Source organism: Sphaerisporangium aureirubrum, from assembly GCF_042658925.1.
Classification (GTDB): Bacteria; Actinomycetota; Actinomycetes; order Streptosporangiales; family Streptosporangiaceae; genus Sphaerisporangium; species Sphaerisporangium aureirubrum.
The window spans coordinates 1-49,160 of sequence record NZ_JBHSRF010000070.1; the positions used below are offsets into that span (position 1 = coordinate 1).

The 49,160-nt window shown below is 71.7% G+C and carries 44 protein-coding genes; 26 read left to right on the forward strand and 18 right to left on the reverse strand.

What is annotated here, in order from left to right:
- Positions 1–741 (reverse strand): acetyl-CoA carboxylase carboxyltransferase subunit beta (locus ACFP1K_RS31930; RefSeq protein ID WP_380760342.1); only part of this gene is annotated, 741 nt, incomplete at its 3' end.
- Between the two features lie 744 nt (positions 742–1,485).
- Between ACFP1K_RS31930 and ACFP1K_RS31935 the strand changes: the two genes are divergently transcribed.
- From ACFP1K_RS31935 to ACFP1K_RS31980, 10 genes are all read left to right on the forward strand, one after another.
- The gene (locus ACFP1K_RS31935; RefSeq protein ID WP_380760344.1) at positions 1,486–3,597 is read left to right on the forward strand and encodes an AfsR/SARP family transcriptional regulator; all 2,112 of its coding nucleotides are present in this window, start codon (positions 1,486–1,488) and stop codon (positions 3,595–3,597) included.
- Positions 3,598–3,723: 126 nt separating this feature from the next.
- Positions 3,724–4,053, forward strand: a complete 330-nt coding sequence (locus tag ACFP1K_RS31940) for a TcmI family type II polyketide cyclase (RefSeq protein WP_380760346.1) — start codon at positions 3,724–3,726, stop codon at positions 4,051–4,053.
- Positions 4,046–4,474, forward strand: a complete 429-nt coding sequence (locus ACFP1K_RS31945) for a cupin domain-containing protein (protein WP_380760348.1) — start codon at positions 4,046–4,048, stop codon at positions 4,472–4,474. Before ACFP1K_RS31940 ends, ACFP1K_RS31945 begins: the two co-directional genes overlap by 8 nt.
- Before the next feature lie 5 nt (positions 4,475–4,479).
- Complete coding sequence (locus tag ACFP1K_RS31950; protein ID WP_380760431.1) at positions 4,480–5,832, forward strand: beta-ketoacyl-[acyl-carrier-protein] synthase family protein; 1,353 nt, start codon at positions 4,480–4,482, stop codon at positions 5,830–5,832.
- Positions 5,829–7,061 carry a ketosynthase chain-length factor gene (locus ACFP1K_RS31955; protein ID WP_380760350.1) on the forward strand — a complete coding sequence of 411 codons (1,233 nt, stop codon included), beginning with the start codon at positions 5,829–5,831 and terminating at the stop codon, positions 7,059–7,061. Before ACFP1K_RS31950 ends, ACFP1K_RS31955 begins: the two co-directional genes overlap by 4 nt.
- 54 nt (positions 7,062–7,115) lie before the next feature.
- Positions 7,116–7,367, forward strand: coding sequence for an acyl carrier protein (locus ACFP1K_RS31960; RefSeq protein ID WP_380760352.1), 252 nt, complete (start codon positions 7,116–7,118; stop codon positions 7,365–7,367).
- Between the two features lie 17 nt (positions 7,368–7,384).
- Entirely contained in the window at positions 7,385–7,855 is a 471-nt protein-coding gene (locus ACFP1K_RS31965; RefSeq protein ID WP_380760355.1) for an SRPBCC family protein, read from the forward strand.
- 43 nt (positions 7,856–7,898) lie between these two features.
- Positions 7,899–8,537 carry an antibiotic biosynthesis monooxygenase family protein gene (locus tag ACFP1K_RS31970; protein WP_380760358.1) on the forward strand — a complete coding sequence of 213 codons (639 nt, stop codon included), beginning with the start codon at positions 7,899–7,901 and terminating at the stop codon, positions 8,535–8,537.
- Positions 8,538–8,579: 42 nt separating this feature from the next.
- A complete protein-coding gene (locus ACFP1K_RS31975) occupies positions 8,580–8,960 on the forward strand; it encodes a SchA/CurD-like domain-containing protein (protein WP_380760360.1) in 381 nt (126 codons plus the stop codon).
- Between the two features lie 131 nt (positions 8,961–9,091).
- On the forward strand, positions 9,092–9,550 hold the full coding sequence (locus ACFP1K_RS31980) for a MarR family transcriptional regulator (protein ID WP_380760362.1): 459 nt from the start codon (positions 9,092–9,094) through the stop codon (positions 9,548–9,550).
- 37 nt (positions 9,551–9,587) lie between these two features.
- On the opposite strand, the gene ACFP1K_RS31985 is transcribed toward ACFP1K_RS31980, so the two are convergent.
- Positions 9,588–10,913 carry a glycoside hydrolase family 43 protein gene (locus ACFP1K_RS31985; RefSeq protein ID WP_380760364.1) on the reverse strand — a complete coding sequence of 442 codons (1,326 nt, stop codon included), beginning with the start codon at positions 10,911–10,913 and terminating at the stop codon, positions 9,588–9,590.
- A 424-nt stretch (positions 10,914–11,337) separates the two neighbouring features.
- On the opposite strand from ACFP1K_RS31985, the gene ACFP1K_RS31990 reads away from it, so the two are divergent.
- Positions 11,338–12,747, forward strand: coding sequence for a BNR repeat-containing protein (locus ACFP1K_RS31990; protein WP_380760366.1), 1,410 nt, complete (start codon positions 11,338–11,340; stop codon positions 12,745–12,747).
- A gap of 34 nt (positions 12,748–12,781) precedes the next feature.
- Positions 12,782–13,798: a tyrosine-type recombinase/integrase gene (locus ACFP1K_RS31995; RefSeq protein WP_380760368.1), complete on the forward strand. Its 1,017-nt coding sequence runs from the start codon at positions 12,782–12,784 to the stop codon at positions 13,796–13,798.
- A 46-nt stretch (positions 13,799–13,844) separates the two neighbouring features.
- Here the strand turns inward: ACFP1K_RS31995 and ACFP1K_RS32000 are convergent, their stop codons facing one another.
- The 3 genes from ACFP1K_RS32000 to ACFP1K_RS32010 form a co-directional block, all read right to left on the reverse strand.
- A complete protein-coding gene (locus ACFP1K_RS32000) occupies positions 13,845–14,645 on the reverse strand; it encodes an alpha/beta hydrolase (protein ID WP_380760370.1) in 801 nt (266 codons plus the stop codon).
- A 40-nt stretch (positions 14,646–14,685) separates the two neighbouring features.
- Complete coding sequence (locus tag ACFP1K_RS32005) at positions 14,686–15,450, reverse strand: alpha/beta fold hydrolase (protein WP_380760372.1); 765 nt, start codon at positions 15,448–15,450, stop codon at positions 14,686–14,688.
- A gap of 91 nt (positions 15,451–15,541) precedes the next feature.
- A complete protein-coding gene (locus ACFP1K_RS32010) occupies positions 15,542–18,271 on the reverse strand; it encodes a helix-turn-helix transcriptional regulator (RefSeq protein WP_380760374.1) in 2,730 nt (909 codons plus the stop codon).
- A gap of 391 nt (positions 18,272–18,662) precedes the next feature.
- On the opposite strand from ACFP1K_RS32010, the gene ACFP1K_RS32015 reads away from it, so the two are divergent.
- Positions 18,663–19,457, forward strand: coding sequence for an alpha/beta fold hydrolase (locus tag ACFP1K_RS32015; protein ID WP_380760433.1), 795 nt, complete (start codon positions 18,663–18,665; stop codon positions 19,455–19,457).
- Between the two features lie 95 nt (positions 19,458–19,552).
- On the opposite strand, the gene ACFP1K_RS32020 is transcribed toward ACFP1K_RS32015, so the two are convergent.
- Together ACFP1K_RS32020 and ACFP1K_RS32025 are read right to left on the reverse strand one after the other, a co-directional pair.
- Positions 19,553–20,938, reverse strand: coding sequence for an ice-binding family protein (locus ACFP1K_RS32020; protein ID WP_380760376.1), 1,386 nt, complete (start codon positions 20,936–20,938; stop codon positions 19,553–19,555).
- Positions 20,939–21,202: 264 nt separating this feature from the next.
- Positions 21,203–22,228: a tyrosine-type recombinase/integrase gene (locus tag ACFP1K_RS32025; RefSeq protein ID WP_380760378.1), complete on the reverse strand. Its 1,026-nt coding sequence runs from the start codon at positions 22,226–22,228 to the stop codon at positions 21,203–21,205.
- Positions 22,229–22,347: 119 nt separating this feature from the next.
- Between ACFP1K_RS32025 and ACFP1K_RS32030 the strand changes: the two genes are divergently transcribed.
- The 6 genes from ACFP1K_RS32030 (at position 22,348) to ACFP1K_RS32055 (ending at position 27,863) form a co-directional block, all read left to right on the forward strand.
- Positions 22,348–22,713, forward strand: coding sequence for a lipopolysaccharide assembly protein LapA domain-containing protein (locus ACFP1K_RS32030; protein WP_380760379.1), 366 nt, complete (start codon positions 22,348–22,350; stop codon positions 22,711–22,713).
- Between the two features lie 61 nt (positions 22,714–22,774).
- Positions 22,775–23,275, forward strand: a complete 501-nt coding sequence (locus tag ACFP1K_RS32035) for a DUF5994 family protein (RefSeq protein ID WP_380760381.1) — start codon at positions 22,775–22,777, stop codon at positions 23,273–23,275.
- Between the two features lie 197 nt (positions 23,276–23,472).
- Complete coding sequence (locus ACFP1K_RS32040; RefSeq protein WP_380760383.1) at positions 23,473–23,817, forward strand: STAS domain-containing protein; 345 nt, start codon at positions 23,473–23,475, stop codon at positions 23,815–23,817.
- Between the two features lie 386 nt (positions 23,818–24,203).
- On the forward strand, positions 24,204–24,866 hold the full coding sequence (locus tag ACFP1K_RS32045) for a lysophospholipid acyltransferase family protein (RefSeq protein ID WP_380760385.1): 663 nt from the start codon (positions 24,204–24,206) through the stop codon (positions 24,864–24,866).
- Between the two features lie 206 nt (positions 24,867–25,072).
- The gene (locus ACFP1K_RS32050; RefSeq protein ID WP_380760387.1) at positions 25,073–26,704 is read left to right on the forward strand and encodes a penicillin-binding transpeptidase domain-containing protein; all 1,632 of its coding nucleotides are present in this window, start codon (positions 25,073–25,075) and stop codon (positions 26,702–26,704) included.
- A gap of 367 nt (positions 26,705–27,071) precedes the next feature.
- Positions 27,072–27,863, forward strand: a complete 792-nt coding sequence (locus tag ACFP1K_RS32055) for an alpha/beta fold hydrolase (RefSeq protein ID WP_380760389.1) — start codon at positions 27,072–27,074, stop codon at positions 27,861–27,863.
- A 301-nt stretch (positions 27,864–28,164) separates the two neighbouring features.
- On the opposite strand, the gene ACFP1K_RS32060 is transcribed toward ACFP1K_RS32055, so the two are convergent.
- Complete coding sequence (locus tag ACFP1K_RS32060) at positions 28,165–28,452, reverse strand: DUF3040 domain-containing protein (protein WP_380760391.1); 288 nt, start codon at positions 28,450–28,452, stop codon at positions 28,165–28,167.
- Between the two features lie 186 nt (positions 28,453–28,638).
- Complete coding sequence (locus ACFP1K_RS32065; RefSeq protein WP_380760393.1) at positions 28,639–29,784, reverse strand: MerR family transcriptional regulator; 1,146 nt, start codon at positions 29,782–29,784, stop codon at positions 28,639–28,641.
- 250 nt (positions 29,785–30,034) lie between these two features.
- Here ACFP1K_RS32065 and ACFP1K_RS32070 point away from each other — a divergent pair, with 250 nt between their 5' ends.
- From ACFP1K_RS32070 to ACFP1K_RS32080, 3 genes are all read left to right on the forward strand, one after another.
- A complete protein-coding gene (locus tag ACFP1K_RS32070) occupies positions 30,035–32,326 on the forward strand; it encodes an ATP-binding cassette domain-containing protein (RefSeq protein WP_380760395.1) in 2,292 nt (763 codons plus the stop codon).
- A gap of 120 nt (positions 32,327–32,446) precedes the next feature.
- Positions 32,447–32,584, forward strand: coding sequence for a hypothetical protein (locus tag ACFP1K_RS32075; RefSeq protein WP_380760397.1), 138 nt, complete (start codon positions 32,447–32,449; stop codon positions 32,582–32,584).
- A gap of 246 nt (positions 32,585–32,830) precedes the next feature.
- Entirely contained in the window at positions 32,831–36,115 is a 3,285-nt protein-coding gene (locus ACFP1K_RS32080; protein ID WP_380760400.1) for a S41 family peptidase, read from the forward strand.
- Between the two features lie 54 nt (positions 36,116–36,169).
- Here the strand turns inward: ACFP1K_RS32080 and ACFP1K_RS32085 are convergent, their stop codons facing one another.
- Positions 36,170–37,150, reverse strand: coding sequence for an SGNH/GDSL hydrolase family protein (locus ACFP1K_RS32085; RefSeq protein WP_380760402.1), 981 nt, complete (start codon positions 37,148–37,150; stop codon positions 36,170–36,172).
- Between the two features lie 253 nt (positions 37,151–37,403).
- On the opposite strand from ACFP1K_RS32085, the gene ACFP1K_RS32090 reads away from it, so the two are divergent.
- On the forward strand, positions 37,404–38,633 hold the full coding sequence (locus ACFP1K_RS32090) for an isochorismate synthase (protein ID WP_380760404.1): 1,230 nt from the start codon (positions 37,404–37,406) through the stop codon (positions 38,631–38,633).
- A gap of 67 nt (positions 38,634–38,700) precedes the next feature.
- Here the strand turns inward: ACFP1K_RS32090 and ACFP1K_RS32095 are convergent, their stop codons facing one another.
- On the reverse strand, positions 38,701–39,399 hold the full coding sequence (locus ACFP1K_RS32095) for a TetR/AcrR family transcriptional regulator (protein ID WP_380760407.1): 699 nt from the start codon (positions 39,397–39,399) through the stop codon (positions 38,701–38,703).
- Positions 39,400–39,478: 79 nt separating this feature from the next.
- On the opposite strand from ACFP1K_RS32095, the gene ACFP1K_RS32100 reads away from it, so the two are divergent.
- Positions 39,479–40,885 carry a DHA2 family efflux MFS transporter permease subunit gene (locus tag ACFP1K_RS32100; RefSeq protein ID WP_380760410.1) on the forward strand — a complete coding sequence of 469 codons (1,407 nt, stop codon included), beginning with the start codon at positions 39,479–39,481 and terminating at the stop codon, positions 40,883–40,885.
- A gap of 152 nt (positions 40,886–41,037) precedes the next feature.
- On the opposite strand, the gene ACFP1K_RS32105 is transcribed toward ACFP1K_RS32100, so the two are convergent.
- The 7 genes from ACFP1K_RS32105 to ACFP1K_RS32135 all read right to left on the reverse strand — a co-directional run bounded on the left by ACFP1K_RS32105 (position 41,038) and on the right by ACFP1K_RS32135 (position 48,186).
- Positions 41,038–41,733: an exonuclease domain-containing protein gene (locus ACFP1K_RS32105; protein WP_380760412.1), complete on the reverse strand. Its 696-nt coding sequence runs from the start codon at positions 41,731–41,733 to the stop codon at positions 41,038–41,040.
- A gap of 238 nt (positions 41,734–41,971) precedes the next feature.
- Complete coding sequence (locus tag ACFP1K_RS32110) at positions 41,972–43,177, reverse strand: FAD-dependent oxidoreductase (RefSeq protein WP_380760414.1); 1,206 nt, start codon at positions 43,175–43,177, stop codon at positions 41,972–41,974.
- 160 nt (positions 43,178–43,337) lie between these two features.
- Positions 43,338–43,985 carry a PadR family transcriptional regulator gene (locus ACFP1K_RS32115; protein WP_380760416.1) on the reverse strand — a complete coding sequence of 216 codons (648 nt, stop codon included), beginning with the start codon at positions 43,983–43,985 and terminating at the stop codon, positions 43,338–43,340.
- A 170-nt stretch (positions 43,986–44,155) separates the two neighbouring features.
- Positions 44,156–44,404 (reverse strand): P-type ATPase, encoded by a 249-nt coding sequence (locus tag ACFP1K_RS32120; protein WP_380760418.1) that lies wholly within the window; start codon positions 44,402–44,404, stop codon positions 44,156–44,158.
- 205 nt (positions 44,405–44,609) lie between these two features.
- Positions 44,610–46,925 (reverse strand): phosphoketolase family protein, encoded by a 2,316-nt coding sequence (locus tag ACFP1K_RS32125; RefSeq protein ID WP_380760420.1) that lies wholly within the window; start codon positions 46,923–46,925, stop codon positions 44,610–44,612.
- Between the two features lie 100 nt (positions 46,926–47,025).
- Positions 47,026–47,994 (reverse strand): Acg family FMN-binding oxidoreductase, encoded by a 969-nt coding sequence (locus ACFP1K_RS32130; RefSeq protein ID WP_380760422.1) that lies wholly within the window; start codon positions 47,992–47,994, stop codon positions 47,026–47,028.
- A gap of 33 nt (positions 47,995–48,027) precedes the next feature.
- Entirely contained in the window at positions 48,028–48,186 is a 159-nt protein-coding gene (locus tag ACFP1K_RS32135) for a hypothetical protein (RefSeq protein ID WP_380760424.1), read from the reverse strand.
- Between the two features lie 171 nt (positions 48,187–48,357).
- On the opposite strand from ACFP1K_RS32135, the gene ACFP1K_RS32140 reads away from it, so the two are divergent.
- Positions 48,358–48,795, forward strand: coding sequence for a pyridoxamine 5'-phosphate oxidase family protein (locus ACFP1K_RS32140; protein ID WP_380760426.1), 438 nt, complete (start codon positions 48,358–48,360; stop codon positions 48,793–48,795).
- 78 nt (positions 48,796–48,873) lie between these two features.
- Positions 48,874–49,160: response regulator (locus ACFP1K_RS32145; RefSeq protein WP_380760429.1), on the forward strand; the 287-nt coding region annotated here is incomplete at its 3' end.

The window sequence follows — 49,160 nt, forward strand, 5'->3', positions numbered from 1 at the left end:
GGCCGCCGCGCCGAGCAGCCGCCCCAGGGCGGCCCGCAGCCGCCCGCGCCGCACCACGTCGTCCACCAGGCCGCCGGCCAGCAGGGTCTCGGCGGTCTGGAAGCCGTCGGGCAGCGTCTGCCCGAGGGTGCCGGCGATCACCCGGGGCCCGGCGAACCCCATGTGCGCCCCCGCCTCGGCCACGATGACGTCGGCGAGCGTGGCGTACGACGCGGCGACCCCGCCGTAGGTGGGATCGGTGACCACCGAGACGGTGAGCAGCCCCGCCTCGTCCAGCTCGGCCATCGCCTGGCTGGTCTTGGCCATCTGCATCAGCGCCAGCGCGCCTTCCTGCATGCGGGCGCCGCCCGAGGCGCTGACGATCACCAGCGGCACCGCCGCGGCCACCGCGCGCTCGGCCGCCGCGGTGACACGCTCACCCACCGCGCACCCGAGGCTCCCCCCGAGGAACGCGAAGTCCATGACCGCGAGCACCGCCGCCCGCCCGCGCACGCTCACCTCGGCGCACAACACCGCCTCGTCCAGCCCGGTGTCCCGCCGCGCCGCCGCCAGCCGCTGCGGGTAGGGCCGCGTGTCGGTGAACCCCAGCGGATCATGCGGCCCCTCGGCCGCCTCCAGCGGCCGCACCGACCCGGGATCGGCCAGCGAGGCCAGCCGCTCCCGCGCCCCCATGCGCGCGTTGTGACCACACGCCGGGCAGATCCGCAGCCCCGCCCGGAAATGCTCCTCGAACAGCGGCATCCGGCACCCCGGACACGCCGCCCACAAACACACCGCCGAAGCGGCCCCGCCCGTCACCCGGCCCCCCTCACCGAACACGGCCCACCCTCCGGACCGCCCCGCGGTCCGCCTTCCCGGCCGGCGCGCGGTCCGCCCCCCGGGCCGGCGCAGGGTCCGGCGCCGGTCTGCGGCGCGACACCCGGTCGGTGTCGTGGACGGATGTGCCGGGTGGTGTGCGGATCGGTGTCCAGGTGGGGCAGCGGACACGGGTGCCAGGTGCTGTGCGGGCGGGTTCGTGGGGGTGTGGGGCGGGTGGCGGGCGGGGTGGTGTGGCGGGTGGTGTGCGGGCGCATGGGGCGTTCCTCCCGTCGGGTGGCGGAGGTACGCGGGCCGCCGGGCGCGGCGAACCCCGTACCGGGCCACACTGCGCCTGGGTGCTGGTCGGCCGGTCGAACGGCGCTGGAGGCTTCCTGGTCCGCCCACCAGGGCGGGGAAATATGCGGAGTTATCTGGAAATAGGCGTGTATTTCATAGGCGGAGGCGGCGGACGGCCGTGCCATCCGGCCCGTCACGCCGAACCCGGATTCCTCTATAAGTTTCCCATTAGGCGAAGAATCGAGGCCCAGACCAGGGCTTTGTCCGACATTTTAGGCCCATGAGCCATTTATGCGGACGTTCCACTAAGGGGATTCATCTAAATTCGAGAGATCCACCAGGGACCACGCGCCCATGGTGGCCCGCGGGGCGTCACCGATGGGAGTACACATGGAATTCCGGGTGCTGGGCTCGCTCCAGGTCATCGACGGGCCCGGCGAAGACGGCGAGCTCACCCCGAGCGCCGCCAAGGTCCGCGCCGTGCTGGCCATGCTGGTGCTGCGCCACAACCAGATCGTCTCCACCCGGGAGCTGATCGACGAGCTGTGGGGCGAGCGCCCCCCCGCCACCGCCCTGGCCACCCTGCACACCTATGTCTACAAACTGCGCAAGATGCTCGGCACCGGCGGCCCGGCCTGCGTCATCACCAAACCGTACGGCTACCTGCTGGCCACCTCCCCTGAGACCATCGACGTCTACCGCTTCGAACGCCTGGTCGCCGACGGATGGAGCGCCCTGGAGCGCGATGACCCCGACCGCGCCGCCGACGCCCTGTCCGCCGCCCTGGCCCTGTGGCGCGGCCCCGCGCTGGCCAACCTCGCCGCGGGCGAGCTGCTGTCGGCGCAGATCACCCGCCTGGAGGAGAGCAGGCTGCGCGCCCTGCAGCTGCGCCTGGACGCCGACCTGCGGCTCGGCAGGCACCGCGAGCTGATCAGCGAGCTGAAGGAGCTCATCGCCACCCACCCCCTCAACGAGGACTTCTACGCCAAGCTCATGACCGCCCTCTACCAGGCGGGCCGGCGCGGCGAGGCGCTGGAGGTGTTCCAGAACCTGCGGCAGATCCTGGTCGGCCAGCTCGGCCTGGAGCCCTCCCCCGCCCTGTGCCGCCTGCAGCAGCGCCTGCTGTCGGCCAACCCCGGCCTGGACCAGCCCGACCCCGCCCCCCGGCCCCGCGCCGCGCCGCCGGCGCCGCGGCCCGCCACCGCGCCCGCGCAGCTGCCCGCCGACATCGCCGACTTCGCCGGCCGCCAGGACGCCAAGGACCGCATCGCCGGCCTGCTCACCCGCCCGGCGGGCTCGGGCACCGCCGTGCCGGTGGTCTGGGTCGGCGGCATGCCCGGCGCCGGCGCCACCGCCCTGGCCGTGCACGCCGCCCACCGCGCCCGCGCCGCGTTCCCCTCGGGCCAGCTGTTCGCCGCCCTGCGCGCCGGGGGCCGCCCCGCCGCGCCCGGCGAGGTGCTCGGCGGTTTCCTGCGCGCGGCCGGCATCCCGCCCGAAGACATCCCCGACGGCACCGACGAGCGCGGCAAGCTGTTCCGCACCTGGTGCAGTGACCGCCGGGTGCTCATCCTGCTGGACGACGCCGACAGCGGGCCGCAGATCCAGCCGCTGCTGCCCGGCTCGGCCGGCTGCGCCGTCGTCGTCACCAGCCGCTCGGCCCTGCACGGCCTGGCGGGAGCCCACATGGTGCGCCTCGGCCCGCTCACCGCCGCCGAAGGGCTGCACCTGCTCGCCGGGGTGGTCGGCGCGCACCGTGTGGAGGCCGAGCCCCGTGCCGCCGAGCAGATCGTCCACCTGTGCGGGCGGCTGCCCCTGGCGCTGCGCGGCGCCGCCGCCCGCCTGGCCGCCGCGCCCGCCGCGCCCCTGGCGTCCCTCGCCGAACGGCTCGCCGACCCCCGCGCCCGGCTGCGCACCCTCGCCGCCGCCGACCTGGACGTGCGCACCGCCTTCCAGGCCGTCTACGACCGCCTGCCCGCCCCGGAGCGCAGCCTGTTCCGCCTGCTCGGCCTGCTGCGCACCCCCCACATCACGGTGCGCCGCACCGCGGCGCTGCTCGGCTGCGGCCCCGACCACGCCGAGCACCTGCTGGCCCGCCTGGCCGCCCGCTACCTGCTGGACGCCGAGCCCCGCCCCGGCGGCGAGGTCCGCTACACCGCCCACGACCTGGTCCGCCTGTTCGCCCGCCAGTGCCTCGAGGACGAACTGGACGCCTACCGCGACCCGGCCGACCCCGCCGACCCGCCCGCCGCCGAGACGGACGGCGCCGGCCCGGCGCCCGCGTACCTGACCCACCCGGCGCACCCGGCCGTCCCCGCCGATCACTTCGTGTACGCCGAGCCGTTCGTCCCGGCCATGCCGGGCGAGACCGCCGTGACCGTGACGGCCACCGCTCCGCCCGCGCCGTACGCGCCCCCCGCGCCGCCGGTGCCCGCCGAGCCGGAGGCGGTCCCCGAGCCCGCCGAATGCGTCAACGGCGTGGCCGCGCACGTGCTCGGCCCCTAGACGCCCGCTGGTGACACGCCGGGAATCCCCGGCCGTACCGGGGCAATTCCCCACACCAGCCCGACATCAGCGACAAACCAGACGTTCCGCCCAGCATTGCACCGTATCCACGAAAGGAGACTCGCGGTGCATCGAACGCTGATCGTCGCGCGGATGGAGCCCTCAGAAACCGAATCGGTCGCCAAGATCTTCGCCGAATCGGACGCCAGCGACCTACCCCACCTCATCGGGGTCTCGCGGCGCACCCTGTTCCGCTTCCACGACCTCTACTTCCACCTCGTCGAAGCCGACCACGACATCACCCCCAACCTCTACAAAGCCCGCACCCACCCCCTCTACGGCGAGATCAACCAACGCCTCGGCGAACACATCCGCCCCTACGACCCCGGTTGGCGCGAACCCAAGGACGCCATGGCCGACCCCTTCTACACCTGGGAGGCCGACAGCCATGTCTGACACCCACCTCACCAAGATCACCGCCGCCGACGTCGCCCCCAACCACCGCCGCGGCGGCGACATCCGCGTCCTGCTCAGCCCCAAGACCGTCGGCTCCACCTCCGGCTTCATGGGCGTCGCCTACCTGCAGCCCGGCGAACACTTCGTCGAGCACTACCACCCTTACTCCGAAGAATTCATGTACATCGTCCGCGGCACCGTCACCGCCCGCATCGACGGCCACCAGGAGATCATCCTCAACCCCGGCGAAAGCATGATGATCCCCAAAACCGTCCGCCACCGCGTCGACAACCACGGCGACGAGGAAGCCTGCATGGTCTTCCACGCCTCACCCCTGGCACCCCGGCCCGAACTCGGCCACGTCGACACCGAACACCCGGCCGGCCACACCCACGACGCCACCGCCGGAACCCAGCGGTGACCAACGTGGACACCCGTCCCGTCACCCGGCGCCGGACCCCCGCACGGCCCGGCGCCGGCCACCGGCGGCGCGTCGTCATCACCGGCATCGGCGTCGCCGCACCCGGCGGCATCGGCGTCCCCGCCTTCTGGGACCTGCTCACCGCCGGCCGCACCGCCACCCGCGGCATCACCCTGTTCGACCCCACCGGCTTCCGCTCCCGCATCGCCGCCGAATGCGACTTCGACCCCGCCGCCCACGGCCTCACCCCCCAGCAGATCCGCCGCATGGACCGCGCCGCACAACTCGGAGTCGTCAGCACCCGCGAAGCCCTCGCCGACAGCGGCCTCACCCACACCCACGTCCCCCCAGAACGCCTCGGCGTCTCCATCGGCAGCGCCGTCGGCTGCACCATGGGCCTCGAACAGGAATACGTCGTCCTCAGCGACGGCGGCCGCCGCTGGCTCGTCGACCCCGCCTACGGCGTCCCCCAGCTCTACGGCTACATGATCCCCAGCACCATGGCCACCGAAGTCGCCTGGACCGCCGGCGCCGAAGGCCCCGTCGCCCTCATCTCCACCGGCTGCACCGCCGGCCTCGACTCCGTCGCCCACGGCTACACCCTCGTCAAAGAAGGCTCAGCCGACGCCGTCGTCGCCGGCGCCACCGACGCCCCCGTCTCCCCCATCACCGTCGCCTGCTTCGACGCCATCAAAGCCACCTCCCCCAGCAACGACGACCCCCAGCACGCCTCCCGCCCCTTCGACCTCGACCGCAACGGCTTCGTCCTCGGCGAAGGCGCCGCCATCCTCATCCTCGAAGAACGCACCACCGCCACCCGCCGCGGAGCCAAGATCTACGCCGAAATCGTCGGCACCGCCGGCCGCAGCAACGCCTACCACATGACCGGCCTCAAACCCGACGGCCGCGAAATGGCCGAAGCCATCCGCACCGCCATGAACCAAGCACACCTCAACCCCGACGACATCGACTACATCAACGCCCACGGCTCCGGCACCCGCCAGAACGACCGCCACGAAACCGCCGCCTTCAAAGCCGCACTCGGCGACCGCGCCCACCGCGTCCCCGTCAGCTCCATCAAATCGATGATCGGCCACTCACTCGGCGCCATCGGCTCCATCGAAGTCGCCGCCTGCGCCCTCGCCCTCACCCACGGCGTCGTCCCCCCCACCGCCAACCTCCACACCGCCGACCCCGAATGCGACCTCGACTACGTCCCGCTCACCGCCAGGCAACAGCCCATGGACGTCGTCCTCAGCGTGGGCAGCGGCTTCGGCGGCTTCCAGACCGCCATGCTGCTCGCCCGCCCCACCGGACGCCGCCCCGCCCGAACGGCCCGGAAAGGCGGCACCCCATGACCGACCACACCACCGACCGCCCCGTCATCACCGGCCTCGGCATCACCGCACCCAACGGCCTCGGCATCCAGGCCTACTGGTCCGCCACCCTCGACGGCAAAAGCGGCATCGGCCCCATCACCCGCTTCGACGCCGAACGCTACCCCGTCCACCTCGCCGGCGAAGTCACCGGCTTCGACGACACCGAACACATCCCCAGCCGCATCGCCGTACAGACCGACCACTGGAGCCACCTCGGCCTCACCGCCGCCGACATGGCCCTGCACGACGCCGGCATCGACCCCACCACCCTCCCCGAATACCAAATGGCCGTCGTCACCGCCGGCTCCTCCGGCGGCACCGAATTCGGCCAACGCGAAATCGAGAAACTCTGGGCCCAAGGCCCCCAATACGTCGGCGTCTACCAATCCATCGCCTGGTTCTACGCCGCCACCACCGGCCAGATCTCCATCCGCCACGGCATGCGCGGCCCCTGCGGCGTCATCTGCACCGAACAAGCCGGCGGCCTCGACGTCGCCGCCCAAGCCCGCCGCCTCCTCCGCCAGGACGCCCGCGTCGTCGTCACCGGCGGCACCGACGCCTCCCTGTGCCCCTACGGCCTCGTCGCCCAACTCTCCACCGGCCACCTCTCCACCCGCGACGACCCCGAACGCGCCTACCTCCCCTTCGACACCGACGCCTGCGGCTACATCCCCGGCGAAGGCGGCGCCATGCTCATCGCCGAACACCCCACCACCGCCAAAGCCCGCCACGCCCACCCCTACGGCGCACTCGCCGGCTACGCCGCCACCTTCGACCCACCCCCAGAACCCGGCCGCCTCCCCCTGTCCAACCTCCGCCGCGCCATCACCACCGCACTCGACGAAGCCCGGCTCAACCCCACAGACATCGACGTCGTCTTCGCCGACGCCCTCGGCATCCCCCACCGCGACCGCCAGGAAGCCCACGCCATCACCACCGTCTTCGGCCCCTGCGCCGTCCCCGTCACCGCACCCAAGACCATGACAGGACGCCTCTACGCCGGCGGCGCCGCCCTCGACCTCGCCACCGCCCTCCTCGCCATCCGCGACGGAGTCATCCCCCCCACCACCGGCGTCCGCGCCCTCGCCCCCGGCTGCGACATCGACCTCGTCCGCGGCACCCCCCGCGACGGCCCCGTCCGCACCGCACTCGTCCTCGCCCGCGGCCACGGCGGCTTCAACGCCGCCTGCGTCCTCACCGCCACCTGAACCCACCGGACCACCCACGGCACCCGGACACCCCACAACCAACGGAGAAACCACATGACCACATTCGGCCTCGACGACATGAGACGCATCATGGGCGGCTGCGCGGGCGTACCCGAAACCATCGACCTCAACGACGACATCGGCGACATCACCTTCGTCGACCTCGGCTACGACTCCCTCGCCGTCCTGGAAATGGCCGCACGCATCCAGCAAGAACTCGGCGTCCGCATCCCCGACGACGCCGTCGACGAAATGAAGACCCCACAAGCCGCGGTCGACTACGTCAACCGCCGCCTCGCCGCCTGACACCGGAGGTCACCCACATGGCAGGACACGTCGACAACGAGATCATCATCGCCGCCCCCATGGACCTGGTCTGGACCATGACCAACGACGTCGCCTCATGGCCCGCCCTGTTCAGCGAATACAAAGCCACCCAGATCCTCGAACGCCGCGGCCAGACCGTGCGCTTCCGCCTCACCATGCACCCCGACGCCGACGGCAACGAATGGAGCTGGGTCTCCGAACGCACCCCCGACCCCGCCACCCGCACCGTCCGCGCCCACCGCGTCGAACCCGGCTGGTTCAAATACATGAACCTCTTCTGGGAGTACACCCAGGTCCCCGACGCCGTCCGCATGCGCTGGGTCCAGGACTTCGAAATGAAGCCCGACGCCCCCCTCAGCGACAAACAAATGACCAAACGCCTCAACGACAACACCATCGTCCAGATGAACCGCATCAGGCAACTCGTCGAAGAGGCCGCCGACCGCACCGCCCCCGCCCCCACCTGACCACCACCACCCAGCCCACCCCACCACGAAGAAGAGAGCGAGCATGAACGACAACCACGACAACGACACCGTCTACCGCGTCATGGTCAAGATGCGCATCCACCCCGGCATGGAACGCGACTTCGAGAAGACCTGGCGCGACATCGCCGCCACCATCGCCCGCCACCCCGCCAACGTCGCCCAGTCCATGGCCAAAAGCCCCGACGAGGACGGCGTCTACTACGTCACCAGCGACTGGCGCAACAAGGAACGCTTCCACGAGTTCGAGCACAGCCCCGAACACGCCGCCAACCGCATGCGCCTCGACCCCTACCGCGACCCCGCCGGCACCTCCATGACCCCCATGTACGTCTCCTCCAGCTACACCTCCACACCCCAGGCCGGCCGCGTCCGCGTCGCCCTCTACCTCAACGAACCCGAGAACGACAAGGGCTCCATCGAGAACGCCTACCACCAGATCAGCACCACCCTGCGCGGCCGCACCGGCCTGCGCGGCAACGAACTGCTCCGCTCCCTGCGCGACCCCCGCAGATACGCCGTCCTCAGCGAATGGGACGACGTCACCACCTACCGCGAATGGGAACGCAGCCCCGAACACCTCCCCACCACCTCCCCCCTCGCCCGCTACCACGACAAGGGCCTCGGCATCTTCGGCTCCTACGAAGTCCTCGCCGCGTACTGACCACACCACCCCTTCCCGGACACCGACCACAAAGGAAAACCCATGCCCTACGCCATGCTCACCTTCCGCATCAAACCCGGCCACGAGGACGAACTCGCCGAGGTCTTCGCCAACGCACCCGCCCTCGAGAACCCCGTCATCACCGACGAACGCGGCGAGGAGACCGCCCGCCTCATCGGCACCGGCGTCTTCGTCAAGGACGACGTCCTGGTCCGCCTCGTCCACTACGAGGGCGACTTCGCCGGCATCGCCCGCCACCTCGCCGCCCAGCAGCACGTCCACGTCATCGAAAGCCGCATCGTCCCCTTCCTCGCCGAGACCAGGGACACCGGCAACCCCGAAGGCTTCGCCGCCTTCTTCCGCAACGCCCGGATGCGCTGCCTCACCCAGTCCTCCAGCGAAACCGAGTCCAGCCCGCTGTGACCGGATGAACACCCGCCTCCGGCGACCCCCGCACACCACGCCACCGAGGCACCCCCGGCCACCAGGCCGGCAAGCCGGATCGCGCCGCCGCGCGATCCGGCTTCGGCCGTGCCCGCCCGCGAAGGAGCGCCATGCCCCACGCCAACGCCGAGCACCCCACCGACATCGACGTCCTGGAAGCCGTGCCGCGCGAGACCGCCGCACTGCTCACCCAGGCCCACCGCCTGGTCACCGCGCTGGCGCTGCGCACCGGCCTGGCCGTCCCGGAGTTCCGCTGCCTCGCCCTGCTGTGCCGCCGCGGCCCCATGCCCGCCCGCGAACTGGCCGCCCAGGCCGCCCTCGACGAGGACACCGTCACCGGCATCGTCGACCGGCTGGAACAGCACGGCCTCGCCCTGCGCCGCCCCGGCGCGGACGGCCGCGTCCTCGTGCACGCCGATCCCCGCGCCCGGCTCTGCCCCGCGCTGCGGGAACTGCGCGAGACCTGGTACCCGCTGCTCCGCCGCCACGACGACGACCTGGGACTCGTCGCCGGGCTGCTCGCCGATGGGCGAAGGTTGTCGGATCTGGTGGTGGGGATCGTGAGCTGACCGGGCGCCTTTACTTTGTAGATTTATTCGTGGGGGATCAGCCCAGGGGCGCCGTCACCGTGAAGGACGCGTCGCCCGCGAACGACGAGGCGGACTCGCGCAGGTCCAGCCGCAGCTCGTAGTTGTAGTGGCGCAGCAGGCGGCCCGGGTAGTTGTACGACTCCAGCGACACGGTGCCCCCGCCCGCCAGGCCGGCCCTGCCGCAGAAGGTGGCGTCGCCGCGGAACACCGCCGAGCCGTCGTTGGCCTGCACCCTCAGCCGCATGCTGTAGTGCCGCAGGTAGGAGCCCGGAGAGGTCACCGACTCCAGCGAGTGGCAGGCGGAGCTGGCCAGCCCCGGCACGATGTTGAAGGTCGCGGCCCGGCGGTCGGCGAGCGGGCTGGAGGCGCTCAGCGGGTCGATGTACGCGGCGTTGTCGCGGGCGCGCGCGTACCGGTCGGGGAAGTTGACCGAGCGCAGCGAGCGGGTGCCGGACGGCAGGGCGGTGCCGTCCCCGGAGTCCTCGCGCAGCACGGTGAAGTGCCGCGCGGTGCCCGACAGACCGGACAGCTCCACCTTCGCCCCGAAGGAGTTCAGGTCGGAGCTGTCGGCGTAGTAGTAGCGGCCGGCGGTGTAGTTGTCGAAGTAGATCCGCCACCTGCCGTCGGGCAGCCGGGTCAGCGCCGGGCCCTCCAGCCCGCTCCCCCAGCCCGCCCAGTTGCCGGTGCCGGCGAAGCTCCACGGCCCGGACAGGGAGGTGGCGGTGGCGTGCTCGATGTACTTGGTCGTCTCGTTCTTCAGGAAGTTGTGGTACGTGCCGCCGATCTTGACGACGTGGCTGTCGATGTAGTTCGCCGGGATGCCGAGCGCCGCCGGCGCGCTCCACGCCGACAGGGCGGTGTCGGTCGCGGTGATCCGGTAGGGGCGGAACTGGCCCGCGGTGCCCGTCGCGGAGGCGGAGAAGATCACGTGGACGCTGCCGTCGGAGTCCTTGAACCACTCGGGGGCCCAGGTGCTGCCGGTGGCGCCGTTCAGGCCGACCCTGACGTTGCGCAGGAACGTCCAGGTGACCAGGTCGGGGCTGCGCGCGAAGCCGATCGTGTCGCCCGTCCAGTTGGTGGTGTACACGATGTAGTACTGACCGTCGGTGTGCCTGAGCACGCTAGGGTCGCGGATCAGCCCGGACGGCGGACGGTAGGCGTTGGCCCTGACCAGGGTGTAGCTGGTGGCGTTCGGCGAGTCGTAGATGTACATGTTCGACTCGCTGCTGTTGGTGAACGCGGTCATCAGGTAGTGCGCGGCCGGGCCGGCCGCGGCGGCCGGCGACGAGGTGGCGACCACCCCGGTGAGTGCCAGCCCCAGCGCCGCTGTGAGCGCTAACACTCGGGTGCTCGGCAGACGTGAACGCAACATGGTCGTCCGATCCGGATCCGTGGGAGCGTGCGGTCTGCCAGACGGTAGGAACGGCCGCCGGGCGTGTCAACGGACCGCCGCCCGCACCGCCCGCCGCGGCGGGCGTCGGGCCTCGTGCGAGGGGACCGGGGCCGCGGTGCGGCGATGCAACTTTCACCGCGGGCGGCACGCTGCGGTGAGTCCTGCCCAGGGCTGACCTGAAACGTTTCGAGCCGGCGCGTCCGGCGGGCCCGCGGGTGTTTGACAGGGTGGTGACCGGTTTCTAGCGTCTGGGCTCCGGGCCTCCCCCGGACGACCGGACGGCCCACAGGAGGACCCCTCTGATGTTAGGGCTAACAACCCTGCCGACGGCGGGGGTTCCGGTGTGACCGCCGACGAACTGGGTGGAGAATCGATGACCGACCCGTTGAGCCGTAGGCGCCTGCTGGCGGCCGGCGGCGTGCTCGCCGCCGCCTCCCTGGCCGCGCGCCCCGCGCACGCGCTGGCCGGTCCCGCCGTGACCCGGCTCGGGGATTGGACCCTGGACCCCTCCGGGCTCTACTTCGTCTCCTACGACGGCCTGGTCAACACCCAGTCGTTCCAGCTCAACGGCATCCTCACCCACGGCGCCTACCAGTACGCCGCCTGGTACACCGCGAACCGGTCCGCGGTGCTGGCGCGGCGCGCCCTGCCCGGCGGGGCCTGGCAGTCGTTCACCCTGCCGCACCAGCTGAGCGCCGACGACTCCCACAACGTCATCTCCCTCGGCGTCTCCCCCGCCGACGGTCGGCTGCACGTCGCCATGGACACCCACAACAGCACCGTCTGGTACACCCGCTCCCCCGCCGGTCAGGCGACGGACTCCGCCTGGTCCGCCGGGCGCTTCGAATCCTTCCAGCGCGGGCTCGGCGGCCTGTCCCTCGGCACCATCACCTACCCGCAGTTCCTCGTCGCGCCGAACGGCCGCCTGCAGTTCAGCTACCGCACCGGCGGCTCGGGCAACGGCGTCAACCGGCTCGCCGAGTACGACGGCGGCACCTGGCGGGCACTCGGCGCGTGGACGAGCGCCACCGGCTCGTACACCGCGCGCGGGGTGACCAGCACCACCCGCAACATGTACCTGCACGGCCTGACCTACGACACCCGGGGCCGCCTGCACGCCGCGTTCACCTGGCGCGAGGGCAACACCGGGGTGCTGTGCAACGGCGGCGGCCTGGCCAACCACGACACCGGCTACGTCTACAGCGACGACCAGGGCCGCACCTGGCGCAACGACGCCGGCACGCAGGTCGCCACCACCGGGGGCACCGCGGTCTCGGTGACCTCCCCCGGCCTGGTGGTGGACCCGATGACCGTCGACCACGGCCTGATGAACCAGGAGGCCCAGGCCGCCGACTCGGCGGGCCGCCCCCACGTGATCATCAGCTACGTCCCCGGCCGCTTCACCCAGTGCGTCTCCTCCTACGCCGCCCAGCGCACCTCCTACGCCCGCGCGTTCCACGTCCGCAAGGACGCCTCCGGCGCCTGGCGCAAGACCGAGATCCCCTTCGCCCTGGGCTCCACCGGCCGCTCCCGCCTGGTCTTCGACGCCTCCGACAACGCCTACGTGGTACTCCCCTTCGCCAAGATCGCCGCCGCCTCCGCCTCCGGTGCCTACTCCGACTGGCGCATCGTGTTCGACGGCGCGGGCCACGACGCGTTCGGCGAGTGCCTGGTGGACTACGCCAGGGTCGCGAGCGAACGCGTCCTGTCGGTGATGTACCAGCGCCGCTCCACCGGCACCACCCCCTCCCCGGTCCGGGTGATCGACTTCCGCCTGGGCTGACCACCCCACGCCGTTCCCGCCCTAAGATCGTCCCGTGGACGTACCCGTCGTGCCGGACCCTGGCGCCGGAGTCGTGGTCTCCCCCGCCACCGATCCCTACCACGTCTACCTCGACGCGCTGACCAGCGCCGAGTCGCGGCGCGCGATGCGCGGCTGCCTGGACCGCATCGCCCGGGTCATCTCCGGCGACGAGCAGGCCATCGGCGCCGGCCAGCCCTGGCACCTGCTCCGGTACGAGCACACCGTGCGGATCCGCGCCATCCTCACCGAACGCGGCTGGTCGCCGTCGTACGTCAACAAGCACCTGGTCGCGCTGCGCCGGGTGATGCGCGAGGCGTGGCGGCTCGGCCGGATGGACGCCGAGGACTACCAGCGCGCCGCCGACCTGCCCACCCTCCAGCACACCAGGCTGCCCACCGGGCAGCACGTGCCGCCCGAGGTGACCGGCGCGGCCCTGTCGGCCTGCGACCAGGACGGCTCGCCCGCCGGGGTGCGCGACGGCGCGCTGCTCGCCGTGCTGTACTCCACCGGCTGCCGGCGGGCCGAGATCGCGGGCCTCTCCCTGGCCGACTACGACACCGCCGCCCGGTCGCTGCGCGTGCGCGGCAAGCGCGACAAGGAACGCCTGGTCTACCTCACCGCCGAGGCCGTCACCCGGATCGAGGCGTGGCTGGCGGTGCGCGGGCGGGCCGCGGGCGCGCTGTTCTCCCCCATCAACAAGGCCGGGCGGCTGCGCGCCCCCGGCGGCCGTCCCGCCCCGATGACCGGTCAGGCGATCGCCGACATCGTCACCCGCCGCCTGACCGCCGCCGGCGCCGCCCGTCGCACCCCGCACGACTTCCGGCGCACCTTCATCGGCGAGCTGCTCGACGCCGGCGTGGACCTCGCCACCACCCAGGCCCTGGTCGGCCACGCCTCCCCCGTCACCACCGCCCGCTACGACCGCCGCCCGGAAACCCGCCGCCGCGAGGCCGTCGACCGCCTCCGCCTCCCCGCACCCGCCCCCCTGCGCCCGCCGCCCCCGGCGGGGAGTCCACCACATCCGCCCTGACGACGCCGCGGCACCGGCCGGTGCCGCGGGTTCGCTCTCCGCGCGTCTACAGGCCGTTCCTGGCGAGCCAGGTCAGGCATGCGTCGGCGACCTCCCGCCAGCCGTGGTCCACAGTGAGGGAGTGGCCTCGGCCGGGGAACACCTGGAGCTCGGTGATCGCGGTGGAGTGCCGGTACTGCTTGAGGGTCGCCTTGGTGACGGCCACGGGGACGGTGTGGTCCATGCCGCCCGCGATCAGCAGCAGCGGCCCCCGGGCGTCGTTGCCGGTGTCGACCTTGGCGGGCGAGCGGGGGGAGAAGTTGGCGGCGGCGGCCTCGAACAGCGGCTTGCCCGGCGCGGGAATGGTCCAGCGTTCGTACAGCTCGGCGGCTTCCCGAGCCGGGATGGCGTTGCCGAACGCGTAGGTGAACTGGTCGAAGGTGAGGGAGACGGCCCGGCGCCTGTTGGCCGGGTTCCTGAACACCGGCAGGGTCGAGCGCAGCGCCGACAACGGCAGCGGCAGGACCCCCTTGATCTGGGCGGCGTCGATCGCGATCGCGGCCGCGGCGAGATCCAGCCCGAGCAGCCTCTGGGCGATCATGCCGCCGAACGAGTGGCCGATCAGGAGCGGCTTGACGTCCATGGCGCCGATGATCCGTGTGTAGTGGGCGACGACGTCGTCGATCCCGTGGCCGGCGATGGGGCCGGGGTCCTTGCGGGAGATCTCGACGGTCTCGCCGTCACCCGGCCAGCCCGGCGCGACCGGTGCGTAGCCGGCGGCCGTGAACAGCTCGGTCCAGGGGGTCCAGGAGGTGGCGTGCAGCCACAGGCCGTGGATGAAGACGACGGGAGTGGGCGGTGCGGTCATCGGGTGCTCCTCTTGCCATCGCGTACGGGACGCGGCTTGCTCATGCCTGGATGACGTTCTTGACCGCCTGGGCCGCGGTCGCGGCACGGCGGATGTGGGCGGCGACGGCGGCCGGTCGCGACAGCGCGACCGCGTGTGACCCGTCGACCTCTACGGTGTCGGAGCCGGCTCGCCGGGCCATGAAACGCTGGGCGGCGGGATGGACGGCCTGGTCGGCGGTCGCGACGACGTACCAGGACGGCAGGGTCTTCCAGCTCGCGCCGGGAGAGCTCTCCTCGAACGCGGCGGCGGCTATGGGGCGTTGCGCCGCGGCCGCCGCCGAGGTGAAGGGCTCGGGCAGGTCGGCGGCGAACACCGCGCCGAACCGGCCGGTCCTGAGATACAGCTCCACGGCCTCCTCCGCGTCGCCGGTGCGGAAGGTGGACGGGCGCAGCGCCGGGCCCAGCAGGGTGCCGGGGAAGCGGCCGGTGACGTCCAGCACACTCTCCCCTTCCTCCAGGGCGAAGGCCGCCACGTAGACCAGCCCGGCGACGTTGCCCGCCCGCGCTCCGGCCTGGGTGATGACCACACCGCCGTAGGAGTGGCCCACCAGCAGGACCGGGCCGTCGATCTCGGCGACGACGCCGGCGAGGTAGCCGGCGTCGGTGGCCAGTCCGCGCAGCGGGTTGGCCACCGCGGTCACGGGGATGCCGGTGGCCTGGAGTTCGGTGATCACACCGGCCCAGCTCGAGGCGTCGGTGAAGGCTCCGTGCACCAGCACGACGGTCGGCGTGCTGCCGTTCTTGAACGAACTCCGTGTGGTCATGGCCTCAAGGTAGGAAGCCCTTCGCGCGCCTCGCGAGCGTCACATGACTGCGTCACCGAGCGTCATGTGAGGAGGAGCCGCCTCGGCGAGGTCAGGCCGGCGCGCGCAGGGCCGTGCGCAGGTCCGATCGCGAGGTGACCGCCAGCTTGGGAAAGATCCTGTAGAGGTGGGAGCTGATGGTCCGGTGCGACAGGTAGAGCTTCTCGCCGATCTCCCGGTTCGTCAGGCCGTCGGCCGCCATCTGGGCGATCTGGAGTTCCTGCGCCGTGAGCACGTCGCGTGCCTCGCTGGTGCGGCTGCGGCTGCTCTCGCCGGAGGCCCGAAGCTCCCGGCGCGCCCGCTCGCTCCAGGCGATGACCCCGAGGGCGTCGAAAGTCTCGCGGGCCGCGCGCAACGGCGCCCGTGACTGGGCCGTGCGCCGCCTGCGCCGGAGCCACTCGCCGTAGGCCAGCTGCACCCGGGCCCGCAGGAAGGGCCATCGCCGCAGGTCCTCCCCGAGCGCGGCCTCGAAGAAGGGCTCGGCGGTGGCGTCGTCGGCCAGTACCGCCCGGGCGTAGCGCAGGTCGGCGTGCAGGCAAGGCGACGGTGTGGTGAGCGCCACCGTCTCCAGCTCCGCCATGATGCCGGCGATCGCCCGGCTCTGGCCGCTGTGCGCCGCGGCGTCCGCGAGTTCGGCGATGGAGAAGCAACGCATCGCCAGGTGGAAGGCGGGATCGGCGGGATCGTGCATCCGCAGCAGGTGGTCGTAGGCGTCGGCGTAGCGTCCTTCACCGAGCGCGGCGAGCCCGCGCGCGAGCCGCGCCGTGGCCAGCACCGGGAGGGCGCCGATGGGCAGCGCCACCTGCTCGGCCCGTGCCGCGAGGCTCTCCACGCGGTCCTGCTCGCCGCGCAGCGCGGCGAGCATCGCTCCCGAGGCCAGGGCGATGGCGTGCATCAGCGGCTGGGACGTCTCCTGCGCCAGCCGGCCGGCCTCCTCGGCCGCGGGGATGGCCACGCTCAGGTCGGCGAGCCGGACCGCGCTGAACGCCTGTGCCCCGAGGTCCCGGGCCAGGCCGCTGAGCCGGCCCTGTGCCCGCAGCGCCGGGAGCGACGTGGCGCAGAACTCCATCGACAGGTCGAAGGCACCCACGATCAGCGCCGAGCTGCCGAGCAGGCGGGCCGCCTGCCGGTCGCCGGCCGGGTGCGCGGCCAGGTGGCGCAACCGGTCGATCACGACCTTGCCGCGCTCGATGGGAGCCGCGAACGCCAAGATCGTCAGCAGCCGGCCGTCCAGGACGTCGATGGGCAGGCTCTCGGCCACCGAGACGACGCGTCGCCGTGCCTCCGGGCCGGTGTGAGCCCAGAAGCACCGCAGGGACGCGCTCGACAGGAGTTTAAGGGCGAGATCGGTGTCCCCCCGCGCCGCGACGCTCTCGGCGAGGTCGGCCAGTGAGCGCGCCGCCGCGCCGCCGTCGCGGACGCCGTCCTCGAAGCTCTCGCGGATCCACACGATACGGGCCCTCTGCCGCGCCGACAGCCGCAGCGGCGCCGCCTCGCCCAGCAGCCTGGCGACGGTGTCGCGCCGCCCCAGCTCGGCCGCGTACTCGGCGGCGCGCACCAGCCGTTCAGCCCGGTTAACGGGATCCTCGCTGAGCCTGGCGGCGTGTTCCAGCGCCGCGACGCCCGACACCAGGTCGCCCCGGCGTCGCGCGCGGCCGGCCACGGTCTCCAGCTCGGAGGCGATGGCCTCGTCCGGCCTCGGGGTGGCCGCCGCCCGGTGCCAGACGCGACGGTCCGGCTGGCCTGCGAGGACGTCGGCGAGCGCGGCGTGCGCCACCTGACGCTGGGAGACGCTCGCGCCCTGGTGGATCGCCGAGCGCATCAGCGGGTGCCGGAACCGCACCGCGGCCTCGTGCGCGTCCACCAGCCGTATGGTGACCGCGGGCGCCAGGTCGTCCGCCGTGACCGGCCCGCCGACGATCATCGCGGCGGCGTCGAGGGTCTCGGAGAGGGCCGTGCTGTCGTTGAGCGCGGCCACCAGCAGCATGGTCCGGGTGGTCGGCGGCAACCCCGATATCCGGGCGGTGAAGGCCTGTTCCAGGCGGGTCGTCAGCGGGAGCCACCCCGGCGGCAGGGCCGCCTTCCCGCTCTGCCTGTCCGCGGCGATCGGCAGTTCGACGAGAGCCAGGGGGTTTCCCGCCGCCTCTCGCAGCACCCGCGTGCGCGCCGCGGGCGCCAGGGCGGGGCCGCACGCGTCCAGCAAGGCGGTCGCGGCGGTGTCGTCGAGCCGATCGAGCGGCAACTCCGGTAGCCCGGCCTCGTCCAGGGGGCCGTGGAAACCGTCGCGTATCGCGGCCAGCAGCGCGATCGGCTCGGAGTCCAGCCGCCGCGCGACGAACGCGAACACGTCGGCGCTGGAGCGGTCCAGCCAGTGAGCGTCCTCGACGAGCAGCAGGACGGGTGAGCGCGCGGCGGCGTCGCCCAGGAGATTCAGCGTCGCCAGGGCGATGAGGAACAGGTCGGGTACCCGCGCGTCGACCAGCCCGAACGCCGCCCCCAGCGCGTCACGCTGCGGGGCGGGCAGCTCCCCGATGCCGGCGAGAACCGGGAGCAGCGCCTGGTGCAGACCGGCGAAGGGCAGATGTGTCTCCGATTCCACGCCGGCCGTCCGCAGGATCCGCATGCCCCGGGCGGCGGCGGCCCTCGCCGTCTCCAGCAGCAGGGCCGACTTCCCGATCCCCGCCTCGCCCCGCACCAGCATCGCCCCGCCGCCGTCGCGGACGCCGTCCACGAAATCGCTGAGACGCCGCTGTTCGGACTCCCGCCCGAAAAGCGCAGCCATCGGCTGGTCTGCTGACATATGCCGCCATGATCGCTCGCGTTCAGTGCCCTGTCCAGCGAACCGGCCGCCGTGCCGCAGGGGCCCGGCCGCACGCGTTCGGCACCTGCGCCACGTGACGCTCGGTGACACAGTCAGGTGACGCTCGCGGGGGCCGCGAGTCCGTTCCTACGGTATGCCCTTGTACGACGGCCGCGGGATCTTCGGGGAACAAGGCCCGGACCGACCGGCACGCTTCCGCGCCTCCTCCAGAACGGCCGAAGCCCCACCGTCTCAGCGCTCGCGCCGAGCGCCTCACGTCATACCGATACCAAGGAGCTCCGCCATGCCCGCGCACCCGTCCCGACAGGCTTCGCCGCCTTCCCGGTCGAGAATCCGGATCCTGCTGCCCGTGATGCTGGGCTTCCTGGCCGTCCTGGCCGGGGTCGTCCCCGCGTCGGCCGCCTCCTCCGCCACGCCGGCGGACCGGAGTACGGCCAAACCGACCGTGGTACTGGTCCACGGCGCGTTCGCCGACGCCTCGAGCTGGAACAAGGTCGCCGCCCTGCTCCAGACGGCCGGCTACCCGGTGATCGCCCCCGCCAACCCGTTGCGTGACCTGACCGGCGATGCCGCCTACCTGTCCAGCATCGTCGCCACCATCCCCGGGCCCCTCGTCCTGGTCGGCCACTCCTACGGCGGAGCGGTCATCTCCAACGCCGCCGGCGGCAACCCCAATGTGAAGGCACTGGTCTTCATCGCCGCGTTCGCCCCCGACCAGGGCGAGTCGGCACTCGACCTGTCCGGCAGGTACCCCGGGAGCCTGCTGCCGTCCAGCCTGCTCGCCCGCCCGTTCCCGCTGCCCGGCGGCGGGACCGGCACCGACGCCTACATCGACCCGGCGAGGTTCCGCGCCGCCTTCGCCGCCGACCTGCCCGCCCGGGACACCGCCCTGATGGCCGCCACCCAGCGGCCCGCCGCCCTGGCCGCGCTCGGCGCCCCGAGCGGGGCGCCCGCCTGGAGGCACATCCCCTCCTGGTACCTGGTGGCCGGAGCCGACCAGGCCATCCCGCCCGCGGCCCAGCGCTTCATGGCCGGCCGCGCCGGCGCGCGCACCAGCGAGGTCCCGGGAGCCTCACACGTGGTCATGATCTCCCACCCCGGCGCCGCCACCGCCCTCATCACGGCCGCGGCCCGAGCCGCTCGCTGATCCCCACGGGATCGCGGCCTCACCTCGGCCGGCCCCGACACCGCCGGCGGGCCCGTCCCCCAGGGGACGGGCCCGCTCGGCTTCGGCCTCGTTGGTCAACCGGCGGTGGGGAGCGAGGCTTGCTTCCTCGGGTGCTTCACGTGCCGCGCGTGGTGACGCGGCTGCTTGTGGAACTTGTGGGCCTTGAAGTGCTTGTGACGATGCCCGGGGTGGTGCGCGGACCAGGAGCCGTGATCGCTGTGGTGCCCTCCGCGGGCGTCCTCACCGATCACCCCCTCGATGGTGTGGAGCGTCTGGAACGTCACCATGCGATCCCGGCGGTCGTCACGGTCGTAACGGTCACGACGGTGTTCGCGGTCCGCGGGCTTGGCATGGTCCGCGGACCGGGTCTTGTCCATGGCCGCCTTGCCGTTCTCCTCGCATTCCTTGTCCTTGTTCCTGTCGTTGTTCATGCCGTTGTTCATGCCGTTGTTCATGCCGTTGTTCATGCCGTTATCCGGAGGAACGGGAACGACCGCCGGGCGGACGGTCTGGGCGAGCGGCCGTGAGGTGCTGGAATCGAACTGGGCCGTGCCCTGGAATCTGGCGACGATCTGATGCACGCCTTCCGGGAGATTGCCGGTGGTCAGCACGGCACGGCCGTTCGCGTCGACCGGGACGACGCCCAGGCCGCCGCCGTCACCGGTGAACGAGACCGAGCCGCTGGTGACGGGCGTGCCGGTCGAGGTCGTCACCGTCGCGGTGAAGGTGACCGGAGACCCGGCGGTCACCGAGGTGTTCGACGAGGTCAGCGTGGTGGTGGTGGACCTGGCGGGCGGGATCACGCAGACGGGCCGCTGGACGGTGTTGGTGTCCAGGGTCACGGCGCCGTTGCGGGCCAGGAGGCGGCCGTTCACGCCAGCTCCGGTGGTCGCGGTGATCGAGGTCAGCGCGAGGATGTTCCCCACGAAGGTGGAGCCCGTGCCCAAGGTCGCCGAGCTGCCGACCTGCCAGAAGACGTTGCACGCCTGGGCGCCGCCGATGAGGCTCACCGAGCTGGCCGACGCGGTGATCAAAGTGGAGGCCGCCTGGAAGACGAAGACCGCGTTCGGGTCGCCCTGCGCGTCGAGGGTCAGATTCCCGGTGATCTGGAAGGTCCCCGCGGTGGAGTTGTAGACCCCCTCCCTCAAGGTGGTCCCGCCGAGCTGCGTGGCCACGGTGGTGACCGGGGTGCGGCCGGCGGCGTCGTTGTAGGCGGTGGTCAGGTCGGCCTGAGCCTGGGTGGCGACGGCGTCGGCCGCGTGAATGGCCCCGACGACGTTGCCGGGCGGGAAACCGGTCACCGCGGAACCCGGGCTCACGCCGAGATCCCCGATGACGACGGAAGGACCGGTGTTGGTGACCGTCGACCCGCCCAGTACGGCGAAGGCAGTGGCCGTGCCGAGCCCCACCGGGGGCTGTTGCGCACTGGCGGCGTGGGGCGTCGCGATGACGACGCCCATCGCGACCATGACCGCGAGAACCGCCGCCGGCCAGGAGCGAACGATATTCCGCGGCGCTATGAGAGAACGATTGACGTCAACCATGGGCAATTCTTTTCTTTCGGACATCGGATATTAAGGCATGCGCTTTAATGGCGCACCATCAATCCGACCCTACTGATAAGCACCGCCGTCATCGTTTTGCGACATGCTCAGAATTCAGCTCGCATTACGGAGCGAAAAGGAGATATCAGATGTTATTCCCGCCGAGGGCGTCCGGCCGTGTCACTCGTCGACGGTGAGCCCCTCGAGGGCCTTGCGGGGGTCCTGGTGCGCGGGCAGGCCGTAGCGGCGAGCGGTTTCCAGGGAATGGCCGAGAAGTTCGGCGACGACGACGATGTCGGTGCCGGAACGGGTCATGGTGGTGCCCACCGTGCGGCGCAGCACGTGGGGGGTGAAGACACCGTCGCGGCCGATGGGCAGGTCGGCGGCGTCGGCGATGGCGCGCAGCACGGTGTAGGCGGAGCGGGCCGACAGACGGCCGCCGCGGTGGTTGAGGAACAAGGCGGGGCCGGTGCCGGCACCTTTCCAGCCGGCACGCTCGGCCAGCCATTCCGTGAGGACGGCACGCAGTTTGGGGTGCAGGGGCACTTCGCGGAGTCTTCCGCCCCGGCCCCGGCGGATGATCAGGTGGCCTTCGACCGCGGACAGGCGGACGTCGCCGACGTCCAGGTCGACGGTCTCGGCGAGGCGGGTGCCGGCGTAGAAGGCGGTGAAGGCGATCGCCTTGTCCCGCAGCGGGGCGCGACCGGCCTCACGGAGCAGGCGGAGCTGGTCGCCCTTGTCCAGTGCCCTCGAGGTCGCCGGGGGGACGCCGGCGCGCTCCACAGCGGTCGGGCCGAGCCCGCGGCGGCGGTAGAAGTCGTCGACCGCGGCCAGGTGGGCGTTGACGGTGGAAGGCCTGCGCTTGGCCACGGTCTGCAGGTGGGCGCGGTAGTCGCGCACCGCGCGGTCACGGGCGCCGGAGTCCGTGAGCGGGTCGCCCTCGGCCGCGCAGCCGGCGAGCCAGGCCAGGTACTGGCGGACCCGGGACCGGTACACGCGGACCGAGCCGGCGTCCAGCGGCACGCCCGGCCGGGTGATCTTCTCCTCGTAGTCCGCGAACACCTCGGCGACGGCGCCGTCCAGCGCGGTGGGCTGGGCACCCGGGCGGCGCCGGACCGGAGAGGCCACGCCCGGCGCCGACCGCGTCGCGCCGGAGACCGTTTCCCCGGGCCGCGATCCGGCCGAAGGCAGAGCATCGGAGACCATGCAAGGAGCTTACTTCAGATATTGCTAGATATCGGAAGCTGAACCGCGTAGAGTCGAAGTATCCGGGAAACCACGACATCCCCAGCTGAGGTTGCCTGCACCGGCCCACAAAGGACGTCATGGACCTCCCGCGCCGCTCCCCTCCCAAGCCCCTCGCGCCCGCCGAGATCACCGGCCCCGGGCCCGAGGCGCCGATCGCGCCGCCCGCCCCGCCCGCCGGGCCGTTGCCCGTCACCCGCACCAGCGTGGCCTGGGCCGGAGTGTGGACCGCCGCGGCCGTGGCCATCGCCTTCATCGTGTTCATGTTGCAGAACACCGCCAGCGCGCAGGTGTCCTTCCTCGGTCTGCACGGGACGCTGCCGCTGGCGATCGCCCTGCTGATCGCCCTGGTCACCGGAATCCTGCTCACCCTTGTGCTCGGCACCGCCCGCATCACGCAGCTACGCCGCCTGGCCCGCGCGAACCGCCGCGGCCAAGGCCGATGAACGCCAGGACCCGAAGACCTCCAGTGGCCCCGATCAAAGGTGGCCGGAAGAAGGTGTGGTAGTGCGTAGCACCGCTGAACGCGCCACGACGATCAGCCCATCGCCGCCGTCGACGCCACGGGTGCGCCTGGAGGCGAGCCGGTCGCGGCCAACGCTTCTCGACGGCGGCTGGTGGCCTCGATCGGCCGACCCCGTCGCGGAACTGCCGGGACTGATCCTGGCCCTCGACGACCGTTACGGCCACGTCGAACGGGTCATGCTCGGCACGGCCGACTGGGACGGCCGCCCTCGCCGGCTGCGGGTCGACGGCCCCGCCGGCCGCCGGGCCGTCCGGCTCGGATGGTTCGACACCATGCCCGCCGGCCTGCTCACGGCGACCTACGGCGGCGGCCGGCGGATCGACCTGCTCACCGTTCCCTCGCACACCAGCGCCGCCGAGGCAGAGAAGGCCATGGATCAGGCCGCACAGCCCGGCAACACCGTGCACACCCCTGAAATCCTGTCCGCCATCACCTCACCCCCGGACCACACCGAGGCGCGGACCACCGGCGAGGGCTTCTGAGGCGGCGACGGCCACCCGTCCGAACGCCTCAGGCCCCAGGCCCCAGGCCTGACCCGCGAGGCCACCGCCGGAACCCCGGACGCGGTGGCGGCCCAGACCATCATGGTGACCGCACCGGCCCATCGCCCCATCTCCATGCCGTCCGGCACCGCGCCCCCTGTCCGGCACGCCCCAGACGGATCGGCATCTACACCACGATGAACGCCGACACCCCACACGCTTCGAGCCGCGAGGCCTTCACCCACCGGCGCACACGCATCATCGGCACACCCGACCCGCCGGGACTGCGGATCGAAGGAGATCTCGATCGCACCGTGCTGGCCACCCTGACCCAGGCGCTGGCCGCCCACCCCGGCCCGGGCGAGGTGTCCCTCGACCTGACCCGCCTGGACTTCATCGACGTCGGCTGCCTGCGCACCTTGGTCACGGCCACACTCGTCGACGGCCGCGTCCTGACGTTGCACTCCATGCCCCCGAACGCGCGCCGCCTGCTCGAACTCACCGGCTGGCACGACACACCACACCTGCGCCTGAATACCTGAGCCTCGCCACCCACGCCGCGACCGCTCACGGTCCCGATGATCGTCACCCCTGCGGGGGACGGCTATATAGGGGTCGTGGGCCACGAACCGCCCGGAGTGAGTTAGTCTCGGTGGTGGCCGATGTGGTTTGTGTCCCCCGGGCCGCATTTACCGCCTTCACGGAATACCGTTCGGCTGGAGCCGTGTTGTGCCTCTCGCCGAGGAGGCGACCGCCACATCGGCCTTAGACGTGCCGCCCCGCGGGTGTACACACCCGCGGGGCGTTTCGTTGTCCTAGGAGGGCCGGTTCGTTGTACGAGGATGTAACAGTTTGTAGTCCGGCGTAACACGAAGTTTCCCCTCCGAGCCGTATGGTGGGCATGGTCGTCGGCACATCAGGAGAGTTCGTGCTGTATCGCATCACAAAGATCATCAGCAGCCCGTTCCTGCGGCTGCTGTGGCGACCCGAGATCACGGGCGCCGAACACGTCCCGATGACGGGGGCGGCGCTGCTCGCGTCCAACCACCTGTCCATCCTGGACTCGGTGTTCCTCCCGCTGATGCTGCCGAGGCAGGTGACCTTCGTCGCCAAGTCCGAATACTTCACCGGCAACCGGCTGATGGCCATGTACATGCGCGGCACCGGCCAGGTCGCCATCGACCGGCAGAGCGCCACCGCCGCCCAGACCATGCTGGACACCGCGCTCGGGGTGCTGAAGGCCGGGGACCTGTTCGGCATCTACCCCGAGGGCACCCGCTCCCCCGACGGCCGCCTCTACCGCGGCAAGATCGGTGTGGCCTGGCTGGCGCTCAGCTCGGGCGTACCCGTGATCCCCGTCGCGATGGTCAACACCGACCGCGTCCTGCCACCCGGCGCCTCTGTCCCCCGGCTGGCCAAGATCGGTGTCCGCATCGGCGAGCCCATGCGCTTCACCGGCGACCCTGCCCGCGCCAGAGACCGCCGCGTGGTCACCGACCAGGTGATGGAGGCCATCCGCCACCTGTCCGGCCAGGAGTACGTCCCCGCGTACGCGGCCAGCGTCAAGGAACGCGGCGAACAAGCCGCCTGACGCGACCCTCTAAACGTCACACCCCTGAGCCGGCCGCCTGACGCAACCCTCTCGGCGTCACACCCCTGAGCCGGCCGCCTAACGCAACCCTCTCGGCGTCACACGCCTGAGCCGGCCGCCTGACCGGACCTCTCCGGGGGACCCGGCGGACGGCCGGGCGGGACCGCGCTAGGCTCGGGGCGACGCCGAGACACCCGGGGGAACGCGTGCCGCGCGGCCGTACCATCGTGATCATCTCGATCTCCGCCGTCCTGGTGGCGGGGGCCGCCGCGGGCGGCGCCTACTACGTCCTGCACACCAGGGGCAGCGCGGGCGAGACCGCCGCCCACTTCACCACCGCGTGGGCCAAGGGCGACCTCCCCGCCATGCGGGCCGATCTCGCCGCGCCCGCGCCGGGGTTCGACACCGCCTACACCCGCCTGGCCAAGGACATCGGCGCCCAGCGCACCGCCGTCCGCCTCGGCGCGGTCACCCCCGCCGGGGACGGCCGCGCCAAGGCCGCCTACACCGCCACCCTCACGCTGAAGGACCTCGGCGACTGGACCTACACCGGCTCGCTCGACCTGGTCGTCAAGGACCGCCACTGGAAGGTCGCCTGGACACCCCGCGCGGTCCACCCCGCGCTGGACGGCCAGGCCCACCTGGCGCTGAAGACCCGCTGGCCCGGCCGCGCCGCCGTCCAGGACTCCACCGGCGCGCGGATCGACCACGGCGACGTCGGCGGGTCGGTGCAGCAACTCGTCGGATACCTGGACAAGGCGACCGCCAAGGACGTCACCCGGCTCGGCTCGGCGTACAAACGCGGGGACGCCGTCGGGCGCGGCGGGCTGCAGGAGGCGTTCCAGGAGAAGCTGGCCGGCGTGCCCACCACCGAGATCCAGGTCACCGGGGCCGCGGGAAAGGCCGCCACCACCGTCAAGACCATCGAGGGCTCCCCCGGCACCGACGTGCGCACCAGCCTGGACCCACGGGCCCAGGCGGCCGCCGTCATCGCCGTGGACGGCGTGGACAAGCCGACGTCCCTGGTGGCCATCCGGCCCTCCAGCGGCGAGATCCTCGCCGTGGTCAACAACCGGGGCGGCTTCAACCGCGCCCTGGACGGCCGCTACCCGCCCGGGTCCACCTTCAAGACCATCACCGCTGCGGCGCTGCTCGCCGAGGGCCTCACCCCCGGGCAGCGGGTCACCTGCCCGAAGACGGTGAACATCGGCGGCCTGCCGATCCGCAACTCCGAGCACGAGTCGTTCGGCTCGCTGTCCTTCCTGGACTCCTACGCGCACTCCTGCAACACCACCTTCGCCCCGCTCGCCGCCCAGCACCTCGGGGACGGCAAGCTGGAGGAGTTCGCCGGGAAGCTCGGGTTCAACCAGCCGCTCGGCATCGGCGTGCCCGCCCAGCGGGGCAGCATGCCCAAGCACACCAGCGAGGCCGACCTCGCCGCCGAGTCGTTCGGCCAGGGCCGCATCACCGCCAGCCCGCTGGTGATGGCCACGGTCGCCGCCGCCGTCGCCGACGGCACCTGGCGCCCGCCGACCCTGGTACCCGGCCTGAAGCAGAAGACCGAGCCCTGGGCCCTGCCCGGGGACATCGCGCGCGACCTGCGCACGATGATGGCCGCCGTCGTCACCAAGGGCACCGCCAAGTCCGCCGGCCTGCCCGCGGGCACCGCCGGCAAGACCGGCACCGCCGAGTACGGCACCGGCCCCAAACTGGACTCCCACGCCTGGTTCATCGGCTACCGCGGCGACGTCGCCTTCGCCGTGATCGTCGAAGGCGGCGGCGGTGGCGGCAAGGTAGCCGCCCCCATCGCCGCCCGCTTCCTCCGCGCCCTCTCCTAACATCCCCCACCCGCACACCCCCGGCCAGACCGCGGCAAACAGCCCACCCACGACCACCAACACCCCCCACCACCTCCAACTCCACCCGCCCTCCGCCGCCGCCCCCCAACGACCAGCCACACCCGCCATCTCCAGGTCCGCCGCCATCTGCCGGCCCTCCGAACAACCGGCCGAACCCGCCGCCTCCGGACTCGCCGCCATCTGCCGCCGTCCCCGATCAGCCGGTCGGCCGAGACGCGCGGTCACACCGGGAGTCCGCCTGACGCGCACCCGGGCGGACCTGCGATCCGTGGCGGACCGTGGCCGTCCCGGAATTGTCGGTGGCGGATGAGAACCTCCTTTCGAACACACGAGCGAGGGGGTTCTCATGAGCAAGGTGATCTCGACGGACGGCACCGCCATCGCGTTCGAGCGGCTCGGTGACGGGCCGCCGGTGGTCGTGGTGGGAGGTGCCCTGTGCGACCAGGCCTCCACCCGTCCGACGGCCGAGGCCCTGGCCTGGCACTTCACCGTCCTCAACTACGACCGCCGCGGCCGGGGCGACAGCGGGGACACCACGCCGTACGCGGTCGAGCGCGAGATCGAAGACCTCGCGGCCCTGATCGACGAGGCGGGCGGCGCGGCCTCGGTGTACGGCCACTCCTCCGGAGCGGGGCTCGCCCTGCGGGCGGCGGCGCACGGCCTGCCGGTCACCCGCCTGGTGCTGCACGAGCCGCCCTACAACCCCGACGACGACCACCTCCGCCGCGAGGCCCGCCAGTGGGCCGAGACGATCACCGCCCTGCTCGATGCGGGCAGGCGCGACGACGCGGTGCAGTCGTTCATGGCGCTGACCGGCGTGCCGCGCACTGAGATCCGCCACATGCGGGCCGAGCCATGGTGGCCCGCCATGGAGGCCAGGGCCCACACCCTGCGTTACGACTCGGAGGTGATGGGCGACACCGAGGGCGGCACGCTACCCCCCGGCCTACCCGGCCGCGTGCCGGTGCCCACCCTCGTACTGTCCGGCGGGACGAGCCCGCCATGGATGATCGACACCAACCGCCGCCTCGCCGAAGCGCTGCCCCGCGGCCGGCACCAGGTGATGGCAGGCGAAGAACACGTGGTGCCACCCGAGGTTCTCGTCCCCGTCCTGGTCGAGTTCCTCACCGGCCGGTGAAGCGGGGATGTCACAGAGCAGCAAGGGCGGCGACATCGCGCCCGAACACCATGAGCCTCCTCACCGGCCGACGAGGTGGCGATGTCACGCAGAAGGAAGGGCGGCGGCATCGCGCCCGAACACCATGAGCTTCCTCACCGGCCAGCGAGGCGGGGATGTCATGCAGGAGGAAGGGCGGCGACGTGCCCGACACCGTGATCAGCTTTCTCACCGGCCAGCGAGGCAGGGATGTCATACAGGTGGAAGGGCGGCGGCGTGCCTGAATACCATGATCGGCTTTCTCGCCGGCTGGGGCGGAACGTCACAAAGGAAGGGCGGCGGCGTCGTGCCTGAATACCATGATCAGCAATGTGGTGATCAACGTGGCTATCAGCAACCAGCTCACCAGGATGATCACCGTGGAGCGTCCCATCCGTCTGCGGGCCTTCGGCGCCTTGGGCGGCCGAGGCGCCCTCTTGCGCCTCCCGGTGACCTCCCGGCCCGCCCGCTCGTTGAAGGACTCAAGCCGTGCCGCAAGTCGCGGATCGTCATCGCTGAGGTAGCGCTCGATCTGTGCGAGCATCCGCTCCTCGTCCTGCGACCAAGGCATGCTGCGCCTCCCGGCAACGCAAGGTTTGTGCCGAGCTTTCTGCCCACCATGAAGATCTTTAGCCTTTTCCGGAGATTCTTTTTACCCCCCGCTTACTCCTCCCACGAGCCATCCCCGACGCCCTCGCCCCCCATCCGCATAACCCCGCATCGCCGCCCCCACCGAGTCCGCCCAGGCACCTGGCCCCTACTGGCCCCCCGCACCCCCCGCCCCACCCGAGGGCTCGGCGCCGGCGGGCGGCACGGCCGGGAGGTAGCTGTGGAGGGCCGCGGAAGCGGCGAGGCGCCGGAGGCTGCGCAGACGGAGGTCGTGTTCCCGGCGGGCCAGTTCGGCGCGAACACGCTCGGGGCTGCCGGTGGAGCGCAGTTCATCCAGGACCGCGCGGACGATGGGCAGCGGATAGCCACCGCGGCGGAGCAGGGCCACCACCCGGGCCTCACGCTGCGCGGCCTCGTCGTACACGCGATAACCGGTGATCCGCTCCCGCGCCGGCCGCAACAGACCGCGCTCCTCCCACAGCCGCAACGCAGAAGTCCGCACCCCGGCCATAGCCGCCACCTCACCAATCCGCACCTCCCGCCCCCGCACCTCCCGCCCGCCCCCCTCCCTCCCCCGCCCCTCACGTCCCCTGCTCTCCCACTCCCGCGCCTCCCTCCCCCGCGCCTCGTGCCCCTGGGCCTCACGTCCGCTGCCCTCCCACTGACGCGCCTCGTGCCCCTGCGCATCCCGCCCACGGGCCTCACCTCCGCTGCCCGCCAGCCCGCCGGCCTCCCTCCCCCGCGCCTCGTGCCCCTGGGCCTCACGTCCGCTGCCCTCCCGCTCCTGGGCCTTCTGTCCCCGGGTCTCTCGCGCTTCGGTCTCCCGCCGTCCTTGGGGTTCCTGGTTCCAGGGCTCTCGTGCGCGGGGCTGGCCGCGGCGGCGGGAGGTGGTGGCGATGGTGGGGTGGGTGACGAGGGTTTCGAAGGCGCCTAGGACCTGGGCGATCTCGGCGCGCTCGTGGTCCAGTTCGGCGTGGCCGCGGTCCAGTTCGGCGAGGGCCGTGTCGAGGTCGCCCTCGTGCACGGCGCGCATGATCACCCGGGTGCGTCCCCAGCCGTGGCCATCAGCCATGCGCCGGGCGACGGTCAGGGCCCTGGCGTGCTCCTCGGTGAAGATCCGGTAGCCGCTCGGCGTGCGACGCACGGGGGGCAGCACGCCCTGGTCGACGTAATTGCGCACCTGCTGCACCGAGATCCCCGCCGCGCGGGCCAGCTCGCTGGCTCGCCATCGTCTCCCGGCCGCGCCGTCCCGTCCGTCGCCGGAGTCCGTCCCGGGGAGCTGCGCACCAAGCATGAGGTGAGCGTAGTGGTTCTCACGTCATTTGAGACTTTAGCCCTCGATATCGGCTAGTCAGACAGCCCACGCTCGGCAAAGTCTCTATGAGGACATCAATGAAAGAATTGAAGCATCGCCGGTCGTTCCGGCGATGCCCTCCCCCCATCATGCGAAGGGTCGCGATGATGCATTTTCCGGCCGGGTTCCCCCGGGCCGTCCCCCCGTTTCCCTCACCGGCGCCGGCCACCACCGTGGACGGAGCGGGCCGATGACGGGCGAGTGGCTGGCCGCGGACAGCCATGACGTGATCCAGGTCCGCGGGGCCCGGGAGAACAACCTCACGGGCATCTCCCTCGACATACCCAAACGCCGGTTCACCGTGTTCACCGGGCTCTCCGGGTCCGGGAAGTCGTCACTGGTGTTCGGCACCATCGCCGCCGAGTCCCAGCGGCTGATCAACGAGACCTACACGGCGTTCGTGCAGTCGTTCATGCCGAGCCTCGGCCGCCCGGACGTCGACGCGCTGCACAACCTCAGCGCGGCCATCGTGGTGGACCAGGAGCGCATGGGCGCCAACTCCCGCTCCACGGTGGGCACCGCGACCGACGCCTACACCATGCTGCGGATCATCTACAGCCGCCTCGGCACCCCGCACGTCGGCACCTCCACCGCCTTCAGCTTCAACACGGCCGACGGCATGTGCCCGGCCTGCGAGGGCCTCGGCGAGGTGTCCGACATCGACGTGCACCAGCTGGTGGACGTCGGCAGGTCGCTCAACGACGGCGCGGTCACCGTGCCGGGCTTCGACGTGGGCGGGTGGTACTGGCAGGTCCTTGCCTCGTCGGGGTTCTTCGACCCCGCCGCCAAGCTGAGCGACCTCACGCCCGCCGAGTGGGACGCCCTGATGTACAAACCGGCCACCTCGGTCAAGGTGGGCGGTTCGACCATGACCTACGAGGGCCTCGTGGTCAAGGTGCGGCGGCTCCTCCTGTCCAAGGACCGCGACTCGATGCGGCCACAGGCCCGCGCCTTCGTGGACAAGGCCGTGGCCTTCGCCACCTGCCCGGACTGCAAGGGCGCCCGGCTCAACGCCGCGGCGCTGTCGTCCACCATCCGGGGCCGCAACATCGCCGAGTGCTCGGCCATGCAGATCAACGAGCTGGCCCGCTTCGTCGGCGACCTGGACGAGCCGTCCGCGGCGCCGCTGCTCGCCACCCTGCGCGGCACGCTGGACAACCTGGTCGAGATCGGCCTCGGCTACCTCAGCCTGGACCGCCCCTCTCTCACCTTGTCCGGCGGCGAGTCCCAGCGGGTCAAGATGGTCCGCCACCTCGGCTCCAGCCTCACCGACGTCACCTACGTCTTCGACGAGCCGACCGCCGGGCTGCACCCGCACGACGTCCAGCGCATGAACACACTGCTGCGGTTGCTGCGGGACAAGGGCAACACGCTTCTGGTCGTCGAGCACAAACCCGAGGTCATCGCCATCGCCGACCACGTGGTCGACCTCGGGCCCGGCGCGGGGCCCGCCGGCGGGCAGGTCTGCTACACCGGGGACGTGGCCGGGTTGCGGCGCTCGGACACCCTGACCGGCCGTTACCTGGACCATCGGGTCACTCTGCGGGAAAAGTTCCGCGAGCCTCGCGGCCACCTGTCCATCACCGGCGCCACCCTGCACAACCTCAAGGACGTGAGCGTCGAGATCCCTCTCGGGGTGCTGACCGTGGTCACCGGGGTCGCGGGGTCGGGCAAGAGCTCGCTGATCCACGGCTCGCTACCCCGGTTCGACGGAGTGGTGGTGGCCGACCAGTCCCCCATCCGCGGCTCGCGCCGCAGCAACCCGGCCACCTACACCGGCCTGCTCGACCCGATCCGCACCGCCTTCGCCAAGGCCAACGGCGTCAAGCCTTCGTTGTTCAGCGCCAACTCCGAAGGCGCCTGCCCCGGGTGCAAGGGTCTCGGTCTGGTGTACACCGACCTGGCGATGATGGCCGGGGTGGCATCGGTGTGCGAGGAGTGCGAGGGCAAGCGGTTCACCCCCCAGGTGCTCACCCACACCTTGAACGGCAAGAACATCAGCGAGGTCCTGCTGATGTCGGTGACCGAGGCGCGCGAGTTCTTCTCCTCCGGCCCCGCCCGCGTCATCCTGAACCGCCTGGCCGACGTGGGCCTCGGCTACCTCAGCCTCGGCCAGCCCCTGACCACCCTGTCCGGCGGCGAACGGCAGCGGCTCAAACTCGCCATCCACATGGCGGAGAAGTCCGCCATCTACGTACTGGACGAGCCCACCACCGGCCTGCACCTCGCCGACGTGGACCGCCTGCTGGCCCTCCTGGACCGGTTGGTCGACACCGGCAACACGGTCATCGTCATCGAACACCACCAGGCCGTGATGTCCCACGCGGACTGGATCATCGACATGGGCCCCGGCGCCGGCCAGGACGGCGGCCAAGTGATCTTCACCGGCACCCCCGCCGCCCTGATCGCGGAAGCCGACTCCCTGACCGCCCAGCACCTACGCCTGTACCTAGCCCCCGACCCAGTCCTAGCCAACCGGTAACCCGCCCGCTTTACTGGCCGAAGTAACCATATGGGTGGTTCCATGCGAGCTGGGTATTTAATGCCGATGACGCCACCATTCACCGCATTAAGCGACTCATCAGCACCCCAGGAGCCACCCATGGCAGGAACCCCAAAGAAATCCACCAAGGCCACCGGCAAAGCCAAGAAAGCCGCCATAAAAGCCAACCGCACCATAAAACAAACCAAACACAAGGAAGACGACCGCCACCCCACCCCCCGCCCCACTCCCGAATAACCCCCTCCCAGCCCACCACCCACCATCCACACCAAAGCGGCACAACCCTGCCCGGGCAGCGAAGAGCCGCCCGGGCACATCAAGCCGAGGGCATAGGGCACGGGCGAGACGGGGTGCCTGATTGAGGTGGAGGGTGGGGAGTGGTTGGGTTTGGGGGGGTGGGGGTGGATTGGGGAGGGGGGTGGGCTCGACTCGGTGGGCTTGGGTGCCTGATCATTGGAGTTTCCGGGCTGAACGTGAGGGTGGATGTCCGCTTATCTTCGGTTTCCTACGATCTTCGGGCAGGTGGTGGTGTTCGCCGCCGAAGACGACCTTTGGATGGTGTCCGACGAAGGAGGGCGGGCCTTTCGGCTGACTGCCGGTGTGGCCGAGGCGACGTATCCTCGGTTCTCTCCTGATGGGGGGCTGCTGGCCTTCGTGGGGCGGGAGGAGGGGCCTGAAGAGGTCTATCTCATGCCTGCGGACGGAGGAGCGGGGCGGCGGCTGACTTATGACGGGGCCATGTGCACGGTCACGGCGTGGTCGCCGGACGGGGCGGTGATCTACGCCAGCGACGCCCGTGAGCCGTTCGACCGCCGCAAGTGGCTGCACCGCGTCACACCGGACGGCGTGGCGGAGCGGCTGCCGCACGGGCCGGCCAACACGATCTCCTACGGGCCGGGCGGCGCCGTCGTGCTCGGCCGCAACACCGCCGACCCCGCCCGCTGGAAGCGCTACCGCGGCGGCACCATGGGCGACCTGTGGATCGACCGGGAGGGCGACGGCGAGTTCGCCCGCCTCATCACCCTGGCGGGCAACCTCGCCTCGCCGTGCTGGGTGGGCGAGCGCATCTACTTCCTGTCCGACCACGAGGGCATCGGCAACGTCTACTCCTGCACCCCGGCGGGCGCGGAGCTGCGGCGGCACACCGACCACACCGACTACTACGCCCGCAACCTGTCCAGCGACGGCACGCGCCTGGTGTACCACGCGGCGGCCGAGCTCTACGTGCTCGACCCCGCCGACGGCGAGTCCCGCCACCTCGACGTACGGCTCGCCAGCTCGCGCACCCAGCGCAACCGCCGGTTCGCCTCCGCCGCCCGCTACCTCGACAGCGCCAGGCTCACCCCCGACGGCAGCGGCCTCGCCGTCACCACCCGCGGCAAGGCGTACTCGTTCGGCAACTGGGAGGGCCCGGTCCGCCAGCACGGCGAGCCCGACGGCGTCCGGTACCGCCTGCTCAGCTGGCTGCCCGGCCGCGAACGGCTCATCGCCGCGGCCAGCGACGAGAGCGACCGCGAGGTCCTGGTGGTGCTGTCCGCGGACGGCAGCACCGAACCGGTCCGCCTCACCGGCCTGGACACCGGCCGCGCCATCCAGCTGGAGGTCGCACCCGGCACCGGCACCGACCGGATCGCGGTGACCAACCACCGCAACGAGCTGCTCGTCATCGAGCTCCCCGACGAAGACGGCGAGCCCCCCACCCTCACCGTCGCCGACCACAGCCGCTACGCCGCCGTCGCCGACCCCACCTGGTCCCCGGACGGCGACTGGCTGGCGTACACCTACCCCGAGTCCCCCCAGACCACGGCGATCAAGGTCTTCCAGGTCGCCACCGGCGAGACCCACCGCGTCACCCGCCCCGTGCTGCGCGACACCATGCCGGCCTTCGACCCCGAGGGACGCTACCTCTACTTCATCGGCGAACGGATCTTCAACCCCGTCTACGACTCAATGCAGTTCGACCTGGGCTTCCCCCTCGGCACCCGCCCGTTCGCCGTGGCGCTGCGCGACGACGTCGGCTCGCCGTTCGTCCCCGAGCCGCGGCCGCTGACCGGCGACGACACCGCCAAGGGCCCCCGCCGCACCACCGAGCCCTCCGCCGCGGACCCCGGCGAGGACGACACGGAGAACACCACCGCCGCGGAAGTCCCCGAAGAGGACGGCGATGACGACGACGAGGGGCTGCGCATCGACCTGGACGGCATCGAGCGCCGCGTCGTCGCCTTCCCCGTGCCGGAGGGCCGCTACCACCGGGTCGCCGGCCTGAAGGACAAGGTGCTCTTCACCGTCTACCCCGTCGCCGGCAGCCGCGGCGACGAGTACGCCGACCCGGTCTCCGGCAGCCTTCAGGCGTACGACCTGCGCAAACAGAAGCTCGACACGCTGACCGGCGACGTCGGCGACTTCCGGGTCGGCGAGGACGGCACCACCCTGCTCTACCGGTCCGGACGGCGGCTGCGCGTGATCAGGGCCGGGGACACGCCCCCCGACGACGACTCCACCACCCGTGCCGCCGGGTGGATCGACCTGCAGCGGATCAAGGTCTCGGTGCTCCCGGAGGCCGAGTGGCGGCAGATGTTCCGTGAGGCGTGGCGGCTCCAGCGCGAGCACTTCTGGGTGGAGGACATGGCCGGCGTCGACTGGGACGGCGTGTACGAGCGCTACCTCCCGCTGGTCGACAAGGTCACCACCCGCGGCGAGTTCTCCGACCTGCTGTGGGAGCTGCAGGGCGAGCTCGGCACCTCGCACGCCTACGAGAGCGGCGGCGAGTACCGCGAGGGCCCGCACTACTGGCAGGGCCTGCTCGGGGTCGACTGGGCGTACGAGGACGGCGCGCACACCATCGCCCGCATCGTCGGCGGCGACCACTGGGACCCCGAGGCCACCTCCCCGCTCAACCGGCCCGGCCTGGACGTACGGCCCGGCGACGTGGTGATCGCCGTCAACGGCCGCCCCGCCGACACCCCCGCGGGCCCGGCCCGCCTGCTGGTCAACCAGGCCGACCAGGAGGTCGAGCTGACCGTCAGGCGCGGCGACGCCCCGCCCCGCCGGATCACGGTGAAGGCCATCTCCGACGAGCAGCCGGGCCGCTACCGCGACTGGGTGGAGACCAACCGCGCACGCACCCACGAACGCACCGGCGGCCGGGTCGGCTACCTGCACATCCCGGACATGGGACCGCAGGGCTACGCGGAGTTCCACCGGGGCTTCCTCGCCGAGTACGACCGCGAGGGCCTGGTGGTGGACGTCCGGTACAACGGCGGCGGGCACGTGTCCGGGCTGCTGCTGCAGAAGCTGGCCCGGCGCCGGCTCGGCTACGGCTTCCCGCGCTGGGGGTCGCCGGATCCGTACCCGGCGGAGGCGCCGCGCGGGCCGATGGTGGCGGTCACCAACGAACTGGCCGGCTCGGACGGCGACATCTTCAGCCACACGTTCAAGCTGCTCGGCCTGGGCCCGCTGGTCGGCAAGCGCACCTGGGGCGGCGTCATCGGCATCTGGCCCCGGCACCGGCTGGCCGACGGCACGGTGACCACCCAGCCGGAGTTCTCGTTCGCCTTCGACGACGTGGGCTGGCGGGTGGAGAACTACGGCACCGACCCCGACGTCGAGGTGGACATCACCCCGCAGGAGTACGCCCGCGGGGTGGACAGCCAGCTGGAACGGGCCATCGACATCGTCCTCGCGATCCTGGTGGAGCGTCCGCCGCACACGCCGAACCCCGCCGACCGTCCCCGGCTCGGTGCCCCGCCGTTGCCACCTCGGGGGTGATCGGCCGAGCCGCCGCCTTTACATTGTAGATTCACAGGAGCCTGGCGGCCCGGGTCACCGGATGGCGGGCTGCTGCGCGATCGCGTCCTGTGTGGGCAGCCCCGCCTCCGGGGTCGCCGGCGGCGGCGTCACCGGCTGCTCCTCGGGGGTCTGCTGCTCGGTGGGGGTCGGCTCGGGCTTGGGCTGGGCCAGCGGCTCCTGCTCGCGGGCCACCGGCGACCGGTCGAAGGGGAACCCCGACCTGAACGTGGCCTGGGCCAGGGCCCGCTGGCCGTCCGCGTTGGGGTGGAAGAAGTCCCACTTGCTCACGTGGTCCAGCGTGAAGGGGTAGGAGAACACCGCTCCCCCGTCGTACCTGCACCCGGGCCCGTACGCCGCGCACGCCGCGGCCATCTGCGCGTTGTACTCCAGCACCCGGTCACGCACCCGCTCCCGGCGAGCCTGGTCCTTCTTGGCGTCGGACCCGGCGTTGGCCAGCATCGACGGGCAGATGCGGCCGATCGCCCAGAACGACTTGGCGACGACGTTGTCCTTGCCGATGCGCCACAGGCGCTTGAGGTCGGGGACGCTGGCGGCGAACACCTTCGCCCCGGTCGGCGCGAGCACCGCGAACGCCTTGTCGATCCGGGCACGGTAGGTCGCGACCGGGGTCATCTTGGACTCGCTGGGCATGCACGCGTCCTGCGCGCCGATCAGCATGGTGACGTACCCCGCCTTGGCCGCCACCGCCCGCTGCGCCTGGCCCGCCACGTCGGCGCTGGTGGACCCGGGGACGGCGAAGTTGAGGTTGTGCCCCTTGATGGCGGGTCCGAGCGAGAGCAGCCGCAGGTAGTGGCTGTTGACCCCGGGGTGGTCGCCGGCGGACCAGGACCGCGAGGTGCACGAGACGTACCAGCCGCAGGCGTTGAACCCCGAGCTGATCGAGTCCCCGAGCGCGACCATCACCGCCGGGACCGGATCGGCCGCCACCGCCGCCGCCGTCCCCGGGATCCCGACCACCACCGCGCCGAGCACGAACGCGATCCTTTTGACCATGAGGACCTCCACCTGGGACGTGATCCGATCCCGGAAGAGATCGAGAGAACGAGCACCAAAGGTAGAGATCCGCGACCACCTGCTCTATTACCTCTGAGGAAGGCGTTGCTACCGTTGACCAAGTTCCTATCGCGGCTTGACATGCCAAGACGCCTGTGCAGCCCCGCGTGGCGTGACATCACCCTCCGCGAGCGCCGTTGTGAGAGGCGCCCCCGATGTCGAACGCGTTCAGTTTCCGCATAAGGTGGGCAAGGTGAGTGTCGCGCTCGGGATAACCCGCCCCCCGCTGGTTCGCACCATTCCCGTTCACGACCCGGAGGACCTGGTCGCCCACCTGCCGCAGGCCCCGCCGTACGCCTGGATCCACCAGGGGGACGGCCTGGTCGGCTGGGGTGAGGCAGCCAGGGTCACGGTGCCGCCGGGCGCGGGACGCTTCGACTGGGCCCGCCGCTGGCTGGCACGCGTGTTCGGCGCCACCCGCGTGGACGACGACGTGCTGGTCCCCGGGTCGGGGCCGGTCGCGTTCGGCTCGTTCACCTTCGACCCGGCCGCCGCCGGGTCGGTGCTCGTCGTCCCCCGCATCGTGCTCGGCCGCCGCGACGGCCAGGCGTGGCTGACCACGGTCGGCGACCCGCCGATCGACCTGATGACGCCCGCCACCCCGCCCGGCCGCGTGCGGTACGCCGACGGCTCGCGCACCGCCCCGGAATGGGAGCACGCGGTGGCCCGCGCGGTCGGCGAGATCCGGTCGGGACGGCTGGAGAAGGTCGTGCTCGCCCGCGACCTGCTCGCCACCACCGAGCGGGACATCGACGTGCGCGTGCTGCTGGACCGGCTGGCCCGCACCTACCCCGAGTGCTACACCTTCTCCTGCGCAGGCCTGGTCGGCGCCACCCCCGAGCTGCTGGTCCGGCACACCGGCAAGTCGATCGAGTCCCTGGTGCTCGCCGGCACGACCTACCGCGGCGCCACCCCCGCCGAGGACAAGGAGCGCGGGGCCGCCCTGTTCGACTCCGGCAAGGACCGCCACGAACACGTCTGCGCCGTGGCGTCCGTCCGCGACGCCCTCGCCCCCCTCTGCGACGAGCTCACCGTCCCCGACGAGCCCGAGCTCCTGGTGCTCCCCAACGTCCAGCACCTGGCCAGCCGCGTCCACGGCCGCCTCGCCGACGGCGCCTCCGTCCTCGACGTCGTGGCCGCCATGCACCCCACCGCCGCCGTGGGCGGCACCCCCACCGACGTGGCGCTCGACGTGATCCGCGAGCTGGAAGGCATGAACCGCGCCCGTTACGCGGGCCCGGTGGGCTGGATCGACTCCCGCGGCGACGGCGAATGGGGCATAGCCCTCCGCTGCGCCCAGATCGACGGCCCCACCGCCCGCCTGTTCGCCGGCTGCGGCATCATGGGCCGCTCCGACCCCGCCGCCGAACTCACCGAGGCCCAGGCCAAGTTCCGCGTCATGCGCCAGGCCCTGGAAGGCTGAAACCGGCTCCCGGCCCTCGCACGGAACGGCCGCGCGGTGACCCCCTTCCACGGGACGTACGGGTGGCTCAGCCGATGGGCCGCCCGTTCCCCCGCTCCCCCCGCGGTGCGACGGGGGCGGTGCAGAAGGCACGCAGGAAGGTGTCCACGCCCGCGACGGCGACCTTCTCCAGCTGCTTGGGGTCCGGCGGGCGGGTGCCGGACATGCCGAGCGCCGGCAGTTCCTCGTACACCAGGGCGATGAACTGGTTGGCGGCGCGCACGGGGTCCTCGACGCGCAGGTGGCCGGCGTTGGCGAGGCGGGCCAGCCGGCCGGCCAGGGCCTCGACGAACTGGTCGGGGCCGCTGGCGCGCACGGCGTCGAACAGGTCGGGGAAGCGCACGGCCTCGGCGTACAGCAGCCGGCGCACGGCCTGGGACTGCTCGTCGCAGTAGCAGGCGACCAGCTTGTGGGCGACGTCCTCGAGCCCGGGGCGCAGCTTCCCGGCCTCGCTCGGGAAGGACTCCAGCACTTCCAGCGCCTTGCCGTTGGACCGGGCCGCGGTCTCGGTCATCACATACCGGAACAGGTTCTCCTTGGAGCCGAGATGGTTGTAGATGGTCGGCTTGGCCACCCCGGCCTCGGCGGCGATCATGTCCAGGCTGGCCTGCGTGTAGCCCACCCGCGCGAACACCCGCAGCGCCGCCTCGACGATGGCCCGGCGCTTGTCCAGCCGCCCCCGCTCGGCGGGGGCCGCGGTCGTCTTCTCGGTCTCGCCGGCGCTCATACGGCCATGCTACCGTCCCACCCAGGCATATGAACTACTCAGTTCAATTTCATTGATTGTCTGGTTCAAAGGAGTTGCCATGTCCGACACGATCGCGGAGCGGGGCGGGCCCGCCCGGCTCGACGCGGCGCTGCTCACGCTGATCGGCGTGATGGTGCTCGGCGGGATGATGTCCTACCTGGACGCGACCATCGTCAACGTCGGGATCAGCACGCTCGGCGGCGAGTTCGACGCCACCCTGTCCACCATCGAGTGGGTGACCACCGGCTACCTGCTGGCGGTCGCGCTGGCCATCCCGCTCGCCGGGTGGGCGACCCTGCGCTTCGGCGCCAAGCGCATGTGGCTTATCGGCCTGACGGTGTTCCTGGTCGGCTCCACCCTGTCCGCGTTCGCCTGGAACGCCGGGAGCCTGATCGCGTTCCGCGTCCTGCAGGGCTTCGGCGGCGGCATGGTGGACCCGATCATGCTGACCGTGGTCGCGGGCGCGGCGGGCCCGCGGCGCGTCGCCCGGGTCATGGGCCTGGTCTCCGTCCCGATCACGCTCGGCCCGGTAGTGGGCCCCGTCGTCGGCGGCCTGATCCTGGAGAACCTGTCCTGGCAGTGGATGTTCCTGGTCAACATCCCCTTCGCGCTCGCCGCGATCGTCCTGGCGATCGTCGTGCTCCCCGCCGACCCGCCGGGCGGCGGGCGGTCCGCGCCGATCGACTGGCTGGGCGTCTGCCTGCTGTCCCCCGGGTTCGCGGCCCTCGTCTACGCCCTGTCGCGGGCGGGCGCGGACGGCTTCGGCAGCGGCGGCGTGATCGCCGGGCTGGCCGCCGGCGTGCTGCTGCTCGCGGGGTACGTCATCCACGCGCTGCGCACCGCCAGGACGCCCCTGCTCGACCTGCGCCTGTTCCGCAGCAAGGGCTTCAGCGCCGGCGTCACCACGATGTTCCTGGTCGGCGGCGGCCTGTTCTCGCTGCTGTTCCTGCTGCCGCTGTACTACCAGCAGGTGCACGGGCACTCGGTGCTGGAGTCCGGCCTGCTGCTCGCGCCGCTCGGCCTCGGCACGCTGATCGGCATGCCGGTGGCCGGGAACCTGGCCGACAGGTTCGGCGCGCGGCGGCTCGTCCCGGCAGGCGCGGCGCTCATCGCCCTCGGCACCCTGGTGTTCACCGGGTCGGGCGCGGGCACCTCCCAGGTGGCGCTCACCGCCGCCCAGCTCGCCGCCGGTTTCGGCCTGGGCCTGGTCGGCGCGCCGACCATGGGCTCGGTGTACCGCACTGTTCCCGGAGACGCGGTGGCGGGCGCCACCGGGGCGGTGTTCATCCTCAACCAGATCGGCGCCTCGCTCGGCATCGCCGTCGTCGCGCTGATCCTGCAGGGCGGCGGCGCGCATGCCACCCCCACCCCCGAGTCGTTCGGCGACGCCTTCCGGTGGCCGTTCGCCGCGGCGCTCGTGGTGTTCGCCGCCGGGCTGCTGCTGCCCGGCAGACCGCGTCCGTGACCGATCCGAGGACGGTGCCGGTACAGCGCGACGCAGGTGACCACGGGTATCCCGATCAGGCCCAGGGACGCCAGTACCCACAAATAGCCGGGAGCGTCGTACACGGCGCCCTTCCCTTGCCGAGAATCCTCAGGCCGTACAAGCCAGCTTGTTCACTGTGCCGGAAAGGGCTGTAGCGGCCATGCTCCGTCAATGGATTTGTCCTGATTCTGCGAACGCCAGTACTCGTTGAGCCCTGTAGCCCATTGCCGGGCCCAGTCCGTCTGCCGCCTGTGCAATTCCGCCAGAGACAACTCGCCGATCTCGGCGGGGTACCGCTTGGCGAGCCGCCAGGCGAGGCGCGCCGCGGCGAGCGCGTCCTGGGTGGCGTCGTGGGCGGCGTCGTGCCGCACCTTGTAGTACCGGCACGTCTCCTCCAGGGTGCGCTTGCCCTTTCTGCGGTCCAGTGCCCGGTCGATGACGTGCGGGTCGACGACCGGCCCGGCGACGGTGAGTCCCGCTCCGAGGTGCCTGCGCAGCTCGCGGTCGAGCACGGTCAGGTCGTAGACGACGTTGAAGCCGATCACCGGGGTGCCCGCGGCCCATGCCCGGGCGAGACGGCCCGCGACCTCGCGCAGGGCCACGGCCGGTTCGACGCCCTGTGCGCGGGCCATCTCGTCGGTGATGCCGTGCACGGCGGTCGCGGCGGCGGGGATCTCGACGCCGGGGTCGACCAGCAGGCGGACGGTGTCGGCCGGTCTGCCGTCGCCGACGAGGACAAGGGTGGCGGTGACGATCCTGGCGCTGTCCCGGGCCGCACCGGTCGTCTCGATGTCGAATCCGCAAAGGCGCCCGTCGGCCCAGATCACGGCGCCACCACGACACCGGAGGAGCCCTTCTCCGTCGCCGGTGGGTCACCTTGGTGGACGCGTCGTAAAGCACTCATGCCGACGCATTATTTCAAGATCTCCGCCGTCCCGCGCCTCAATAGCCTATTTTTCCATTGATTCCGAAAATCAGCCGACGGCTGCTTCAAAACCGGGCCATTAGAATAATTCGCCCATTTCCGGCGGCGGCTCACCGCCGCCGGAGGGGACACCCGGAGCGTCAGCGCAGGGCAGGGTCGGAGGTCACCGGGGCGTCCCAGTCGATCACGTAGCGCTGCTCCTGGGCCATGGTCTTCTCCGGGTTCATGGCGATCTTCATGAAGAGGGGCACCAGGATCGGCATCAGGGCTCTGGCGACGGGACCGGGGGCCTTGGCGTGGTTGATCCGGGCGGCGCGGGCGGCGACCTTCTCCACGCGGGAGCGGCGCAGGCGGTCGAAGGTGGCGAAGGCGGAGGGGACGTCGGGGAGGTCGCGGAGGCAGCGGGCCAGCTGGACCGCGCTCTCCAGCGCCAGGGAGGCACCCTGTCCCGAGCTGTTGGAGGGGGCGTGGGCCGAGTCGCCGACCAGCACCATGCGAGCGCTGTGCCAGTGGCGGAGGCTCGGCATGATGTGGAGGGATCCCGTCACCTGCAGCTCATCGGGGTCGCTGGTCAGCAGCAGGTCGCGGCCGGGGGTGTCGCCGGCGAAGGTGGCGCGCAGTTCCCGCATCCACTCGGACGACGGGACGGCTCGGGCCTCGGTGAGCGTCATGGGGCGTTCCTGCGGGAGGTTGACGCCCCAGCGGGTGCCGCCGCCGGGCTCGGGCCAGTACAGGTAGTAGCCGCCCCTGCCGAAGGCGAAGGTCATCGTGCCGGGCTCGGCGCCGGTCTCGTGCCGGGCGACCGCCTCGAAGCCGAGGAGGCCGGTGGGACGGGGGCCTGCGGCCTCGGGGTCGATGAGCCTGCGTACGGTCGATCGGATGCCGTCCGCGCCGACGAGGATGTCGGCCGTGGCGGAGCCGCCGTCGGCGAACCGGGCGGTGACGCCGGTCTCGGTCTCCCGCGCGTCGACCAGGCGCTTGCCGTACTCGACGGCCACGCCGCCGGCGACGGCCCCGTCGTGCAGGACGCGGTAGAGGCCGCTGCGCGGGACCACCTGCAACGGCGGCACGTCGGCCAGGCCGGGGAGGGGCACGCGCTTGGAGCCCATGGCGAGGACGGTCCGGCTGATCGGGGTGGCGATCGCGCGCACGGCCTCGTCCAGGCCGAGGACGCCCAGGGCCGCGAGGCCGTTCGGCGCGAGCGCGATGGTGCCGCCGAGGCCGTCGGCCGGGTCGGGGTAGGCCTCGTGGACGGTGACCTCGACGCCCGCCTTGCGCAGCGCCAGTGCGGCCACCGGACCGGCGATGCCGCCGCCGGCGACGATCGCCGTCTTGACCATGGTCATGATGGTTCTCCCTTGGTGATCAGATCTTGTGGTGATCGAACCGACCTGGGAGGGAACCCGGTTATCCTCAGGTTGCCGCCTCGTGCCGAGCGCCTTCCCAGGTGCGGTTCGAGGTAAGGGCCCCGGCGCGGTGTTGGCGCACCGAGCCGGGGCCGTTTCGTCATTCCGTGGCGCTGGTCCTCTCGGCGAGTTCGGCCAGCTCCGCCGGTATCACGCCGGTCTCGTGCGCGGTCCGCCACATGTCCAGCCCCGGATAGATGCCCGAGGTCAGCTCGGCGAGCAGCGAGCGGATCCAGGCGGCTTCGGCCTCCTGGACGGCGATGTCGTACTCCATCTCCACCAGGAACAGTCGCGGCACGGTCCGCAGGTGCTCGGCGAGCGTGTCGCGCTCGGCCGCTATGTCGTCCTCCATGCGGTCCAGCCGCTGCCGCAGCAGCCGCGTGGCCTCGTCCGGATGCAGGACGGCGATCACCGACAGTCCGGCGCGGAAGCGCGGACGCTCCCGCATGGGGGTCGAGACCAGCTCACGCGCCCAGTCCACCAGCTCGTCCCGGCCGGAGCCGGTGATGCGGTAGACGGTGCGCTCGGGCCGCCGGCCTTCGCGGATGCTCTCGACGGCCTCGATCAGCCCGTGCTTGTCCATGTTGCGGACGACCGTGTAGAGAGATCCCCATTTGATCTCGATGTCCTGGTCTTTGCCCCAGCCACGCAGCGCAGCGGCGATCTCGTAGGGATGCATGGGCTGCTGGACGAGGACGGACAACACGGCGAGCGCCAGCAGATTGCCGACCTTGCGCTGCTTCGCCATGTCGCCTCGCTTCAATTTGTCTGCGATTACTTGTCTGCGAGTATACGCAGACGAATATGCGCGACACAAGAGGCCGATTCGAGGGCACCTGTCAGTCCGGCGGCGCGGCCGAGCCTCGTCGACGCCCAGGACCGCCGCCACGCCTTCGGCGACCTCGGGCCGGTCCCCGGTCAGCATGACCACTCGTTCGATGCCGGCCCTGCGCAGGCGGCGCAGTACCCGGGCGGCATCCGTGGCCAGCAGGTCGAACGCCAAGCCCGCGTTGACCACGCCGCGTCCCGTTCCACCACCCCGTCGGTCGGCACCAGCTCTCCGGCCGCGACGAGCAGCCGGTCACCCCGCCGGACCAGCGCGACGTCCACGACCTGCGGCGTGCCGTCCTGGTAGCGGCGGGCCGTGCGGGGCGCCCGCTCGTACAACGCGGTCAGGTCGCGGCGGGCCCGACGCAGCGCGTAGTCCTCCAGGAACCGCCCCCCGGCGACCAGCCTGCTCCGCCACGGTGAGGCGGCCGGTGGTCAGCGTGCCCGTCTTGTCGGTGGCGATGACGGTCGTGGTGCCCAGCGTGTCGATGGCGTGCGGACGGCGGACGATGACGCCCCGCGGTGGGCGTTCGCGCGCATGGTTTCACCGCGTCCAGGTCCAGTCGCGGATGTCGGGCATGTCCTCACCGTGGTCCCGGGTGTGGGCGCGGGCGCGGAGCCGGGCGTCGGTCATCTGCTGGCGCAGGTGGGCCGTGGTGACGGCGAGGCCGGGGACGCGGTCGATGACGTCCATGACCAGGTGGTAGCGGTCGATGTCGTTGAGCATGGCCATGTCGAAGGGGGTGGTGGTGGTGCCTTCCTCCTTGTAGCCGCGGACGTGGATGTTGTGGTGGCCGTGGCGGCGGTAGGTGAGGCGGTGGATCAGCCAGGGGTAGCCGTGGAAGTTGAAGATGACGGGTTTGTCCGTGGTGAACAGGGCGTCGAACTCGGCGTCGCTCATGCCGTGCGGGTGCTCGGTGGAAGGCTGGAGCCGCATCAGGTCGACCACGTTGACCACGCGTACCTTCAGCGCGGGCAGGTGCTCGCGCAGCAGGTCCACCGCGGCCAGGGTCTCCAGGGTGGGGACGTCGCCGGCGCAGGCCATGACGACGTCGGGCTCGGCGCCCTGGTCGTTGGAGGCCCAGTCGATGATGCCCAGGCCCCGGGTGCAGTGGACGACGGCCTGGTCGATGGGGAACAGGTCGATGACGGGCTGCTTGCCGGCGACGATCACGTTGACGTAGTCACGGGAGCGCAGGCAGTGGTCGGCCACCGACAGCAGGGTGTTGGCGTCCGGCGGCAGGTAGACCCGCACCACCGAGGCCTTCTTGTTGACGACCACGTCCAGGAAGCCTGGGTCCTGGTGGCTGAAACCGTTGTGGTCCTGCCGCCACACGTGCGAGGACAACAGGTAGTTCAGTGAGGCGACCGGCCGCCGCCAGGCGATCTCGCGTGCGGTGTCCAGCCATTTGGCGTGCTGGTTGAACATCGCGTCGACGATGTGGATGAACGCCTCGTAGCAGTTGAACAGGCCGTGCCGCCCGGTGAGCAGGTAGCCCTCCAGCCAGCCCTGGCACAGGTGCTCGCTGAGTACCTCCATGACCCGCCCGCCGGCGGCCAGGTGCTGGTCGGTGGGCAGGATCCGGGCGTGCCAGGCCCGTGCGGTGACCTCGAACAGCGCCGACAGGCGGTTGGAGTCGGTCTCGTCGGGCCCCATGACCCGGAAGTTGTGCGGGTTGGCCGCGACCACGTCGCGCAGGAACCGGCCGAGGACACGGGTGGGCTCGGTGGTGGCCGTGCCCGGCGCGCCGACCTCGACGGCGTGCTCGCGGAAGTCGGGCAGGGCGAGCGGGCGCAGCAGCGTGCCGCCGTTGGCGTGAGGGCTGGCGCTCATCCGCAGGTCACCCGCAGGAACCGTCTGCAGGATCTCCTGGACGGGACGGCCGTCGGCGTCGAACAGTTCATCGGGGCGGTAGGAGCGCATCCACTGCTCCAGCATCGCCAGGTGCGCCGGGTTCTCCCTGACGGTCGCCAGCGGCACCTGGTGGGAACGCCACGTGCCCTCCACGGGCAGGCCGTCGACCTCCTTCGGGCCGGTCCAGCCCTTGGGGGTACGCAGCACGATCATCGGAAGACGGTCCGTCTGGCCGTGCTTGTAGGCGTCGATCTCGCCGAACACCGTGTCGAGCGTCTGGGCCATCAGCGGATGCATCACCGCCGGGTCGTCTCCCTCGACCAGATGCGGGCGGTAGCCGTAGCCCTCCATCAGCTTGATCAGGTCCTCGGACGGGATCCGGGCCAGGACCGCCGGATTGGCGATCTTGTAGCCGTTCAGATGCAGGATCGGCAGCACCACACCGTCGCGCCGCGGATCCAGGAACTTGTTGGAATGCCAGCTGGCGGCCAGCGGGCCGGTCTCGGCCTCCCCGTCACCGACGACGCACGCCACCACCAGATCAGGGTTGTCGAACGCCGCCCCGTAGGCATGGGCCAGCGAGTAACCCAGCTCGCCGCCCTCATGGATCGACCCCGGCGTCTCGGGCGCCACATGACTGGGAATGCCACCGGGAAACGAGAACCGCCGGAACAGCCGCCGCATCCCCGCCTCGTCCTGAGACACCTCGGGGTAGACCTCGCTGTAGGAACCCTCCAGCCACGAATGCGCGACCGCCGCCGGCCCGCCGTGCCCCGGCCCGGCGATGTAGATCATGTCCTGCCCACGCTCACCGATGACACGGTTCAGATGCGCGAAACAGAAGTTCAGCCCCGGAGTCGTCCCCCAGTGGCCCAGCAGACGCGGCTTGATGTGCTCGGGCGTCAACGGCTCGGCGAGCAGCGGGTTGCCGAGCAGGTAGATCTGACCGACGGCGAGATAATTGGCGGCCCGCCAATAGGCGTCGACGCGCTCCAAGGTGTCCATACTGTGATCTTCGCCGATCGCCCGGGGATCCGGGAGGGACCAACGTCCCGACGGCGTGGGCCGAACGGGCCCGGACTCCTCTGGACGATTGACGGGCTCGTCAGTTCTCGTCGAGGACGTCGGCGATCGGGCGCCGTACTCCCCGGCTCTCGGCGGACGTGTAGCCGAGGCGCAGGATCATCTGCGGGTACTCACCGCCGCAGAGCTCCTGGCGGATGAACTCGCGCAGGTGGTACGGCTCCAGGGCCTGGGTGTGGAACGCGGCGCTGACCCCGTGCGCGGTGGCGTGCAACAGGACGCGCTGCAGCGCCTGGCCGGCGGCGATCCAGGCGGGGCGGTCGTCGGCCCGAGTCGTGAGCAGGGCGACGACTCCCGTCGTGGTCTCGCCGCGCCGGTCCTCGCCGGTGCCCCAGGCGTGGCCGTGGGCGTAGTCGCGCTGCGCGAAGTGCGGGGAGGTGCGGCGCGGCTCCCTGGGGTAGGCCTCGGCGGGCACGCCGTCGCCGTGACGGCTGCCGGGCGGGCGGCCCCAGCGCACCGATTCGAGGGTGAAGGCCCGGTCCCCCGCCTGGACCTCCTGGGCCGCCGCGGTGAGCGCCGCGAGCGTGCGGACCACCGCGTCCGAACCGGCGGGTGTCAGCCGCGCGCCCTCGGCCTCGGCCTGCCCGGCCAGCGCCTCCAGCAGGTCCTCGGGCACCGGCTCCGGGGCGAACCCCGCGCGGTGCGTGCGGCGGCGGGTGATCTGCGCGTTCATGATCTCGGCGTGCTCGTCCGGGCCGAGCGCCTCGCCCGCCCTGATCGTGGCCAGGACGGCGGGCCGGTCGGGATCGGGCAGCACGGCCACCACCGGCCGGTGCCCGAGGGCCCGCAGGGCCGTCCTGACGGTGAACACGGCGGCGCCGCAACTGAGGAGCATCTCCCGGCCGCCCGGGTCACAGGCGCGCGACCGCCGTTCGTCGTCGGCGCGCACCCGGATCTCGTCCCCCTCGATGACGAAGGACCAGGGCTGGCTGTTGTGCACGGACGGCGCCCAGACGGCGGCCTCCACCACGCTCTGCAGTCGATGCGTCATACGTCCAGTCAAACACCAGGTCAACAAGGATGTTCAGGGACCTACGGCCTTGTCCTGGGGGACGTTGGTAAGCCGCTCGCGGAACACCCAGTAGGTCCATCCCCGGTGGAGCAGCACCACCGGGGCCGTCCCGGGCCAGGAACGGCAGGAGAACGCCGACACCGAAGCCGAAGCCTTCCAGGAACCGGACACCGGGCGTGGCCTGCTCGAACGCGTACCTCGGCGCTTCGTCCTCTCCCATGGCACTACGCGGGCTCTCCACCTCCCAGGGCCGAAGGTCCCATCGGGCGATGTCCATCGGCCGTGCCGGGCCGGGGCTCCGCCTTGAGACTGTGGGCAGGGAGACGAGGAAAGGACGATCCGATGACTGAGACCACGAACGTGACCGGTGGCGCGCTCCACGAGCTCGGCGAGGAGGAGTGCCTGCGCCTGATATCCCCCGGAGGCGTCGGCCGGGTGGCCTTCAACGGCTCCCACGGGCCGACCGTCCTGCCGGTGAACTACCGCGTCGTCGACGGCGCGATCGTGTTCCGCACCCGGGCGGGTGGCGCCATGGACAACGATCTGCGGACAGGATCCGAGAAGGTGGAGATCAAGATCGCCTTCGAGGTGGACGAGATCGACCCCGTCCGGCACGAGGGGTGGAGCGTGCTGGTGCAAGGCCCCTTCCACCACGTCACCGGCGACGAGGCGCCCGGCACGACCGCCCCGCAGGTCCAGCCGTGGGCCGGCGGCGAACGCGACCACTACGTCCGCGTCACCCCGTGGCGGGTGACCGGCCGCCGCGTCCAGAACCTGTGAGCCCTGGTCTCCGCCGGCGAAAGGCCAGGGACCTTGGCCTCTATCAGGGATGGGGCGAGGGAACGTAGATTCGGCGGCATGATTCGCGTTTTCCTGCTGGATGATCACGAGGTGGTGCGTCGTGGTGTCGCGGCGTTGCTGAACGGTGAGGACGACATCGAGGTGATCGGTGAGGCCGGGACGGCCGAGTCGGCGGTCGCGCGTATCACGGCGTTGCGGCCGGACGTGGCGGTGCTGGACGTGCGGCTGCCCGACGGCAACGGGGTGGAGGTGTGCCGTGAGGTGCGGTCGCGGCTGCCGGAGCTGGCGTGCCTGATGCTCACCTCCTACGCCGACGACGACGCGCTGTTCGACGCGGTCATGGC

Bases quoted from the DNA above. Each gene is read 5' to 3' on its own strand.
- ACFP1K_RS32095 (WP_380760407.1), bottom strand. From the start codon at position 39,399: ATGAGCGCCGGCGAGACCGAGAAGACGACCGCGGCCCCCGCCGAGCGG.
- ACFP1K_RS31970 (WP_380760358.1), top strand. From the start codon at position 7,899: ATGAACGACAACCACGACAACGACACCGTCTACCGCGTCATGGTCAAG.
- ACFP1K_RS32005 (WP_380760372.1), bottom strand. From the start codon at position 15,450: ATGACCACACGGAGTTCGTTCAAGAACGGCAGCACGCCGACCGTCGTG.
- ACFP1K_RS32110 (WP_380760414.1), bottom strand. From the start codon at position 43,177: ATGACCATGGTCAAGACGGCGATCGTCGCCGGCGGCGGCATCGCCGGT.
- ACFP1K_RS32000 (WP_380760370.1), bottom strand. From the start codon at position 14,645: ATGACCGCACCGCCCACTCCCGTCGTCTTCATCCACGGCCTGTGGCTG.
- ACFP1K_RS32055 (WP_380760389.1), top strand. From the start codon at position 27,072: ATGAGCAAGGTGATCTCGACGGACGGCACCGCCATCGCGTTCGAGCGG.
- ACFP1K_RS32020 (WP_380760376.1), bottom strand. From the start codon at position 20,938: ATGGGCGTCGTCATCGCGACGCCCCACGCCGCCAGTGCGCAACAGCCC.
- ACFP1K_RS32075 (WP_380760397.1), top strand. From the start codon at position 32,447: ATGGCAGGAACCCCAAAGAAATCCACCAAGGCCACCGGCAAAGCCAAG.
- ACFP1K_RS31935 (WP_380760344.1), top strand. From the start codon at position 1,486: ATGGAATTCCGGGTGCTGGGCTCGCTCCAGGTCATCGACGGGCCCGGC.
- ACFP1K_RS32115 (WP_380760416.1), bottom strand. From the start codon at position 43,985: ATGGCGAAGCAGCGCAAGGTCGGCAATCTGCTGGCGCTCGCCGTGTTG.
- ACFP1K_RS32130 (WP_380760422.1), bottom strand. From the start codon at position 47,994: ATGACGCATCGACTGCAGAGCGTGGTGGAGGCCGCCGTCTGGGCGCCG.
- ACFP1K_RS32010 (WP_380760374.1), bottom strand. From the start codon at position 18,271: ATGGCTGCGCTTTTCGGGCGGGAGTCCGAACAGCGGCGTCTCAGCGAT.
- ACFP1K_RS31990 (WP_380760366.1), top strand. From the start codon at position 11,338: ATGACCGACCCGTTGAGCCGTAGGCGCCTGCTGGCGGCCGGCGGCGTG.
- ACFP1K_RS32065 (WP_380760393.1), bottom strand. From the start codon at position 29,784: ATGCTTGGTGCGCAGCTCCCCGGGACGGACTCCGGCGACGGACGGGAC.
- ACFP1K_RS32030 (WP_380760379.1), top strand. From the start codon at position 22,348: ATGGACCTCCCGCGCCGCTCCCCTCCCAAGCCCCTCGCGCCCGCCGAG.
- ACFP1K_RS32060 (WP_380760391.1), bottom strand. From the start codon at position 28,452: ATGCCTTGGTCGCAGGACGAGGAGCGGATGCTCGCACAGATCGAGCGC.
- ACFP1K_RS31945 (WP_380760348.1), top strand. From the start codon at position 4,046: ATGTCTGACACCCACCTCACCAAGATCACCGCCGCCGACGTCGCCCCC.
- ACFP1K_RS32070 (WP_380760395.1), top strand. From the start codon at position 30,035: ATGACGGGCGAGTGGCTGGCCGCGGACAGCCATGACGTGATCCAGGTC.
- ACFP1K_RS32100 (WP_380760410.1), top strand. From the start codon at position 39,479: ATGTCCGACACGATCGCGGAGCGGGGCGGGCCCGCCCGGCTCGACGCG.
- ACFP1K_RS31975 (WP_380760360.1), top strand. From the start codon at position 8,580: ATGCCCTACGCCATGCTCACCTTCCGCATCAAACCCGGCCACGAGGAC.
- ACFP1K_RS32015 (WP_380760433.1), top strand. From the start codon at position 18,663: ATGCTGGGCTTCCTGGCCGTCCTGGCCGGGGTCGTCCCCGCGTCGGCC.
- ACFP1K_RS32140 (WP_380760426.1), top strand. From the start codon at position 48,358: ATGACTGAGACCACGAACGTGACCGGTGGCGCGCTCCACGAGCTCGGC.
- ACFP1K_RS32040 (WP_380760383.1), top strand. From the start codon at position 23,473: ATGAACGCCGACACCCCACACGCTTCGAGCCGCGAGGCCTTCACCCAC.
- ACFP1K_RS31980 (WP_380760362.1), top strand. From the start codon at position 9,092: ATGCCCCACGCCAACGCCGAGCACCCCACCGACATCGACGTCCTGGAA.
- ACFP1K_RS32025 (WP_380760378.1), bottom strand. From the start codon at position 22,228: ATGGTCTCCGATGCTCTGCCTTCGGCCGGATCGCGGCCCGGGGAAACG.
- ACFP1K_RS32125 (WP_380760420.1), bottom strand. From the start codon at position 46,925: ATGGACACCTTGGAGCGCGTCGACGCCTATTGGCGGGCCGCCAATTAT.
- ACFP1K_RS31955 (WP_380760350.1), top strand. From the start codon at position 5,829: ATGACCGACCACACCACCGACCGCCCCGTCATCACCGGCCTCGGCATC.
- ACFP1K_RS31965 (WP_380760355.1), top strand. From the start codon at position 7,385: ATGGCAGGACACGTCGACAACGAGATCATCATCGCCGCCCCCATGGAC.
- ACFP1K_RS32085 (WP_380760402.1), bottom strand. From the start codon at position 37,150: ATGGTCAAAAGGATCGCGTTCGTGCTCGGCGCGGTGGTGGTCGGGATC.
- ACFP1K_RS31960 (WP_380760352.1), top strand. From the start codon at position 7,116: ATGACCACATTCGGCCTCGACGACATGAGACGCATCATGGGCGGCTGC.
- ACFP1K_RS32080 (WP_380760400.1), top strand. From the start codon at position 32,831: ATGTCCGCTTATCTTCGGTTTCCTACGATCTTCGGGCAGGTGGTGGTG.